Source organism: Streptomyces sp. CC208A, from assembly GCF_030010625.1.
Classification (GTDB): Bacteria; Actinomycetota; Actinomycetes; order Streptomycetales; family Streptomycetaceae; genus Streptomyces.
Genome location: NZ_JASCXN010000013.1, coordinates 1 through 57,671 on the forward strand (window position 1 = coordinate 1; position 57,671 = coordinate 57,671).

General features: G+C 73.3%; 43 protein-coding genes, 6 tRNA genes and 1 riboswitch (1 of these 50 running past the window's edge). Of the genes, 17 read left to right on the forward strand and 32 right to left on the reverse strand.

Annotated elements, in window-relative coordinates; genetic code table 11:
* Positions 1-246 precede the first annotated feature (246 nt).
* Complete coding sequence (locus QK442_RS16085; RefSeq protein WP_282694630.1) at positions 247-813, reverse strand: MarR family transcriptional regulator; 567 nt, start codon at positions 811-813, stop codon at positions 247-249.
* A gap of 154 nt (positions 814-967) precedes the next feature.
* Between QK442_RS16085 and QK442_RS16090 the strand changes: the two genes are divergently transcribed.
* Entirely contained in the window at positions 968-2,236 is a 1,269-nt protein-coding gene (locus tag QK442_RS16090) for an MFS transporter (RefSeq protein WP_282694631.1), read from the forward strand.
* A 10-nt stretch (positions 2,237-2,246) separates the two neighbouring features.
* Here the strand turns inward: QK442_RS16090 and QK442_RS16095 are convergent, their stop codons facing one another.
* On the reverse strand, positions 2,247-3,884 hold the full coding sequence (locus QK442_RS16095; protein WP_282694632.1) for a SpoIIE family protein phosphatase: 1,638 nt from the start codon (positions 3,882-3,884) through the stop codon (positions 2,247-2,249).
* A gap of 139 nt (positions 3,885-4,023) precedes the next feature.
* Entirely contained in the window at positions 4,024-5,418 is a 1,395-nt protein-coding gene (locus QK442_RS16100; protein ID WP_282694633.1) for an NAD(P)/FAD-dependent oxidoreductase, read from the reverse strand.
* Between the two features lie 323 nt (positions 5,419-5,741).
* On the opposite strand from QK442_RS16100, the gene QK442_RS16105 reads away from it, so the two are divergent.
* Positions 5,742-6,584: a helix-turn-helix domain-containing protein gene (locus tag QK442_RS16105; RefSeq protein ID WP_282694634.1), complete on the forward strand. Its 843-nt coding sequence runs from the start codon at positions 5,742-5,744 to the stop codon at positions 6,582-6,584.
* Between the two features lie 206 nt (positions 6,585-6,790).
* Positions 6,791-8,860, forward strand: a complete 2,070-nt coding sequence (locus tag QK442_RS16110; protein WP_282694635.1) for a sigma-70 family RNA polymerase sigma factor — start codon at positions 6,791-6,793, stop codon at positions 8,858-8,860.
* Here the strand turns inward: QK442_RS16110 and QK442_RS16115 are convergent.
* The 3 genes from QK442_RS16115 to QK442_RS16125 all read right to left on the reverse strand — a co-directional run bounded on the left by QK442_RS16115 (position 8,847) and on the right by QK442_RS16125 (position 15,144).
* Entirely contained in the window at positions 8,847-12,122 is a 3,276-nt protein-coding gene (locus QK442_RS16115; protein WP_282694636.1) for a BTAD domain-containing putative transcriptional regulator, read from the reverse strand. The genes QK442_RS16110 and QK442_RS16115 overlap by 14 nt on opposite strands.
* Before the next feature lie 86 nt (positions 12,123-12,208).
* Positions 12,209-12,805 (reverse strand): Uma2 family endonuclease, encoded by a 597-nt coding sequence (locus QK442_RS16120; RefSeq protein WP_282694776.1) that lies wholly within the window; start codon positions 12,803-12,805, stop codon positions 12,209-12,211.
* Between the two features lie 104 nt (positions 12,806-12,909).
* Complete coding sequence (locus tag QK442_RS16125; RefSeq protein ID WP_282694637.1) at positions 12,910-15,144, reverse strand: asparagine synthase-related protein; 2,235 nt, start codon at positions 15,142-15,144, stop codon at positions 12,910-12,912.
* A gap of 744 nt (positions 15,145-15,888) precedes the next feature.
* On the opposite strand from QK442_RS16125, the gene QK442_RS16130 reads away from it, so the two are divergent.
* The 4 genes from QK442_RS16130 (at position 15,889) to QK442_RS16145 (ending at position 20,970) form a co-directional block, all read left to right on the forward strand.
* Positions 15,889-17,331: an MFS transporter gene (locus QK442_RS16130; RefSeq protein WP_282694638.1), complete on the forward strand. Its 1,443-nt coding sequence runs from the start codon at positions 15,889-15,891 to the stop codon at positions 17,329-17,331.
* 115 nt (positions 17,332-17,446) lie between these two features.
* Positions 17,447-18,631: an L-2-hydroxyglutarate oxidase gene (gene lhgO, locus QK442_RS16135; protein WP_282694639.1), complete on the forward strand. Its 1,185-nt coding sequence runs from the start codon at positions 17,447-17,449 to the stop codon at positions 18,629-18,631.
* A gap of 120 nt (positions 18,632-18,751) precedes the next feature.
* Positions 18,752-19,471 carry a tRNA (guanosine(46)-N7)-methyltransferase TrmB gene (gene trmB, locus QK442_RS16140; protein WP_282694640.1) on the forward strand — a complete coding sequence of 240 codons (720 nt, stop codon included), beginning with the start codon at positions 18,752-18,754 and terminating at the stop codon, positions 19,469-19,471.
* 206 nt (positions 19,472-19,677) lie between these two features.
* Positions 19,678-20,970 carry a PrsW family intramembrane metalloprotease gene (locus QK442_RS16145; protein ID WP_282694777.1) on the forward strand — a complete coding sequence of 431 codons (1,293 nt, stop codon included), beginning with the start codon at positions 19,678-19,680 and terminating at the stop codon, positions 20,968-20,970.
* A 12-nt stretch (positions 20,971-20,982) separates the two neighbouring features.
* Here the strand turns inward: QK442_RS16145 and QK442_RS16150 are convergent, their stop codons facing one another.
* The 8 genes from QK442_RS16150 to QK442_RS16185 form a co-directional block, all read right to left on the reverse strand.
* Entirely contained in the window at positions 20,983-22,206 is a 1,224-nt protein-coding gene (locus QK442_RS16150; protein WP_282694641.1) for a M23 family metallopeptidase, read from the reverse strand.
* An 11-nt stretch (positions 22,207-22,217) separates the two neighbouring features.
* Positions 22,218-22,369, reverse strand: a riboswitch (cyclic di-AMP (ydaO/yuaA leader).
* A gap of 244 nt (positions 22,370-22,613) precedes the next feature.
* Positions 22,614-23,720, reverse strand: coding sequence for a PP2C family protein-serine/threonine phosphatase (locus QK442_RS16155; protein ID WP_282694778.1), 1,107 nt, complete (start codon positions 23,718-23,720; stop codon positions 22,614-22,616).
* 285 nt (positions 23,721-24,005) lie between these two features.
* Positions 24,006-25,223 (reverse strand): MFS transporter, encoded by a 1,218-nt coding sequence (locus tag QK442_RS16160; protein WP_282694642.1) that lies wholly within the window; start codon positions 25,221-25,223, stop codon positions 24,006-24,008.
* Complete coding sequence (locus QK442_RS16165) at positions 25,220-26,266, reverse strand: PLP-dependent cysteine synthase family protein (protein ID WP_282694643.1); 1,047 nt, start codon at positions 26,264-26,266, stop codon at positions 25,220-25,222. Before QK442_RS16165 ends, QK442_RS16160 begins: the two co-directional genes overlap by 4 nt.
* Positions 26,267-26,357: 91 nt before the next feature.
* Positions 26,358-26,717 (reverse strand): hypothetical protein, encoded by a 360-nt coding sequence (locus tag QK442_RS16170; RefSeq protein WP_282694644.1) that lies wholly within the window; start codon positions 26,715-26,717, stop codon positions 26,358-26,360.
* A gap of 252 nt (positions 26,718-26,969) precedes the next feature.
* Complete coding sequence (locus QK442_RS16175) at positions 26,970-27,710, reverse strand: MerR family transcriptional regulator (protein ID WP_282694645.1); 741 nt, start codon at positions 27,708-27,710, stop codon at positions 26,970-26,972.
* A gap of 112 nt (positions 27,711-27,822) precedes the next feature.
* Positions 27,823-27,896: transfer RNA gene (locus tag QK442_RS16180), tRNA-Met, on the reverse strand.
* Positions 27,897-27,971: 75 nt separating this feature from the next.
* A complete protein-coding gene (locus QK442_RS16185; protein WP_282694646.1) occupies positions 27,972-28,466 on the reverse strand; it encodes a rhodanese-like domain-containing protein in 495 nt (164 codons plus the stop codon).
* A gap of 236 nt (positions 28,467-28,702) precedes the next feature.
* Here QK442_RS16185 and QK442_RS16190 point away from each other — a divergent pair, with 236 nt between their 5' ends.
* Positions 28,703-29,662, forward strand: coding sequence for a sigma-70 family RNA polymerase sigma factor (locus QK442_RS16190; RefSeq protein WP_282694647.1), 960 nt, complete (start codon positions 28,703-28,705; stop codon positions 29,660-29,662).
* A 98-nt stretch (positions 29,663-29,760) separates the two neighbouring features.
* Here QK442_RS16190 and QK442_RS16195 read toward each other — a convergent pair whose 3' ends face one another.
* The 8 genes from QK442_RS16195 to QK442_RS16230 all read right to left on the reverse strand — a co-directional run bounded on the left by QK442_RS16195 (position 29,761) and on the right by QK442_RS16230 (position 36,326).
* Positions 29,761-30,456 (reverse strand): phosphatase PAP2 family protein, encoded by a 696-nt coding sequence (locus tag QK442_RS16195; RefSeq protein ID WP_282694648.1) that lies wholly within the window; start codon positions 30,454-30,456, stop codon positions 29,761-29,763.
* Positions 30,453-31,853, reverse strand: coding sequence for a diacylglycerol kinase family protein (locus QK442_RS16200; RefSeq protein ID WP_282694649.1), 1,401 nt, complete (start codon positions 31,851-31,853; stop codon positions 30,453-30,455). The genes QK442_RS16195 and QK442_RS16200 overlap by 4 nt, the downstream gene beginning before the upstream one ends.
* A 378-nt stretch (positions 31,854-32,231) precedes the next feature.
* Positions 32,232-32,888 (reverse strand): contact-dependent growth inhibition system immunity protein, encoded by a 657-nt coding sequence (locus tag QK442_RS16205; protein ID WP_282694650.1) that lies wholly within the window; start codon positions 32,886-32,888, stop codon positions 32,232-32,234.
* A 13-nt stretch (positions 32,889-32,901) separates the two neighbouring features.
* Positions 32,902-33,201, reverse strand: a complete 300-nt coding sequence (locus QK442_RS16210) for an RNase A-like domain-containing protein (RefSeq protein WP_282694651.1) — start codon at positions 33,199-33,201, stop codon at positions 32,902-32,904.
* A 41-nt stretch (positions 33,202-33,242) separates the two neighbouring features.
* Positions 33,243-33,806, reverse strand: a complete 564-nt coding sequence (locus QK442_RS16215; protein ID WP_282694652.1) for a hypothetical protein — start codon at positions 33,804-33,806, stop codon at positions 33,243-33,245.
* A 27-nt stretch (positions 33,807-33,833) separates the two neighbouring features.
* A complete protein-coding gene (locus QK442_RS16220; protein ID WP_282694653.1) occupies positions 33,834-35,600 on the reverse strand; it encodes an RNase A-like domain-containing protein in 1,767 nt (588 codons plus the stop codon).
* Complete coding sequence (locus QK442_RS16225; RefSeq protein WP_189949071.1) at positions 35,600-35,905, reverse strand: WXG100 family type VII secretion target; 306 nt, start codon at positions 35,903-35,905, stop codon at positions 35,600-35,602. Before QK442_RS16225 ends, QK442_RS16220 begins: the two co-directional genes overlap by 1 nt.
* A gap of 19 nt (positions 35,906-35,924) precedes the next feature.
* Positions 35,925-36,326 carry a WXG100 family type VII secretion target gene (locus QK442_RS16230; protein WP_282694654.1) on the reverse strand — a complete coding sequence of 134 codons (402 nt, stop codon included), beginning with the start codon at positions 36,324-36,326 and terminating at the stop codon, positions 35,925-35,927.
* A gap of 359 nt (positions 36,327-36,685) precedes the next feature.
* Here QK442_RS16230 and QK442_RS16235 point away from each other — a divergent pair, with 359 nt between their 5' ends.
* On the forward strand, positions 36,686-37,120 hold the full coding sequence (locus tag QK442_RS16235) for an integrase core domain-containing protein (protein ID WP_282694655.1): 435 nt from the start codon (positions 36,686-36,688) through the stop codon (positions 37,118-37,120).
* A 737-nt stretch (positions 37,121-37,857) separates the two neighbouring features.
* Here QK442_RS16235 and QK442_RS16240 read toward each other — a convergent pair.
* The 4 genes from QK442_RS16240 to QK442_RS16255 all read right to left on the reverse strand — a co-directional run bounded on the left by QK442_RS16240 (position 37,858) and on the right by QK442_RS16255 (position 44,594).
* Positions 37,858-37,930: transfer RNA gene (locus tag QK442_RS16240), tRNA-Lys, on the reverse strand.
* A gap of 100 nt (positions 37,931-38,030) precedes the next feature.
* Complete coding sequence (locus QK442_RS16245; protein ID WP_282694656.1) at positions 38,031-41,186, reverse strand: VCBS repeat-containing protein; 3,156 nt, start codon at positions 41,184-41,186, stop codon at positions 38,031-38,033.
* 176 nt (positions 41,187-41,362) lie between these two features.
* On the reverse strand, positions 41,363-43,633 hold the full coding sequence (locus QK442_RS16250) for a DEAD/DEAH box helicase (protein ID WP_282694657.1): 2,271 nt from the start codon (positions 43,631-43,633) through the stop codon (positions 41,363-41,365).
* A gap of 199 nt (positions 43,634-43,832) precedes the next feature.
* Positions 43,833-44,594: a hypothetical protein gene (locus QK442_RS16255; RefSeq protein WP_282694658.1), complete on the reverse strand. Its 762-nt coding sequence runs from the start codon at positions 44,592-44,594 to the stop codon at positions 43,833-43,835.
* 170 nt (positions 44,595-44,764) lie between these two features.
* On the opposite strand from QK442_RS16255, the gene QK442_RS16260 reads away from it, so the two are divergent.
* From QK442_RS16260 to QK442_RS16275, 4 genes are all read left to right on the forward strand, one after another.
* Positions 44,765-45,115, forward strand: coding sequence for a metallopeptidase family protein (locus QK442_RS16260; protein WP_282694659.1), 351 nt, complete (start codon positions 44,765-44,767; stop codon positions 45,113-45,115).
* A 207-nt stretch (positions 45,116-45,322) separates the two neighbouring features.
* Positions 45,323-45,395 (forward strand) — tRNA-Glu (locus tag QK442_RS16265).
* Positions 45,396-45,432: 37 nt separating this feature from the next.
* A tRNA-Asp gene (locus QK442_RS16270) sits at positions 45,433-45,506 on the forward strand.
* A 22-nt stretch (positions 45,507-45,528) separates the two neighbouring features.
* A tRNA-Phe gene (locus QK442_RS16275) sits at positions 45,529-45,602 on the forward strand.
* A 38-nt stretch (positions 45,603-45,640) separates the two neighbouring features.
* Here QK442_RS16275 and QK442_RS16280 read toward each other — a convergent pair.
* Together QK442_RS16280 and QK442_RS16285 are read right to left on the reverse strand one after the other, a co-directional pair.
* Positions 45,641-46,465: a cytochrome c biogenesis CcdA family protein gene (locus QK442_RS16280; protein ID WP_282694660.1), complete on the reverse strand. Its 825-nt coding sequence runs from the start codon at positions 46,463-46,465 to the stop codon at positions 45,641-45,643.
* Positions 46,462-47,217 (reverse strand): thioredoxin domain-containing protein, encoded by a 756-nt coding sequence (locus QK442_RS16285; RefSeq protein WP_282694661.1) that lies wholly within the window; start codon positions 47,215-47,217, stop codon positions 46,462-46,464. Before QK442_RS16285 ends, QK442_RS16280 begins: the two co-directional genes overlap by 4 nt.
* 151 nt (positions 47,218-47,368) lie before the next feature.
* Here QK442_RS16285 and hrpA point away from each other — a divergent pair, with 151 nt between their 5' ends.
* Entirely contained in the window at positions 47,369-51,346 is a 3,978-nt protein-coding gene (gene hrpA / locus QK442_RS16290) for an ATP-dependent RNA helicase HrpA (protein ID WP_282694662.1), read from the forward strand.
* A gap of 120 nt (positions 51,347-51,466) precedes the next feature.
* A tRNA-Asp gene (locus QK442_RS16295) sits at positions 51,467-51,540 on the forward strand.
* Positions 51,541-51,985: 445 nt separating this feature from the next.
* Here QK442_RS16295 and bldC read toward each other — a convergent pair.
* Both bldC and QK442_RS16305 read right to left on the reverse strand, forming a co-directional pair.
* Positions 51,986-52,192 (reverse strand): developmental transcriptional regulator BldC, encoded by a 207-nt coding sequence (gene bldC, locus QK442_RS16300; protein ID WP_003949541.1) that lies wholly within the window; start codon positions 52,190-52,192, stop codon positions 51,986-51,988.
* Positions 52,193-52,756: 564 nt separating this feature from the next.
* Positions 52,757-53,608: a hypothetical protein gene (locus tag QK442_RS16305; protein WP_282694663.1), complete on the reverse strand. Its 852-nt coding sequence runs from the start codon at positions 53,606-53,608 to the stop codon at positions 52,757-52,759.
* 92 nt (positions 53,609-53,700) lie between these two features.
* On the opposite strand from QK442_RS16305, the gene QK442_RS16310 reads away from it, so the two are divergent.
* Together QK442_RS16310 and QK442_RS16315 are read left to right on the forward strand one after the other, a co-directional pair.
* Complete coding sequence (locus tag QK442_RS16310; protein ID WP_282694664.1) at positions 53,701-54,849, forward strand: Glu/Leu/Phe/Val dehydrogenase dimerization domain-containing protein; 1,149 nt, start codon at positions 53,701-53,703, stop codon at positions 54,847-54,849.
* A 304-nt stretch (positions 54,850-55,153) separates the two neighbouring features.
* Positions 55,154-55,408 carry a DUF3073 domain-containing protein gene (locus QK442_RS16315; RefSeq protein WP_282694665.1) on the forward strand — a complete coding sequence of 85 codons (255 nt, stop codon included), beginning with the start codon at positions 55,154-55,156 and terminating at the stop codon, positions 55,406-55,408.
* Between the two features lie 149 nt (positions 55,409-55,557).
* On the opposite strand, the gene purM is transcribed toward QK442_RS16315, so the two are convergent.
* Positions 55,558-56,637, reverse strand: a complete 1,080-nt coding sequence (gene purM / locus QK442_RS16320; protein ID WP_282694666.1) for a phosphoribosylformylglycinamidine cyclo-ligase — start codon at positions 56,635-56,637, stop codon at positions 55,558-55,560.
* Positions 56,638-56,691: 54 nt separating this feature from the next.
* A protein-coding gene (gene purF / locus QK442_RS16325; RefSeq protein ID WP_282694667.1) for an amidophosphoribosyltransferase crosses the window boundary here: on the reverse strand, positions 56,692-57,671 show its 3' portion. It continues 547 nt past the right edge of the window; only the last 980 of its 1,527 coding nucleotides appear in the window; its start codon lies off the right edge, out of view — the gene reads right to left on this strand; its stop codon occupies positions 56,692-56,694.

The following is a 57,671-nucleotide window of genomic DNA, read 5'->3' on the forward strand; positions in this document are numbered from 1 at the left end:
TTCTTCCCGGCCGTTGGGCCGTTCCGACGTCTCAAACCTTAGCGGATCCCCTCGGTGACTCATAATCGAGCCGTTCGAATTGAATTACGGCATGCCGGAATTCATCCCGTGAGGGAGATCGTGCTGGGTTGAGGTGATGCCGCTATCGCGGCGGGATGGCTGTCGCAGAACCGTTCCGGCTCCGTGACAACTCGGAGAACATTACGCGTCCCGCAGGGGAGTGTCAACCCGCGCCGGGTGACGTCCTCAGTCGAGGTCCGTGAGCCGGCCGCCCGCGTCGGGCTGGGTCAGTTCCACCCTGCGGAGCAGGCGGATCAGGGCGTCGCCCAGGGCGCCGCGCTCCTCGGTGGAGAGGTCCTGGAGGAGCTCCTCCTCGAAGTCGGTGGCCATGCGCATCGCCTCCAGCCACTTCGTACGGCCCTCGTCCGTCAGCTCGACGATCACGCGGACGCGGTTGGTCTCGTCGCGGTCGCGGGTGACCAGGCCCTCGCCGGCCATGCGGTCGATGCGGTGGGTCATGGCGGCGGGGGTGAGACCGAGGCGCTTGGCCAGTTCGCCCGGGCCCAGGCGGTACGGGGCGCCGGAGAGGACGAGGGTCTTGAGGACCTCCCACTCCGCGTTGCTGATGCCGAGGTCGGCGAGCTGGCGGCCGTACGCCACGTTCATCCGGCGGTTCAGCCGGCCCAGGGCGGAGACCACCTTCTCCACCTGGGGGTCCAGGTCGCGGTACTCGCGCTGGTAGGCGGCGATCTGCTCGTCGAGCGTCGGCTCCTGCGGTTGCTGCGGGGCGGACCGCTCGGGGGTGTCGGACATGCGGGGAGTATCCCACGGCGCTCGTTGGCGTTGAAGTCCTTCCATGTGTACTGTTAAGGATCGAACTTTAGGGTTTAAGTCTTCAGGGTTCAGGCGTACAGGTCTGAAGCCGCGAGCGAAGTGGGTGAGTGTGACCAAGGCGAGGGGCGCGGCGATGCGCCGGATTCAGGCGGGCAGCGCGCTGAGCGCGTTCGGACTCGGTTTCACCGTGCCGTACCTCTATGTGTACGTGGCGCAGGTGCGGGATCTGGGCGCGACGACCGCGGGTGTGGTGCTGGCCGTCTTCGCCATGGCCGCGCTCGTGGTGCTGCCGTTCAGCGGGCGGGCGATCGACCGGCGCGGGCCCGTGCCGGTGCTGCTCGTGGCCTCGGCGCTCGCCGCGGTCGGGGCCGTCGGGATGGGGCTCGCGTCGAGCATGCCGGCCGCCGTGGGGGCCGCCGCGCTGCTCGGTGCGGGGACGGCGGTGCTCCAGCCGGCGCTGGCCACGATGATCGTGTGGTGCTCGGAGCCCACCGGGCGGACCCGTGCCTTCGCGCTCCAGTTCTTCCTGCAGAACCTCGGTCTGGGTGTCGGCGGTCTGATCGGCGGCCAGCTCGTCGACGTGAGCCGGCCCGACAGCTTCCTGCTGCTGTTCTCGATCGAGGCGGCGATGTTCCTGGTGCTCGCCGCGGTGGTCGGCACCGTGCGGACGGCCGGTGCGCCGGCGCTCCAGGGACCGCGGCCCGCCGGGGGCGGCAAGGGCGGGGTCCGGGCGCTGCTCGGCCACAAGGCGATGGTGCAGCTGTGCGTCCTCGGCTTCGTCCTCTTCTTCGCCTGCTACGGGCAGTTCGAGTCGGGTCTGGCCGCGTACGGCACCGAGGCCGCGGGCATCGCACCCTCCGCGCTCGGGATGGCGCTGGCCGCCAACACGGCGGTGATCGTCCTCGCGCAGTTCCTGGTGCTGAAGTTCGTGGAGCGCCGCAGGCGCACCCGGGTGATCGCGGCCGTGGGTCTGATCTGGGCGGTGGCGTGGATCATCGCCGGGTACGCGGGGCTCGGGCACGGCAGCCAGGCGATGGCGACGGCCGCGTTCGTCTCCACGTACGCGCTGTTCGGGCTTGGCGAGGCGATGCTGTCGCCGACCGTGGCGCCGCTGGTCGCCGATCTGGCGCCGGAGTCGATGGTGGGCTCGTACAACTCGGCCTTCGCGCTGGTGAAGCAGCTGGCGCTCGCGGTGGGTCCCGCGGTGGGCGGTCCGATGGGCGCTTCGCTGCACGGGCCGTACATCGTGACCTTCGTGCTGTTCTCGCTGCTCGTGACCGTGCTCGCGGTCCGGCTCGGCAGGCTGCTCACGCCGGTGCAGGACCGGCCGGCGCTCGCCGCGAAGCCCTCGCGGGTGGTGGCGCGGCACCGGCCGGAGAAGGAGACCGCCGCCGCTGCCTAGTCCCCGCTGTCTAGTCGGGCAGGGCGAACTCGCACCACACCGCTTTGCCGCCGCCCGGGGTGCGGCGGCTCCCCCAGGACGAGGCGATCGTCGCGATGATGGAGATCCCGCGACCCGCCTCGTCCTCCGTTTCCGCCCGGCGGCGGCGCGGCAGGTGGTCGTCGCCGTCGGTGACCTCGATGATCAGGCGGCGGTCGGTGCGGCGCAGCCGCAGGCGCATGGGCGGGGTGCCGTGCTGGAGGCTGTTGGCGACCAGTTCGCTGGTGGCGAGGACGCCGAGGTCGCGGAGTTCGACCGGGAAGCGCCAGGAGGAGAGGACGCCGGAGGCGAAGGCACGCGCGCGTGGGGCGGCCTCGACGCCGCCGAGGAGTTCGAGGGCGGCGTTGTGGAAGAGCTCGGCGTCGGCGCCGTCGCGGGCGGGGTGCTGGACGACGAGGACGGCGACGTCGTCGTCGTGCTCGGCGGTGACGCCGAGGGCGCGGAGCAGCCGGTCGCAGATCACCTGGGGGGTGCCGGCAGCTCCGGCGAGCGCGCGGGCGAGGGCCTCGACGCCCTCGTCGATGTCCTCGCGGCGGCGCTCGACCAGGCCGTCGGTGTAGAGGACGGCGGTGGAGCCGGGGGGCAGGGCGATGGAGCCCGAGGTGTGCAGCCAGCCGCCGGTGCCGAGCGGGGGTCCGGTGGGGTCGCCGGCCTTGCGGACGGTGCCGTCCTCGTCGCGGACGAGGATCGGGAGGTGGCCGGCGGAGGCGTAGAGGAGCTTGCCCTCGTTGGGGTCGTGGACGGCGTAGACGCAGGTGGCGATCTGGCTGGCGTCGATCTCGGCGGCGAGGCCGTCGAGGAGCTGGAGGACCTCGTGCGGGGGCAGGTCCAGGCGCGCGTAGGCCCGGACGGCGGTGCGGAGCTGGCCCATGACGGCGGCGGCGCGGACGCCGCGGCCCATGACGTCGCCGATGACGAGCGCGGTGCGGCCGGCACCGAGGGTGATGACGTCGTACCAGTCGCCCCCGACGGCGGCGTCCGCGACGCCGGGCTGGTAGGTGGCGGCGATCCGGAGGTCGTCGGGCTGCTCCAGCTCCTGCGGGAGGAGGGAGCGCTGGAGGGTGACGGCGGTCTCGCGGTGGCGGCGCTCGCTGGCGCGGAGCCGCTCGGCGGCCTCGGCGTGGTCGGTGACGTCGACGGCGTGGACGAGGACGCCGCCGCCGTCGAGCCGCGGGCTGTCGACGGGCAGGCAGGTGACGGTGTACGAGCCGCCGTCGGCGGTGCGGCGGGACTTCACGGTGCGGGGCTTGCCGCTGCGGAGGACCTGGTCGAGGAGGGGCAGCAGGCCGAGGTCCTCGGCCTCGGGGCAGGTGGCGGCGACGGTGGCGCCGACGGTGCGGGAGCCGAAGGCGGAGGCGTACGCCTCGTTGACGTACGCGATGCGGTGCTCGGGGCCGTACACGAGGGCGACGAGGCCGGGGAGGCGGCCGAGGAGGTCCCGTACGGAGAAGTCCTCCAGGGCGGGGACGTCACCGGGGTCGGCGTCCTCGGCGGGGTGCTCCGCCTGCGGACCGTACTCACCGCGGGCGGCGGGCACGGAGCCTTCGGTCCCCCGCGCCGCGCGGCGCTGCGTGCCGGGGAGCCGGGCGCTCCAACGGGTGAAGTTCACGGATCTGTATGCCTCGTGGTGTCGGTGCCGTGCGGAGTCACGCTGTGCAGGTGTGAGCCCACCTATGGTCACACGTCCAGTGTGGACGAGTGCACTGACAGTGATGTCAGGCCCTGATGTCGGGCGGTCGTGCCAGGGGTCACGGCTTGTCGTTCCCCTCGGGGTCGGGTCCGGGGGGCGGGGGTGGTGGCGCGGCGGCGAGTTCGAACTCGGCCCTGGGGTGTTCGAGGGAGCCCAGGGAGACGATCTCCCGTTTGAAGAGGCCGGAGAGGGTCCATTCGGCGAGGACGCGCGCCTTGCGGTTGGCGGTGGGTATCCGGCTGAGGTGGTAGGCGCGGTGGATCAGCCAGGCCGGGTAGCCCTTGAGCTTGCGTCCGTAGACGTGGGCGACGCCCTTGTGGAGGCCGAGGGAGGCGACGGAGCCGGTGTACGCGTGCGCGTACTCCTTGAGGGGGTGGCCGCGGAGGGAGGCGGCGAGGTTCTCGGCGAGGACCTTGGCCTGGCGGACGGCGTGCTGGGCGTTGGGGGCGCAGGGGGTGCCGGGTTCCGCGGCGGTGACGTCGGGGACGGCGGCGGCGTCTCCGGCCGCCCACGCGTGGGGGGTGCCGTCCACGGTGAGGTGGGCGGTGCAGCGGATCCGGCCGCGTTCGTCGAGGGGGAGGTCGGTGGCGGCGAGCACGGGGGCCGGTTTGACCCCCGCGGTCCACACGACGGTACGGGTGGGCAGGCGGGTGCCGTCGCTGAGGACCGCGATCCGGTCCTCGCAGCTGTCGAGGCGGGTGCCCAGGCGGATGTCGACGTTGCGGCCGCGGAGCTCGCGGATCGCGTACCGGCCCATCTCGTCGCCGACCTCGGGGAGGATCCGCCCGGCGGCCTCGACGAGGACCCATCGGAGGTCCTCCGGCTTGATGGTGGGGTGGTAGCGGGTGGCGTACCTGGCCATGTCCTCCAGTTCGGCCAGGGCCTCCACGCCCGCGTAGCCGCCGCCGACGAAGACGAAGGTGAGGGCGGCGTCGCGGAGGGCCGGGTCGCGGGTGGAGGAGGCGATGTCCATCTGTTCCAGGACGTGGTTGCGCAGGCCGATGGCCTCCTCGACGGTCTTGAAGCCGATGCCGTGCTCGGCGAGGCCGGGGACGGGGAGGGCTCGGGAGACCGAGCCGGGGGCGAGGACCAGTTCGTCGTAGGTGAGGGTGGCCGGGCCCGCGCCCTCCTCGTCGGTGGCGAGGGTGGTGAGGATCGCGGTGCGCTTGGCGTGGTCGATGGACTCGGCCTCGCCGATGAGGATGCGGCAGCGGTCCAGGACGCGGCGGAGCGGGACGACGACGTGACGCGGGGAGAGGGAGCCGGCGGCGGCCTCGGGCAGGAACGGCTGGTACGTCATGTACGGGTCGGGGGTGACCACCACGATCTCGGCGGCGCCGCTTCCGAGCTCCGTCCTGAGCTGCCGCTGGAGGCGCAGCGCGGTGTACATGCCGACGTAGCCACCGCCGACCACGAGAATGCGCGCAGGTTCGGTCACCGTCCCATGAGGCATCGCCGTCCGGGGTTTGTCCACAGGCTCGGCGAATTGTGTGACCGGAGGGGTGGGGAGGCGCGGGGTGGCGCGTGTGACGGGCGGGGGGACGATGACGCAGGTCACGGCGGGCGGGGGCGGCCGGTCACGGGGTGGGAAACCGGTGACTTCGGTGCCTTGCTCCGATCGGGGGGCGCACCGTACGGAACTCCCCCTTCTGAATTGACCCGGACTCAACTATGTTCGTAGTTCGTCGGGGAGCCGGATCCGGCGTGCGCGCGGACCGATGCGCACTTCGGCCGGGAACCCCGTATCAGGGCGGGGAGTCTCCGGGGGGAGACATCATGAGCGGGGGAACGCTTATGCAGATTCAGGATTCTCGTTGGCAGTCCGTGGTCGGGGCGGAGCGGGACGAGCGGGGTGCGGGGGCCGTGGCCGCCGTGCCCGTGGCCGGGAGCGCGCCGGCCGGCGGCACCGTCGTCGGTGCCGGCACCGTCGTGGGCGGTCCGGCGGCGGGCGGGCGTTCGGCGCCGCTGCGGGTGGACGCCCAGCGCAATCTGGAGCACGTGCTGCGTGCCGCGCGCGAGGTCTTCGGCGAGCTCGGTTACGGGGCTCCGATGGAGGACGTGGCCCGTCGGGCCCGCGTCGGCGTGGGCACGGTGTACCGGCGCTTCCCCAGCAAGGACGTGCTGGTGCGGCGGATAGCCGAGGAGGAGACCGCGCGGCTGACCGAGCAGGCGCGGGCCGCGCTCGGGCAGGAGGAGGAGCCGTGGTCGGCGCTCTCCCGGTTCCTGCGCACCTCGGTCGCCTCGGGTGCCGGACGGCTGCTGCCGCCGCAGGTGCTGCGGGTCGGTGTCGACGAGGCCCCGGCGGCCGCGGTGGACGGGGACGCGACCCGGGTGCCGTACCAGCGGGGTCTCGGCGAGCCGTCGGACACGCGCGTGGTGGCGCCCCGGGCGGTGCCCGTGGACGAGCGGGACGACGCGGGGGCCGCGGAGCTCCTGGAGGTCGTCGGCCGGCTGGTGGAGCGGGCCCGTGAGGCGGGTGAGCTGCGGACGGACGTGACGGTGGCGGACGTGCTGCTGGTCATCGCCACCTCGGCCCCGGCGCTGCCGGACGCCGCCCAGCAGGCGGCGGCCTCGGCCCGGCTCCTGGACATCCTGCTCGAAGGACTGCGTTCGCGGTAACGAACCGTCGGCCGGTGCTTGTCGGTCCGCCGGTCCTCTGGGCCGGGCGGGCCGACGAGCGTGACACGAACGCGTGAGCGGTTACGCCCGGGTGCGGGAAGTCGCCCCGGACGAGTGGTAAGTCGTCGTGGCGCTTCGACGTGCCCGCACCCTGTGGCACTCTTGCCCGGTGTTCGGGTCTGCGCAGGCGTACGGGGGCTTCCGCGATGAGCGGTGAGGGTCGGGACGATCCGCTGGGCGGTGGCGGTGCCACGGAGGCCGAGGGCCTGCCCGCCCGCCAGGTGCCGAGCCAGGGAGGCCCGCTTCCCACCGGCGCGCCGCACGGCCCCGGCTCACCGCACGGCCCGGACGAGCCGAGCGTTCCGCAGCAGCGCGAGGGCAGGCCCGCGGGCGCCGCGCCCGTCTCCGTACCGGGCCCCGGCACCGACGACGTACCCCTGCCGCCCGCGGACGACGGCGAGGGCGTGCTGCCGCCGCCCCGGGAGCTGCCGCCCTCCGACGCCGATCTGATCCGGCGCATGCGGGACGGCGACGACACCGCGTACGAGGAGCTGTTCCGCCGTCACTCCGAGGCCGTGCGGCGGTACGCCAGGACCTGCTGCCGGGACGCGCACACCGCCGACGACCTCACCGCCGAGGTCTTCGCCCGCACCCTCCAGGCCGTCCGCGGCGGCGCCGGGCCCGAACAGGCCGTCCGCGCCTATCTGATGACCACCGTCCGGCGGGTCGGCGCGGCCTGGGCGAAGACCCAGAAGCGCGAGCACCTCGTCGAGGACTTCGCCGTCTTCGCCGCCGACGCCGCCCGCGCCTCCGAGGTCTCCGACCAGACGGCGTCTTTCGGAGCGGGCATGGACCTCGGCGCCGAGGTCCGGGCCATGCAGGAGGCCGAACAGTCGCTGGCCATGCAGGCCTTCCGCTCGCTGCCCGAGCGCTGGCAGGCCGTCCTGTGGCACACCACCGTCGAGGAGGAGTCGCCCAGCGAGGTCGCCCCCCTCTTCGGCCTGACCGCCAACGCCACCGCGGTGCTCGCCAGCCGCGCCCGCGAAGGGCTCAAGCAGGCCTACCTCCAGGCGCACGTCAGCCAGTCGCTGACCGCGGGCGGCGACTGCGCCCGGTACGCCGACCGGCTCGGCGCCTACGCGCGCGGCGGCCTGCGGATGCGGGCCGAACGGGGGCTGCGCAAGCACCTGGAGGAGTGCGCCAAGTGCCGGGTCGCCGCCGGTGAACTCGCCCATGTCAACGCGGGCATCCCGGCGCTGCTCCCGGTCGCGGTCATCGGCTGGTTCGCCGCCGGCTACTCCCTCAAGGCCGCCGGTGTCGTCGCGGGCGGCGCGGTGGGCGCGGCCGGGGCCGGGGCCGCGGCGGCCGCCACCGGCGGGTCGACGTCCGGCGCCGCCTCCGGCGGGGCCGCCGCCGAGGGGCTCGGCGCGCCCGCGAAGGCCGGGATCGCCGCCGCCGTGGCCGTCGCCGCGGCGGCCGGGCTCGTCTGGGCGATGAGCGGCGACCCGCAGCCGGTCGCCGCGCCCAGGCCGACGCCGCCGGCCGTCACCCCCGCCGCCCCCGCCGCACCGGTCGAGCCCCCGCCGCCGTCGGCGAAGCCCTCGCCCCGGCCGGTCCCGCCCCCGCCGCGCGCGCCGGAACCCACGCCGACACCGACTCCGACACCGGCCCCTGAGCCGACACCGACTCCCAAGCCCACGCCGACGGTGAAGCCGACGCCCCCGCCGCCCAGCCCCAAGCCGACGCCGACGCCGACGCCCACGCCTTCACCCACGCCCTCCCCCACTCCTACGCCCACACCGCCTCCGACGACGCCTCCCCCGCCGCCGCCCGCGCCCGCCTTCTACCGGGTCGACCGGCTGGAGTACGAGGCGTTCGGCGACGGCACCGCGCCCGAGGTCGTCAAGGAGGACGGCACCTGGATGTGGTCGCGCCAGGGGATGTCGATCAACGACAGCTCGTACGCGTACGGCGTCAGCGTGCACGCCCCGTCCTCGCTGCTCATCCGGCTCAACCGGCAGTGCACGAGCTACGACGCGCTCGTCGGCGTCGACGACCTGAGCGTCCCGCTCGGGCCCGGCGGCGTCCGCTTCTCCGTGTACGGGGACGGGGAGCGGCTCTGGCGCTCGCCCGTGGTCCGGCCGGGCGATCCGGCGCTGCCGGTGCACGTGCCCCTCGACGGGCTGTCCACGCTCCGGCTCGTGGTGGAGGAGCACACGCCGTTCGGGCAGGCCGCCGTCGCCGACTGGGCGGAGTCCCGGATCAGCTGTTCCTGACGGCCGCGGCGGTACCGGGGGTGTACGGCTCAAGCAGGGTCAGGATCTCCTCGGGGGTGAGGCCGGCGCCGGCGGCGCGGGCGGCGGCGAGGCCGTCCTCGCCGAGCGCGGCCCGGCAGGAGGCGAGGATCGCCTCGGCCTCGCGCCGTTCGGGCACCGAGCGGGGTGTGTCCTGCCGCCAGGTGTCGACGGCGGCCGCCACGCGCGCGCAGAGCGCCATGTCGCCGGCCCGCTCCAGGGCGAGGACGAGGCCCTCGGCGAGGCCGATCACGATGATGTCCGCGCAGTGGCCGCCGAGGGCGGTGCGCAGCGCCCCGGCGGCGGCCGTGACGGCGGCCGGGCCCGCGCCCTCGTGGGCCTCGATCCGGGCGACGAACCCGTCCAGGGCGATGGCGAAGTGCGGCGGCGGGGTGCCGGTGCGGAGGTGCGCGCCGGCCGAGGTGATGTGGGCACGCGCGCGTGCGGGGTCGTTCCGTTCGAGGGCGAGGACGGCGCGCAGGAAGTCCACGTAGGCGAGGGCGTCCCGGAGGTGGAGCCGCTCGGCCTCCCGCGCGGCCTCTTCGAGGCCGCGCTCGGCGGCGGCCGTGTCCCCGTCGCGGTAGGTCAGTTCGGCGAGGCGGGCGATGAGGAACGGGGCCTCGGCGTGGGCGCCGACCTCGCGGGCGAGCCCGAGGGCCTCCTCGTACGCCTCCCTGGCCTCGCGGCGGCGGCCCCGCGTCATGTTCGCCTCGGCGGCGGCCGAGGCGACCTGGGCGCCCATCCAGCGGTCGCCGACCCGGCGGCAGAGGGAGCGGAGTTCGGCCAGGTCCTCGTCGACACCCTCCAAGCCGCCGGGCATGTCCACGATCATGTGGGTGCGGAACATCAGGCTCACGCCGATCTCCCAGTCGCCGCCGTGGCGGCGGCAGATGTCGACGCCGGAGTCGAGGAGGGCGCGGACCGTCGACGGTTCCTCGGTGAGGTACGCGGTGAACGGCCAGAGCAGGCCGGGGAAGCGGGCGGACTCCGGGCCGGGGTCCTCACCGAAGGCGTCCCGCACGCGGCGGACGAGCGCGAGGGTCTCCGGGTTCTCGCGGAGGTCGCCCGTGTACATGTTCTCGTCCTCCATGCCGAGGAAGAGGGAGAGCAGCCGCAGGTGCATGCGCGGCCAGTGGCGGGGGTCGGTCGGATCGTCCTGGTCATCCGGATCGTCGCCGAGGCGGAGGGCGCGGCGGGTCCAGGACAGGCCCTCCGTGCGGTAGTTGCGCAGCCACCAGAACCAGCCCATGGCGAGGACGAGGCGGAAGCCCGCGATCTCGTCGGGGGAGGTGACGAGGGTGCGGTGGAGGGCGGCCCGGATGTTGTCGAGGTCCCGTTCGAGCCGGTCGATCCAGGGCAGTTGCTCGCCGGATCGGAGCTTGGGTTCGGCCTCCTCGACGAGGGCGGTGAAGTGCGCGGTGTGGGCGGCCTCGGCGGCGGCGAGCAGCGCGGGGGTCTCGGCGGCGCGCTCGGCGGCGTACTCGTGGATGGTCTCCAGGAGGCGGTAGCGCATCTCGCCGTGGTCGGTGGGGGTGGCGACGACGAGGGACTTGTCGACGAGGGCGCCGAGGGTGGTGAGGGTGTCGGCCTCTCCGGGGGAACTCCCTCCCGGGGAGGGCGCGTGGACGGCTTCGGCGGCCGGGAGGTCCCAGCCGCCGGTGAAGACGGAGACCTGGCGGAGCAGGGTGCGTTCGGCCGGGTCGAGCAGGTCCCAGGACCAGTCGACGACCGCGCGGAGGGTCTGCTGGCGGGGCAGCAGGGTGCGGGCGCCGGAGCTGAGGAGCTGGAAGCGGTCGTCGAGCCGGTCGGCGATCTGGCGGGGGGTGAGCAGCCGCAGGCGGGCGGCGGCCAGTTCGATGGCGAGGGGCAGGCCGTCGAGCCGACGGCAGATCTCCGCGACGGCGTCGGCGGTGTCGGCGCCGTCGACAGCACGCGCGTGGTCCCGGTCGAAGGCGGGGCGGACGGCGCGGGCCCGCTCGGTGAAGAGCCGGTGCGCGGGGGCGGGCGGCAGCGGCTCGACGGGGCGGACGGTCTCGCCGGGGACGCCGAGGGGTTCACGGCTGGTGGCGAGGACGCGGAGGCCCGGGCAGTGGGCGAGGAGCGTCTCGGCGAGGGCGGCGGCCGCGTCGACGACGTGCTCGCAGTTGTCCAGGACGAGGAGGAAGGAGGGGCGGTCGGCGAGGTGTTCGACGAGGTGGGCGGTGGGGTCGTCCTGGAGGGCGGTGCCGTCGCGGGTGATCAGGTTGATCTCGCGGAGGCGGAGCGCGGAGAGGACGGCGCCGGGGAGCGCCTCCGGGTCGTCGAGCGGGGCGAGTTCGGCGATCCACGCGTCGGGTCCCGCGGCCTGCCGGGCCGCCTCCTCGGCGAGCCGTGTCTTCCCCGACCCGCCGGGCCCGGTGAGCGTCACGAGCCGGGACCGGCCGAGGTCGTCCCTGAGGGCGGCCAGTTCGGGCTCCCGGCCGACGAAGGAGGTCAGCCGGGGCCGGATGTTGCCGCCGGTGAGGGCGGGTTTCGCCGGGTGCGCCGGGTCGGGGTCGAGGAGGTCCCGGTGGAGGGCGGCCAGTTCGGGGCCCGGGTCGGTGCCGAGGGCGTCCGCGAGGGTGCGGCGGGCCGTCTCGTACGCGGCGAGGGCGTCGGCGTGGCGGCCCTCGGCGCGCAGGGCGCGGATGAGCTGGGCGTGGAAGCCCTCGTCGTACGGGTACGCGGCGGTCAGCTCGGTCAGTTCCGGTACGAGCCCGTCGACGGCGCCGCGCCGCAGGTCGGCCTCGACGCGGCGGCGCAGGGCGGCGAGGCGCTGGGCCTCGGGCCGGACGCCCGCCGGTCCGGGCAGGTCGGCGAGGGCGGGGCCGCGGAAGAGCCCGAGGGCCTCCCGCAGGAGGGCGGCGGCCGTTTCCGGGTCGCCGGCGTCGAGACGGGCGGCGGCCTCGGCCGCGCGGCGCTCGAACACGTACAGGTCGATGTCCTCCGCCCCGGCGGCCAGCCGGTAGCCGGGCCCGGCCGTGGCGGTGACGGCCTCCCGGCCGAGGATCCGGCGGAGGCGGCCGACGAGGGCCTGGAGCGCGGCGGGCGCGTCGAGTGGCGGCTCGTCCCCGTACACGTCGTCGACGAGTTCCCCGACCGGCACGGCCCGTCCCCCGCGCAGCGCGAGCGCGGCGAGCAGCGCCCGCAGGCGGGCACCGCCGAGGGGCAGGGGGGCGCCGTCGGGTCCGAGGGCCTCGGTGGTGCCGAGGATGAGATACCGCACCGGCCCATTCTTGCCGCCGGGCGCGCCGGGCGCCTCGGGGTTTCCCCTGGGCGGTCCCTGAGCCGCGCCGGGGTCCGCTTCTCAGGTCAGAACTCCGCGGTGTCCAGGGTGAAGCCGAGCGGGGCGGGGAGGGGGACTTCGGTCCCCAGCTTGTGGATGGACTTGTGGGTGTAGTCGTCGGCGTCGGGCTCGGAGCAGACGACGGCTTCGCCGGCCTCGCGGTCGATCATCAGGTAGACGGGGATTCCGGCGCGGGCGTAGGCCCGGATTTTCAGCACGCGGTCGCGGCTCGCGGTCGAGGCGGAGGTGACCTCGGCGACGAGAAGGACGGCGTCGGGGGCGTGCCAGTCCTGCTTGTCCCCGAAGCTTCCTTTGGGAGCGATCGCGAGGTCCGGGATGACACGGACGGTGTCACCCGTCCCTGGGAGGCTCAGGCCGATGCCGGTGTAGCGGCCGAGCCCCTTGTCATGGTCTCGGACCTGACCACTCAGCTCCGACACGATCTCCTCGTGCTCGCCGTTGGCCGGAGGTACCACGTAGATCTCCCCTTCGATCAGCTCCACGCGCCAGCCCTTGGGGGCCTGCGCACTGAACAGCTCGAAGGTCTCCTCGACAGTCGCGCCTTCGCGGTCGTCCGGTTCCTCGGACACGCTGTCCTCCGGAAGCGGAACCGGCAGCGGCATGGCCATGCTGGACCTCCTTCGCTCGGTGCGACGCTCTCAGCTTAGGACGGGTGTCCGGGGCCTGGTCAGGAACGCGTTCACTCGAACGGGTGTGCTGTGACGTTTCAGCGGGCCGGGAGGGACCGGGAGGCCGGGATCAGGGGACCCTGGACCGCGCGCGGGGCGCGCGGGGTGGCCGTGTCGGTCCAGCAGGAGCCTCGGCGGGCGAGGAGGCGGCGGAGCCAGAGTTCGGTGGAGATCAGGTCGGCGAGGCCGTCGAGGGGGACGCGGGCGCCGTCGGCGGCGGCGCGGAGGGCTTCGCGGACGGTGCCCGCCTCGATGAGGCCGGCGTCGGCGAGGAGGGGGGCGTCGAAGAGGGCGAGGAGGTTCGGGAGGGCGGCACGCAGGCCCGCGCGGGCGGTGGCGGCGGAGACCGCCGGGTACGGGGCGCCCCAGCCGGGCGGCAGGTCGCGGATGCCGGTGTCGGCGAGGACCGTGCGCAGGACGCCGGCACGCGCGTCGGGCTGGACCCGGAGCGCTTCGGGCAGGTCCCTGCACGCGCGGACGACCTGGTTGTCGAGGAAGGGGGCGTGCAGCCGCTGGCCCCGGATCTCGGCGGCCTGTTCCAGGACCCGGTGGTCGGCGGCGGCCCGGGCGAGGGCGGCACGCGCGCGTGCCTCGCCGGGGCGCTGGACGGCGGGCGGCAGGGTGGCCGCGCGGTGGAGGCGGGCCGACACCTCGGCCAGCGCCTCGCCGGTCAGCCAGCGGGCGGCGGGGCCCGGACGGGACCAGGCGAGGGCGGAGAGCGAGGCGGCCAGGGGGCCGTGGGCGTCGGCGGGGGCCCGGTTGGCGTCGAGGACGTGCCGGGCGGCGGTCTCCAGGCCGGTCCGGTAAGGGGTACGGGCGAGCCTGCGCGCCGCGCGGTAGACGGTGACCGGCACCAGGAAGGCGCCCGCCGACGGGCCGGTCGCCCTGGCGAGGGCCGTCACCGGGCGCACCAGGGAGCGGCGCCGGCGGTCCATCAGGAGGTCGGCGAGGCGCGCCGGGTGGGCGTCCATGACCTGCCGGGCGCCCAGGCCGGTGAAGTGGTCGGCGCTGCCTCCCGCGAGGCGCCTGCGGTGCCGTTCGGCGGTGACGAGCGCGGGCCCCGGCTCGTCGGTGAGCGGCCCGTCGAGGGCGGCGTACGGCAGGGCCTCCTCGCCCGCCGTGACGACCACGTGGCGCAGCCGGGGGTCGGCCGCCAGCTCCCTGGCCCGCTCCAGTTCGGCCGTCCGGCCGGGCCCAGGCCTGGTGGCGAGGTCGTTGAAGGTGACGGCGAGCAGCCGCTCCCCCGCGTCGGCGCCGTGTCCGAGGATCGTGCCGGGCACTCCGGGCAGTCCGGCGGCGAGCAGGGCCAGGGTGGCGGAGGCGCTGCCGCCGGACAGGTCGGCGCCGATTCCGGGCACGGGGCCCGCGCCGCGTGCCGCCCGCCGGTCCGCGGGCCCCATCCCGGGGACGGGGCCGGGGTCCGGCGGCGGTGCCTCGGGCGCGTGCCGGGGGGCGGTGAGCCGGGCCCGTACGGACTCCACGAGCGCGTCCCTGACCGCCTCGACGGCCTGCCGGGGGTCGGCCTGCGGCGCGGCGACGGCGAGCGAGGCCACCGTCTCGTACCCGGCGATCTCGCGGGAGCCCTCGCGCAGGATCAGCGCGTGGCCGGGCGGGACGCGGCGGACGCCCTCGTAGGGGGTGGTGTCGCGCAGGGCCTCCGGGGACTCGGGGCAGGCGAGGAGGGCGGCGAGGTGGCCGATGTCGAGCTGGGCCTCGACGAGGTCGGCGAGCGGGAGGGCGGCGGTGGCGTAGGCGGTGCCGCCCTCCCAGGGGGTGTGGAAAACGGGCCGGGCGCCCGCGAGGTCGCCGGTGACGGTGACCCGGCGGCCGGCCTTCACGACGGCGGTGTAGCTGCCGGGCCAGGCGGTGAGGTGGCGCAGGGCGCCGCCGCGCGCGGTGACGAGGCCGCGGCGGAGTTCGTCGTCGCTCGCGGCGCAGCAGCCGAGGACGGCGAGCCGGGTGCCGTCGTCGAGGGCGACCACCCGCACCTCGTCGGGGCGCCAGTCGCCGACCGCCCACAGCGGGTCGGGGTCGCCCCACAGGAGCTGTGCGCCCACCGGCTGCACCGTGCGCCCCCCGAGGCGGCCGCCGCTCTCGGCGTACGGATGCTCGCGGGGCGGAATTCCGGAGCCGTACGAGCCGGGGGCGTACGTGCCGGGGGCGTACGTGCCGGGAGCGTACGTGCCCTGGGCGCCGTTCACCGCCCCGGCGCGCGCTCCCGCGGTCGTGGCGTACCCCGCGGCGACACTGCTCCAGCCCACCAGCCATCGCATCGGCGCCTCCACGTCCGTTTCGGTGGGGACATGCTGCCATGACAACGGCGCACGGGGCGGGGTCCGGGTGCACGGGCCCGAAAGCCGAACGCGCCCCTGGCATGGGCCGGTTGGCCGGGCGATGGCGCCCGGCGGGCGGGCGGGTGACGCGACGGCGGGGGAGCGCGGGGCGCGCGGAAGGGGAGTACGGGAGGGGAGCGCGGCGGGAACGGTCGGCAGGGCAGGCCCTGCGGTCGGCCGTTTTCGGCTGAATCTCGCCCCTGGTAAGAGGTTTGATTGCCCGTCAGGCACAGAAGGGGAGGGTGCGGAAGCGTTCCGTCCACGCGGGGCCGCTCGCCGCGGCGCGCCCGCTCGCGGTCCGGGCGTGCGGCAGTCCGGGAGGCGACCCGCCCCCCGGCGCCGTCCGCCGCCCGCGGGGAAGGGGGCGGCGGTGTCCCCCAGCCCACCGGTACGGGACCCGGGCCCCAGGGGGCTCCGTCTCCCGGCCGGACGGGCCGACCCACGCAGCACCCATGGAAGCGCTCCCGGTCCCGAGCGACGAGAGCGCACGGCCGGGCGCACGGCCACACGGCCGGAGCACGTTCCGGCCGGAGGGCGCCCCCGGCCGGCTGTTCACACAACAATCTCGCCATACGGAACTCTGCCCCTTAACGGTGGGGATGCGGCGAACTACGCTGTGCTGACGAATGCCGCACGCCTATGCCCGGCGGCGCGGCGGCCGTCTGGATGTCGAGGGGTGGCGTCATGTCCAGGGAGCAACGCGGGCCGAACGAGAAGCTCGGCGCCGTTCTCGCCCTCGCGGGAATCAGCAACGCCGGCCTCGCCCGGCGCGTCAACGACCTCGGCGCCCAGCGCGGTCTGACGCTTCGTTACGACAAGACCTCGGTGGCCCGCTGGGTTTCCAAGGGGATGGTGCCGCAGGGCGCCGCCCCGCACCTGATCGCCGCCGCGATCGGCCAGAAGCTGGGCCGGCCCGTGCCGCTGCACGAGATCGGGCTCGCGGACGCCGACCCGGCGCCCGAGGTGGGCCTCGCCTTCCCCCGGGACGTCGGCGAGGCGGTCCGCGCCGCCACCGACCTCTACCGGCTCGATCTCGCGGGCCGGCGGGCCGGCGGGGGCGGGATCTGGCAGTCGCTGGCCGGTTCCTTCTCGGTCAGCGCCTACGCGACCCCGGCCTCCCGGTGGCTGATCACCCCCGCCGACCCGTCGGTGGAGCGGGAGGCCGGGCGGCCGGGCGGCGGGCCCGGACCGGACGGGACCGGGGAGCACGTGCGCGTGGGGCACAGCGACGTCGCCAAGCTCCGCGAGGCCGCCGAGGACGCCCGCAAATGGGACTCCAAGTACGGCGGCGGGGACTGGCGCTCCTCGATGGTGCCCGAGTGCTTAAGGGTGGACGCGGCGCCGCTGCTGCTCGGCTCGTACTCGGACGAGGTCGGCCGGGCCCTCTTCGGGGCGACGGCCGAACTGACCCGGCTCGCCGGGTGGATGGCCTTCGACACCGGGCAGCAGGAGGCCGCCCAGCGCTACTACATCCAGGCCCTGCGGCTCGCCCGCGCCGCCGCCGACGTGCCGCTCGGCGGCTACGTCCTCGCCTCGATGTCCCTCCAGGCCACCTACCGGGGCTTCGCCGACGAGGGCGTGGACCTGGCGCAGGCCGCGCTCGAACGGAACCGGGGGCTCGCCACCGCCCGCACCATGTCCTTCTTCCGGCTCGTCGAGGCCCGCGCGCACGCCAAGGCCGGTGACGGGCCCGCGGCGGCGGGGGCGCTGAAGTCCGCCGAGGGGTGGCTGGAGCGCTCCCGGGAGGGCGACGCCGACCCCACGTGGCTGGGCTTCTACTCGTACGACCGGTTCTGCGCGGACGCCGCCGAGTGCTACCGGGACCTCAGGATGCCGCGCGAGGTGCGGCGCTTCACCGAACAGGCGCTGTCCCGGCCGACCGAGGAGTTCGTCCGCTCGCACGGGCTGCGGCTCGTCGTCTCGGCCGTCGCCGAGCTGGAGTCCGGCAACCTCGACGCGGCCTGCGCGGCGGGCACGCGCGCGGTGGAGGTGGCCGGCCGGATCTCCTCCGCGCGGACCACGGAGTACGTACGGGACCTGCTGCACCGCCTGGAGCCGTACGGGCACGAGCCGCGGGTCATGGAGCTGCGGGAGCGGGCCCGGCCGCTGCTTGCCGCACCGGCGTGAGGGACGTGACGGAGCGCCCACGGTGTCCGCGGAAGCGTGACGCGCATCCCACGACGTGGGCGTTTAGCGGGAATGTCGGCGGGCCAGTGCACTATCAGGGGTGGGAGGTGGCGCTGTGTTCGACTGTGACGTGCTGGTGATCGGCGGCGGGATCGTCGGTCTGTCGACGGCGTACGCGCTCCAGCGCGCCGCCCCCGGCACCCGGGTCACCGTCCTGGAGAAGGAGGAGGGCCCCGCGCGCCACCAGACCGGGCGCAACAGCGGGGTCATCCACAGCGGCCTCTACTACCGGCCCGGCTCCCTGAAGGCGCGGTTCGCCGTCGAGGGCGCCGCGGAGATGGTCAAGTTCTGCATGGAATGGGACATTCCACACGAGGTGACGGGCAAGCTCGTCGTCGCCACCGAGCGCGAGGAGCTGCCCCGGCTGCACGCCCTGGTCCAGCGCGGCCGGGAGAACGGCATCCCGGTGCGCGAGCTCGGCCCGGCGCAGATCACCGAGTACGAGCCCCGCGTGCGGGGCCTCGCCGCGATCCACGTCGGCACCACCGGCATCGTCGACTACAAGTGCGTCGCTCAGCGGCTCGCCGACTCCTCCGGCGCCGAGATCATGTACGGGGCGGAGGTCACGGCCGTGGACCGGCGCCCGTGGGGCGTCGCCGTCCGGACCGCCGACCGACGGATCGTGCGCGGCAAGGTCCTGGTGAACTGCGCGGGGCTGCACTGCGACCGGGTCGCGCGGCTCGCCGGCGACGACCCGGGCATGCGGATCGTCCCCTTCCGCGGCGAGTACTACGAGCTGGCCGATCCCTCTCTGGTGCGGGGCCTGGTCTACCCGGTGCCCGACCCCGCCTTCCCCTTCCTCGGGGTGCACCTCACGCGGGGCATCGACGGCGGCGTCCACATCGGGCCGAACGCGGTGCCGGCGCCGGCGCGCGAGGGGTACGACCGGAGAACCGTCCGCCCCGCCGAGCTCGCCGGCACGCTCGCGTGGCCCGGCTCCTGGACCATCGCGCGCCGGCACTGGCGGTACGGCGCGGGCGAGCTGCGCCGCTCCCTGTCGAAGCGGGCCTTCACGGAGGCGGTGCGGCGGCTGCTGCCCGGCGTCGACGAGTCGGACCTGCGGCCCGCGGCGGCGGGGGTGCGGGCGCAGGCGGTGCTGCGGGACGGGACGCTGGTGGACGACTTCCTCATCCGGGAGGCGGAGCGGACGGTGCACGTCCTGAACGCGCCCTCGCCCGCGGCGACGGCGTCGCTGCCCATCGGCCGCGAAATCGCCCGCCGGGCGCTGGGGCTGCTGTAAGGCGCCCCGCGCGCGGGCAGCGCAGCCCGCAGCGGAAGGCCGGGGCGCCGTACCATGGGGCGCATTGTGGTTGAGGAGCATGAGAAGCGTAGTGAGGGCGTCGCTCGGCGGGGCAGTCGGATGTTCGCGCCCGGCGAGGGGCCCGCGCCCGACCCCGCGGGGGCGCACTTCGAGCGGCGGATCCGGAGTTTTCAGCCGCGGCGGAGCCGGGTGACCGCCGGGCAGGCCGAGGCGATGCTGAAGCGGTGGCCGGACTGGGGTCTGGACATCGACGGCAAGCGGGTCCTCGACCTGCGGGAGCTGTTCGGCGGACTGCCGGTCGTCCTGGAGATCGGTTTCGGGATGGGCGAGGCGACCGCGCAGATGGCCGCCGCCGACCCCGGCACCGGCATCCTCGCCGTCGACGTGCACACGCCCGGCCAGGGCAATCTCCTCGGGCTCGCCGACCGCAACGGGCTCACGAACGTCCGGGTCGCCAACGGCGACGCGATCATCCTGCTGCGCGAGATGCTCGACCCGGCCGCCCTCGACGGCTGCCGCGTCTACTTCCCGGACCCGTGGCCCAAGAAGCGGCACCACAAGCGGCGCCTCATCCAGCCCGAGTTCCTGACGCTGCTCGCGACCCGGCTGAAGCCGGGCGGGGTCCTGCACTGCGCCACGGACTGGGAGCCGTACGCGGAGCAGATGCTGGAGGTGCTGTCCGCGCACCCCGACTTCGAGAACACGGTCCCCGGCGGCGGCTACGCGCCCCGCCCCGACTTCCGGCCGCTGACCCGGTTCGAGGGCCAGGGCCTGGACAAGGGGCACGTCGTGCACGACCTGCTCTTCCGCAGGAAGTAGCGCCCTCCTCGGACCTCCCCTCCTCCGGTACCCCGTATCCCGTCGACCCTGTCGGTGCGGGTCGTTAGGGTCGGTCCGTGACGCATCCCTTCCCGCCGCCCCAGCCCGAGCCGGAGACCAGGCCGGAGACCGCGCCGCCCGCACGGCCCCCGTCGCTGCCCGCCCAGGCCGGGCCGCCGGCCGTCGAGGCGGTCGGCCACGCCGACGTGCCCGCGCGGGAGGGCGACGAGCCGTCGTTCGCCGTGGCCGCGGACCGGCGCCAGTGGCGGTACCGCCCGCGGCGGGCCTTCTGGCGGAGCCGGGTCGTGCGGGCCGTCGCCCTGATCACGCTGCTCGCGCTCTGCGCCCTGGTGATCCTGGCGCTGGTGCGGGAGCAGACCGGCACCGAGGGGTTCCTCGTCGGTCTGGGCCTCGCGGTGCTTCCCGTACCGCTGCTCATGGCCGCGTTCCGGTGGCTCGACCGGGTCGAGCCGGTGCCGTGGAAGAACCTGCTGTTCGCCTCCGCGTGGGGGGCGTTCGCCGCCGCCCTGGTCGCGATCCTCGCGAACTCCTTCGCCATCCGCTGGATCGCCACCGCGACCGCCGACCCGGGCTCCGCCGACGACCTCGGCGCCACCGTGATCGCCCCGGTGGTGGAGGAGTCCGCGAAGGCCGCCGCGGTCCTGCTGCTCTTCCTCTTCCGGCGGCGGAACTTCCGGAGCCTGGTCGACGGGGTGGTGATCGCCGGTTTCACGGCGACCGGCTTCGCGTTCACCGAGAACATCCTCTACCTGGGCAACGCCTTCGGCGAGGACCAGGACATCGGCGACGGCGGCATCGGCGCGATCACCGCGGGCACCTTCTTCGTCCGGGTCGTGATGTCCCCGTTCGCGCACCCGCTCTTCACCGTGCTCACCGGCATAGGCTTCGGCCTGGCCGCGCTCGCCCCGCGCGGCAAGCGGCTGCGGAAGGTGCTGCTGCCGTTCACCGGGCTGCTGCTCGCGATGGGCGTCCACGCGCTGTGGAACGGCTCGGCGACCTTCGGCGGCGCGCTCGCCTTCTACGCCGTGTACGCGATGTTCATGGTCCCGGCCTTCGGGCTGCTGACCTGGCTCGCCGTCTGGAGCCGGCAGAAGGAGCTGCGGACGATCGCCGCGGTGCTGCCCGCGTACGCGGCGGCCGGCTGGCTCTCCCCCGAGGAGCCGCTGGCGCTCTCCTCGATGCGGGCCCGTCGCACCGCGCGCCAGGTGGCGTCCCGTACGTACGGCAAGGCGGGGGCGCGGGCGGTCGGCGAGTACGAGTCCTTCGCCACCACCCTCGCCTTCCTGCGCGAGCGGGCCCGCCGGGGCACGGTCCCGGTGCCGGACTTCGCGGCCCGCGAGCAGGAGCTGCTGCACCACCTGTGGGAGCGGCGGGCGACGGCCTCGCCCGCGCTGTCGTACGCGGCGCGGGCCACCGGCCGGGTGTGGGTACCGCCGCAGTACCTCGACTACGGCGGCTACAACCCCTACAAGGGGTAGGCCCCGACGTGATCAGACCGTCAGGCCCTTGGAGCGCAGCCACTCCGCCGGGTCGATGCCCGAGCCGTCGGGGGTGTGGACCTCCAGGTGGAGGTGGGGCCCCGTCACGTTGCCGGTGGCGCCGACGCGGCCGATGGTCTCGCCGGTGGTGACGGTCTGGCCCGCGGCGACGGTCATCGAGGAGAGGTGGCAGTACCAGATCTCGGTGCCGTCCTCCAGCCGCAGGACGATCCGGTAGCCGTACGAGCCGGACCAGCCGGCCGAGGTGATGGTGCCGCCGTGCACCGCCTTGAGCGGGGTGCCGGTGGGGGCGGCGAAGTCGAGGCCGGTGTGGTAGCCGGAGGACCACATCGAACCGGACTGCATGTAGGTCGAGGTGAGCGTGTACGAGGAGAGCGGCATGGAGTAGCTGGCGGCCAGCTGGGCGAGCCGCTCGGCCTCCGCCTTCTCGGCGGCGATCCGCTCCGCCTCGGCCTTCTCCGCGGCGAGCCGCTCCGCCTCCGCCTTGGCCTCGGCCTCCGCCTTGGCCTTCGCTTCCGCCTCGGCCTTGGCCGCGGCCTCCGCGGCGGCCTTCGCCGCGTCCTCCGCGGCCTTCTCGGCGGCCAGCTTCTCCGCGGCCTCCTTCTCGGCGTCGACGGCGGCCTGCTGCTGCTGTTCGGCCTGCTGGAGGATGCGGGCGCGCAGGGCCTCGCCGGCGTCGGCGGTGGAGGCGGTGCGCTCCTCGGCGGCGGTGGAGGCGGTGGTGTCGGCCGGGGCGGTGTACGTGACCGAGGTCAGCGGCTTCGCGGCGGCTCCGCCCGCCGGGGCCGGCGCGGAGTCCCGTACCGGGGTGGTCTTCTCGTCGCCGCCGGGGATGAGGTCGCCGACGCCGGGGAGGTCGTGGACGTCCGGCAGGCCGAGGTCGGGGAGGTCCGGCAGGGAGATCGCGACCGGGGCCTTCTCCTGCGCGGTGGCGAGGCCGCCGGCGCCGACGGCGGCGATGACACCGACGCCGAGGACGGTGGAGGAACGGGCGAAGTTGGAGCGCTGCTTCACGACCCGGTGCCGGCCGCCGGAACGGCTCTCGGCGCGCAGGGAGCCCTCGGTGGGGTTCCACTCGCCGGGCGCGGGGGTGAAGGAGGCGGTCTCGGACGCGTACGCGCCCGGCACCGCGCCGGCCGGGTCGTCCGCTCCGACGGCACCCGGGCCGCCGAAGGGCTCGAAGGGGGCTCCGGGTACGGGGGTGTTGGACGCCACGGAGGCGCGCTCCTTTCCTTCCTTCTCGCCTACCGGGTTAGCTGACGGGTTCGGAGCAGGAAGGTCTCCTACGGGCGTCTTCGCACGGGGGAGGTGCGAGGGGCCCGATTCACCCCAAGGGATGGTTCCCCGGTTCCCTTTCGGGATTCGGCACGTGCGCACGGAGCCGTCTCTTGCGACGGCTGGGACGACCGCGCTGCGTTATCGAACGTTAATAGACACGGCACTCCGATTCCAAGCCGTTCCCCTTGATCATTCATCGAATTGGCAGGGAATCGCCCGAGTTGAGCCCCCCTCAGTACGCCCCGACCAAACCTCGGAGACCTGACGTTATGTCAATTGTTATCGCTGTGACACCTCGTGAGCACGGACGGTGACGGGGGCGGTGAACGAGGCGGGAGCGGGACTCAGCCGTGCGGCGGTGCCGGCGGCACCACCGGCATCGTCCGCCGCCGTTCCGGCGCCCCGGCCACCGGCCGGGTCACCGCGAGCAGCGCCATGTCGTCGGTCGAACCGCCGCCCGTGTGCCGCCGTACGTCGTCCACGAGCGCGTCGAGCAGCTCCTCGGGGCCCGGGAAGACCGCCCCGGCGAGCCGGGCCGCCGGATCGTAGAAGACGCCGTACGCGTCCCGCGCCTCCGTCACGCCGTCCGTGAAGAAGAGCAGGGTCGAGCCCGGCGGGTACGGCCGCTCGTCGGCCCGGTCCGGCCAGACGGCCAGCTCGCCCATGCCGAGCGGCAGCGCCGGTTCGGCCGGTTCGACCGCCTCCAGGCGCCCGTCCCCGTACAGCAGCAGCGGCGGCGGATGCCCCCGGTTCACAAGGCGGATGCTCCCGCCCTCGCGCGGGATCTCGGCGAGCACCGCCGTGGTGAACCCCTCGAAGGCGTCGAGCCCTTCCCTCCGCGCCCCCTCACGCGTGAGCGCCCGTTCCAGGCGCAGCGCCACCCCCTCCAGGGTCGCCTCCTGCTCGGCCGCCTCCCGGAAGGCGCCGATGACCACGGCCACCACCTCCACCGCCTCCATCCCCTTGCCGCGCACGTCCCCCACCACGAGCCGCACCCCGTGCGGGGTGTCCTGCACCGCGAACAGGTCCCCGCCGATGAACGCGTCGGCCTGCGCCGCCTCGTACCGCGCCGCGCACTGGAGCCCGGCGATCCGCTCCGCCGGCATGGGTAGCACCGCCCGCTGCGCCGCCTCCGCGATCACCCGCGCCGACGCGAGGCGCTCCCCGCTGCGCCGCACCACCAGGTTGATCACCATCGCCAGGGCGGAGACGGTCACCACGGTCAGGGTCTCGGTGAGCGGGGGCGCCTCGTCGAGCGTGCGCTCGTACGCGTGGAGCCCGACGGAGGCCAGGACCGCCGCGATCCCGGTCAGCAGGGTGACGAGCCGGGAGAAGAACGGGGCGGCGACCAGCGGGGCGGCGGCGAAGAGCGGCGCGGCGGTGTACGGGGCCGGCGCCGCCAGGTCGAGGACGATCCCGCCCGCGATGAGCAGCGGCGGCAGCGCCCGCAGGAGCCTTCGAACGCCCTGGTACGGGACGGGCGGGACCTGCGGCTCACCCCCGTACCGCCCGTTCGGCCCGTCACGGCGCGCGCCGGAGCGGACGGTACGGCCCCCGGGCCGTCCGCCGCCTGCCGCTCCCCGAGGGTGCGCCACCTGTGTACTCCTGACCGGTCCACCGTCCGCCGGGCCGTGCGCCCCGGCCCGGGACCCACGACCGCACACCTTCCAGGGTCCCCGGCCGGGCGCCGGACGGCGACCGGCGGGGGACCGACCGGCGTACCCACGGGTGGCGGCCTACTCGGTCCGCAGGCGGCCTCCCCTCCCCAGCGCCCCGACCGCCGCCGCGCAGGCGAGGCCGACCCCGGCCAGGGCGAGCCACGGCACCGCCGTCCACCCCGTGACGTCGAGCAGCACGCCCGTGCCCAGGTTCCCGAGGGTGATGCCGATCCCGCACACCGTGTTGTAGAGCCCGTAGTGGGTGGCCACCCAGCGCCCCCGGGAGAGGGCGACGACGGTGTCCATCTCGTACGGGTAGAGCACCGCGTTCGCCACCGCCAGGACGGCCGCGCACAGCAGCAGCGCGGGCGCGCCCCGGCCGAGCCCGGCCGGCAGCAGGAAGGCGCCGCCCATCAGCGCGAGCCCGGCGACGAGGCTCCGCTCGCGGGAGAGCCGGGCCGCGCACCAGGCGGTGATCCGCAGCTGCCCGGCGAGCGCGACGAGCGCGGAGACGACGAAGAGCGCGGTCGTCACGCCCGTGCCGCCCGCCGCGAGCGGCAGCGCCAGGTAGACCTGGAAGGACAGCACGTACGAGCCGGTCATGGCGAGCGAGAAGAGCCAGAAGACGCGGTTGCCGAGGACGGTACGGAACTGGCCCCGGGTCCCGCTCTCCCGCGGCTCCGGCCGCCCGCCGCCCGCCGCGGCGGGCAGGTGCCGCAGCTGGACCAGGGTCAGGCCCAGGAAGAGCAGGGCCGCGGTCACGCACGTCAGCCGGAACGACACCCCGGTGAGCGCCACCCCGATCAGCGGGCCGAGCAGGATGCCGGCCTGGTAGTAGGCGTTGAACAGGGCGAACGCCTCCACCCTGCGTTCCTCCCCCGCCTCCGCCGCCAGGCACGCGCGCACGGCGGGGTTGAAGAGCGCGCCCGCGAGGCCGGTGGCGAGGGAGGCGGCGATCAGGACGGGCAGCGACTGGGCGAACGCGAGCGCGCCGAAGCCGGCGGTCCGCAGCGCGCAGCCGGCCACGATGAGCGGCTTGAAGCCGAGCCGGTCGGCGAGCGCCCCGCCGACGAGGAACATGCCCTGCTGGGAGAGGTTCCGGACGCCGAGGACGAGCCCGACCGACCAGGCCGCCATCCCGAGCCCGTCGGCCAGGTGGGCGGCCAGGTAGGGCATCAGCATGTAGAAGCCGAGGTTGATGGTGAGCTGGTTGAGGAAGAGCAGCCGGACGGAGGGCCCGAAGGTACGGCTCCGCTTCCAGACGCCGCCCCGGGGCGGTGCGGTGGTGGTGCTCAACGGGCCGCCTCCGACGCGCGGTCCAGAACCCGCCGGGTCCACTCCTCGACCCCCTCCGGGCCCCGGTACTCGGCCGGTTCGTCGCGTACGGGTCCGTCGAGGAGGCCGTGGGCGGCGCAGTACTCGTCGTTGAAGACGGTGTCGAAGTAGCGCTGGGGGCCGTCGGGGAAGACGGCCACGATCCGGGTGCCACGCGGGCGCGTGCGGGCCAGCCAGCCGGCGACGAGCGCGACCGCGCCGACGCTCCAGCCGCCGGTGGCGAACTGGCGGGCGGCGAGCCTGCGGGCGGAGCGGACGGCCTCCGCCGGGGCCACCCAGTGGACCTCGTCGAAGGCCGCGTGGTCGACGTTGGCCGGATGGATGGAGGAGCCGAGCCCGCGCATCAGCCGCTCCCCCGCGGGCAGGCCGAAGACGGTGGAGCGGATCGAGTCGACGCCGACGAGCTCCAGGGCGGGGCTGCTGGTGGCCCGCAGCGCGCGGGCGATGCCGGCGGAGTGGCCGCCGGTGCCGACCGCGCAGACGAGCACGTCGATCCGGTCGAGCCGGCCGGACAGTTCGGCGGCGAGCCCCGCGTAGGCGGCGGGGTTGTCCGGGTTGCCGTACTGGTCGGGCCACCAGGAGCCGTCGAGACGGCCGAGGAGCTCGGCGACCCGGTCCTTGCGGGCCTGCTGCCAGCCGCCGCGCGGATGGGGCTCGGTGACGACGTGGACGGTGGCGCCGTGGGCGGTGAGCATCCGCTCGACGATCGGTTCGAGACCGGGGTCGGTGACGACGTGCACGGGGTGGCCGTGGAGCACCCCGGCGAGCGCGAGCCCGAGGCCGAGGGTGCCGGAGGTCGACTCGACGATGGGCGCGCCGGGCCGCAGATCGCCCCGGCGGCGGGCCTCCTCGACCATGTGGAGGGCCGCGCGGTCCTTGATGCCGCCGGAGTTGAAGCCTTCGAGCTTGGCCCAGTAGCCGTCGTCGGTCCACAGCACGGGGGTGTCGCCGACGGTCGGGTGCGGGCGCGGGGGCGCGTACGGGGGCGGGGGAGCGGCATGCATGGGTGTGGGTCCGTCCTCGGAGGTCGGGAGGGGTGGGATGTGCCGGAGAAGGCGGCTCGGCCGTCGCCGGGCGGCGACGGCGGTGGCCGCTTCAGTTCCGGTCCACTCCGAGGGCGATGAGGAGCCGTCCGGGCTCGGGGCAGGGCCCCGCGCGCGTGCGGGCGTGCCGCAGGTCGGCCGAGGGCGGCAGCGGGGTGGCGGGCCCGGGGGCGGTGACCGTGCCGGGGCCCGGCGGGTCGAGCTGCGGGGCGGCCGCCGTCTGCGCGGGGACCGGCAGCTCGGCGGCGTGGCCCGCCCCGTCCTGTCCGCAGCCGTGCGGCCCGGCCCCGTGGGCGGGCCCGGCGACGGCGACGGCCGCGCCGGTGGCCGCGTGCCCGGGCGCGGCCCGCTCCGCGTGGCCCGGCGCCCCGTGGCAGAGGCCGGCGGAGAACGCGAGGAGCGGAAGGAGCACGAGGAGGAGCAGGAGGACGGGCGCCCGTCCTCCTGCTCCTCCTCGTCCGCCCGTCACGACCGCGTCACACATAGCGGTCGCAACGCTACGTTCCGCGTTCACGCCCGCGCAAAGAGGCGGGCGTGGAGCGGCATGGTTTCGGCCGGTGCTTACTTCGGGCGGCTGGCACGCACTTCGGGCAGCCGGTGCTCACTGGCGGCCGGTGCTCACTGGCGGCCGGTGCTCACTTCGGGCGCGGGGCCGTCCGCGGGGTCACAGGTTCCGCTCGGCCCACACGGCCAGGGCGTCGCGCACCAGGACGGCCGTGCCCTCGCCGTGCCGGTCGTAGTTCTTGGTGAACCTGGGGTCGTCCACGTACATCTGGCCGAGCCCGATCAGGTACTCCTTCGTCGGCCGCGTGGTGAGGGACAGCCACTCGTACTGGCGGCGGGCCAGGGCCTGCACCTCGTCGCTGTCCGCCGCGAGGCCCGCGGCGGCGGCGGCGCCGAAGTCGCGGGCGATGCCGGCCTGCGTCTCCATGAACTCCTTCTTCTCGGCGTCGCTGAGCGAGCGCCACCAGCGGTCGCCCTGCTCGTAGGCCTCGCGGCCCCACCGTTCGGTGACCTCCGCCTCGTACCGCGTGTGGTCGAAGCCGTCGAAGACTTCCTCGGCCATGAGCCGTTCTCCTCTCTCGGTCTTGTGGAGAGTGGTCCGTACGGCCTCGATCTGCCGCCCGATGCGCTCGCGCTCCTGTTCCAGGAGGGCCAGATGCGTGCGCAGGGCGGCCGAGGTGTCCCGCTGGCCTTCGAGGACCTCGGCGATGGCGGGCAGCGAGAGCCCGAGCTCGCGCAGCAGCAGGATCCGCTGCAGCCGGACGAGCGCCGCCTGGTCGTAGTACCGGTAACCGTTCGTGCCGATCCGGCTCGGCTCCAGCAGCCCCAGCTCGCCGTAGTGGCGCAGCGTGCGGCTGGTGGTGCCGGCCTTCCTGGCGATCTCCTGGATCGACCACTCCATGACGGGAACGGTAGAACTTGACGTTACGTAAAGGTCAACCCGAATCGCGCGGCCCGGGGAACGCCGAAGGCCCGGATCGTACGGAGACGATCCGGGCCTTCGGGCTACTGAGTAGCGGGGACAGGATTTGAACCTGCGACCTCTGGGTTATGAGCCCAGCGAGCTACCGAGCTGCTCCACCCCGCGTCGGTGAACACGACCTTACGGCATGCGCGGCGGAATCCGAAATCGGGTTTCCCGGCGGCTCCCTCGCCGGCTCTCTCAGCAGCCGCAGTCCTCGGCGTCGACGGGCGCCGTCAGCGGGTCCGCGGCGCGCTCCGCCGGGCCCTCCCAGGTCTCGTACGCGAAGCCCTCGCGCACCCAGTACTCGAAGCCGCCGAGCATCTCCTTCACCTGGAAGCCCAGCTCGGCGAGGGCGAGCGCCGCGCGCGTGGCGCCGTTGCAGCCGGGGCCCCAGCAGTAGGTGACGACCGGGACGGCCTTGTCGAGGAGCCGCTCCGCCTGCTCGGGGATGAGCGCGGTGGGGAGGTGGAGGGCGCCGGGGACGTGGCCCTGGTCCCAGGAGGCGGTGGAGCGGGAGTCGAGCACCACGAAGCCGGGGTCGGTGCCGGTGGCGCGGGCGTCGGCGAGGGCCGAGGCCACGTCGGAGACGTCGGCGTGGAAGGCGAGGCTCGCGGAGAAGTAGGCGGCCGCGGCGGCGGGAGAGGCGGGCGGGGTGCGCAGTACGGGGTTGACCCGGGTCTCTGTCGTCGTCATGGTGATCAATCTACGGACGAAGATCATCGTGCTGAAGTGACGTTCCCCGCCGCTCGGGGGCTTCGGCCGGGGAAATCCGGGCGATCGTTCCCGAGCGGCGTGGATCTCACGGGCCGAGACCGCTGGAGGGCGGGCACGCGCGCGTACGGGCGTCCGCGCCCGCCACTCCGCCGTCACACGCACGCGATCCGATCCGTCATGAAGGCAGGACGGGACGCGAAGGGGGAGACCGAGGGATGGACGAGACCACGGCGGGGACCACAGGGGAGACCCGCGGGACGGACGCGGACGCGCTGGCGCGCCGGTTCGACGCCGACCGGGGGCATCTGCGGGCCGTCGCCTACCGGATGCTCGGCTCGCTCGCCGAGGCGGAGGACGCGGTCCAGGAGACCTGGTTCAAGCTCAACCGCACCGACGTGAGCGGGGTCGCCAACCTCACCGGCTGGCTCACCACGGTCATCGGCCGCGTCTGCCTGGACATGCTGCGCTCGCGAGGCTCCCGGCGCGAGGACCCGTTCGACGTCCACGTCCCCGACCCGATCGTGTACGTCCCCGGCGTCGGCGACCCGGAGCACGCCGCCGAGCTGACCGAGTCGGTCGGTCTCGCGCTGCTCGTCGTCCTGGAGACGCTGGCCCCCGCCGAGCGGCTCGCCTTCGTGCTGCACGACATGTTCGCCGTCTCCTTCGACGAGATCGCGCGGATCGTGGACCGTACGCCGGCGGCGACCCGGCAGCTGGCCAGCAGGGCGCGGCGCCGCGTCCAGGACGCCGACCCGGGGCCCGGCCCCGACGCGCGCCGCCAGCGGGAGATCGCCGACGCCTTCCTCGCCGCCTCGCAGGGCGGCGACTTCGAGGGGCTGCTCGCCGTCCTCGACCCGGACGCGGTGCTGCGCGCCGACGGCGGGACGCTGCTCGCCGGCACCTCCAAGCTGGTGCGGGGCGCCGAGGCGATCACCCGGCAGGCCCTCATGTACGCGAGCTTCCGCAAGGCCTCGCTGCGGCTCCTCGTCAACGGCCGTCCGGCCGTCCTGTCGGTCGTCGACGGCAAGCCGTCCTCGCTCCTGGCCTTCACCATCGCCGGCGACCGCATCGTCCAGCTCCACGTCCTGGCCGATCCGGAGCGCCTCGCCGCCCTGGGCATCCCGGCGGAGGCCCTGGCGCTCGCGGTGCACCCGGACGCGGGAGACGCCCGGTGAGCTGACGCGCCGCCAGAAACCCTTACCGGAGGCGCACTTCCTCGTAGTACGCCGCTCCGATGGCCGCGATCGCCGCAGTCCTCACGTACGGCACCTGCTCACAGCGCCCGGATCGTGGAACTCAGGGCGGAGGCAAGGGTCCTGCCGATCCGCAGGCGGTTCGGCAGGGAGGCGCCGACGGCGAGGGAGGCGGCGCCGCTGGCGAGGCCCAGGACGGCGCCGGCGGCCACGTCGCCCGGGTAGTGGACGCCGGTGTGGACGCGGGAGTAGCCGACCGCCGAGGCGAGCAGCCCCAGCGGTACGGCGGCGGGCGGCAGGACCACGCCGGCGGCGGTGGCGAAGGCGACCGCCGAGGCGGTGTGCCCGGACGGGAACGAGGCCGACTCCGGCATCGGCACGTGCCGGCCGACCACCACCCGGGCCGCCTCCCGGTCGGGGCGCGGCCGCCGCACCACCCGCTTGCCGAAGAGGTTGGCGGCGGCCGAGGCGATCGCGATCGCGCCGAGGCCCGCGGCCGCCGCCCGGCGCGGCCGGCCGGGGAAGAGGGCGAGCCCGGCGGCGACGGCGAAGGAGATCTTGGAGTGGTCGGCGGCGTGCGACAGCCGCCGCAGACCCACGTCCAGGGCGGGCGTCGGCGTGGCGGCCACCGCCCCGTACACGGCCCCGTCCACCGCCCGCAGGTCGTGCAGCACGGCCCGGACGGTGGAGACCGCGGCCCGCGGCCGGTCCCGCAGCCGCGCCGGGGCCGCCGCCCGCGCCCCGCCCTCGTCCTCGTACACGCTCCGGTCACTCATGCGCCGCTCCTGTAAGGGTCCTCGTACGGTCCGTCGGAAGAACCGGCCCCGTGGGGGTCCGTCCCGTGGGGGTCCGGGAAGGCGAGCCGGATGATCCGCCGCCAGTCCAACGGCGGGGGCGGCGGAACCACTCCCGGCCGGTCGCGCGGCACCAGCACGCGCAGGGCGCGCGGCCGCACCTCGCAGACGACCGGCGTCGGCAGGACCAGCGCCTCCCCGTCCACGGCCACCGGCATGGTCTTCTCCTCCTTGCGCACCCCGTCGTGGGTGACCCCGCCGTGGACCTCGACGCGGTGCGCGGTCAGGACGCTGAGGGCGGTGGACTGGGCGCCCCGTACCGCCAGTTCGGCGGCCTGCGCCGCCCCGTCCACCCGGACGCCGATCACCCCGAGCCGGCCGCGGTCGAGCCGGAACCGGCGCCCGGCGCCCGCGGTGAACGGATCGGGCGAGGCGTACGGGTTGTTGCTGACGAGGACCGCCTGCTGCCCCGGCAGCGGGGTGGAGTCCGCGGTCGCGTCGAGCCGGTCGCCAAGGCCGCCCTGGAGGAGGTCGGGCAGCGCGTCGAGGATGGTCTCGGCCTTGGCGTCGCGGTACTCCGGCCGCTGCACCACGTCCGCGTACACCCCGAAGGAGACGGTGTTGACGAAGGGACGGCCGGAGACCGTCCCCAGATCGACCCGCAACTCCTCCCCGTCGACGAGCGCGTCCAGACAAGCCGCCGGATCATCCCGATCGAGCCCGAGATCGAGCGCGAAGTGGTTCCGGGTCCCGGCCGAGATCACCAGAAAAGGCAGATCGCACTCCGCGGCGACCGCGGCGACCAGCGCCTGGGTCCCGTCACCGCCCGCGACCCCGAGCAGATCGGCCCCCTCGGCGACGGCCCGCCGGGCGAGCGCGGCGACATCGACGGGCGCGGACGGGTCGAGCAGCACGACCCGCGCCCCCAGCCGCTCCGCCTTCGCCACGAGCCCGAACCGCTCCACCTTCCCGCCCCCGGACTTCGGATTCATGATCAGCACAGGCCGCCGGGGCCGGACGGCGGCCACGGCGGGCGCGGGCGCGTCCACCGCCTCCTCCGGCTTCCGCAGCGCCGCCCGCGCACACCCCAGCGCAGTCCCCCACAACCCGAGCGACGCCAGCGCGAACCCCCACACCCCGCCCACCACGTACAGCACCAGCACCCCGACCGGCGCCCCCACCAGCAGCACCGCCCCCAGCACCCGCACCGCCCCCCGGTGCGCCACGAACCACCACAGCCCCACGGCCGCCGCCGCCAGCCCCACCAGCCCGCTGAACAGCGCGAACAGCCCACCGCCACCCAGCGCGAGCAGCAGCACGACCACCGCCCCCGCCGCCGCGGCCAGCGCCCACCGCGCAAGCCCCCGCGCCGTCCTCACCGCATCACCGTCGTCCCACCACCGCACAACCCCGTCCACCGCCCGACCTCCGCCCCCAGCCTCCCCCACACCCCCGCCACCCACCCGGCGGAAGCACCCGTCGGAGGGAACGACGAAGCGCCCCGGCCCGGGGGTTCCGGGCGGGGCGCTTCGGGCGTCGGTAGGCCGTGTGGGACTCGAACCCACAACCAATGGATTAAAAGTCCTGGCCGGGGCCGGGTGGGTGATGCCGGGCAGTGCCGCCCCGCTCGGGGACGCCTGGTCGGACGGGGTGAACGGTGCCGCGCGATCCGGCCGGAACCAGGCCGTGCCGGAACGTCCGCTCACGCATCGCTCACGCACGGACAGCGCTACGGCCCCCGTCGACGTCGATCTCTGTCAGGTGCTCGACAGCGTCGTTGCCACCGACTGGAACCAGGCGCCGTACGAGAACGGGTCGGGTGGGCCGACCTCCATGCCGAGTTCGGCGGCCGCCAGGGCGTAGTCGCCCTCGTCCAGGGGGAGGGCGAGCAGCTCGTGGAGTTCGCCCACGAGCCGGGCCACCAGCTGGGGGTGGGTCGTGGCGGCGTAGTCGGCGACGGCCGCGTCGTGGTCGGGGAACTCGTCGACGACGTCCTGCGAGAACCAGCCCCCAAGCAGCTGCGCGGTCTCCGGGAAGCGCGCGTGCCACTCCCAGTGCGTCCGGGGCGACGACGGCTCCGGCACGTCGCCCTCCTCGATGCTCCTCTTCAAGTGGTCGGCCAGCACCCCCAGCCAGGCGCCGATCGCGGCCTGCGGCATCCCGGTGTCCGGGATCGCGTAGAACTCGCCCAGCTCGTGCCGGAGGCGGCCCGGAGGGTTGCGGCTGTACGCGCGCAGCTGACGCTCCGCCTCCGCGATCGCCGAGGGACGGGTGTGCCAGGTGTGCCGCAGATAGGCGTCGAGCGCGTCGCTGCGCCGCTCCGGGGTGTCGTCGGCCGGCCGGCCCAGGTACGCCCGCATCACCTGGTCCAGCTCGCCGTAGCGGCGGTCGTGTTCGAGCGGCTTCATGGACATGTGCGTACGGCCCCTACAGGTAGAACGGGACGGTCGTGTGGACGACGAAGCCGTGCGGGCTCGCCGGTTCGCGGCGCAGCACCACGCGCGCCGCGCGGACGTCGACGGGCCCGTGCCCGGCCAGCAGGTCGGCCGCGAGCTGCACCCTGCCCACGGGCTCCTCGCGGGAGGGCCAGGAGGCCTCGATGGTGAGCCGGGCCCGGGTCCCCTGGGCGAGCCAGCGGTGGATCGCCTGCTCGTTGGCGGTCACCACCTGCTGGGTGGCCCAGTGGGCGGTCTCCCGGTCGGGGTAGGAGGCGGAGCGGGTGAGCACGGGGGCATCCTTTCAAACCGCCCGATCGGAGGGCGGGTGGCTCAGTAGTCGGAGAAGTTCCAGAACATGCCGACCTCGGTGTCGGAGACGACGATCAGGCCGTAGTCCTCCGTGTGGACGCTGAGCGGGCTGTACCCCCAGTCCGGCGTCGAGAAGTCGAGCGTGCCGGGGACGCGGCCGGGCCGGGTGACGTTGGTGTGGAAGGTGGCGGCCCCCCCGTACCGCGCGAGGATCGTGCGCGCCATCGCCCGCAGCTCCTCTTCGCTCTCCGTGAAGCGCCTCAGGTTCGACAGGGTGCAGCGGTCGTCCGTGAGGGCCAGGAGCAGGTTCTCGGCGCTGTCCCGGTCGATCTCCTTGAGGCGCGCGGCGATGTACTCCGGGGGGTGGACAGCGAAGGGGTACGTGGGGAACCCCTCGTGCTCCGGGGCCTGTGCCGCGTCGTCGAGACCGGCCCAGCCCCGGGGGTCCGGGACGGACCGGGCCATCAGGGCGATGACGTCGAGGACCCAGTCCTCGTGGCGGCGCGGGCCCGTGGCGTCGTACGGGTACGCGTCCTCGAACAGGTGGCGTACCGCGGCTTCCCAGGAGGCTTGGTCGACGGACATGGGGTGCTGGCCTTTCTCGGCTGGGCGCTAGGGCTTGTAGGGCATCGACGTCATGACGGTGAACGGCGGGGTGCGGCCGCTGTCGTACCGGATCCTCGTGTCGATGCCGTTCACGTCGTATCCCTTGGCGTTCAGACCGCCCTGCTTGTACCCGGACAGCGGATCGTTCGGGTCCACCGGCTGCTTGCTCACGCTGCGTCCGCTGGTCTCGTTGTGGGGGGCCGTCGCGTAGAACGACTTGACGTCGCCGTCCGCCGGCGGCGGCGGCCCCTTGATCCACGCGTCGATCGCGGCCTTGTTCCGGTTCAGGTTGTACTCGGTCAGTTCCTCGGCCCGCCGGTACGTGGGGAAGGCGGAGGCACCGCCGATCCCCGGCTTGCCGTACGGCCAGGCCTGCGTCGGACCGTTCGCCTGCTGATCGCGCAGCCGCTGTGCCAGCTGCTCGTCGGTCTTGCCGACATGCCTGTCGAGGGTGTGGCCGCCCGACGTGTACTCGTTGGCGGCGAGGTTCAGGTCGTAGTTGCCCTGGGAGTCGATCCTCAGCCAGACCTTCGAGTCCTTGAACTCCTCCAGGGCGCGGGCGCCGAAGCCGTGCGCGCGGGCGATGCCGGCCTCGAACTTGGGGGCGCTCAGGTAGGCCTCGTCGAGCTTGCCCTTCAGGGCCTCCATGCGGGCGGTCAGACCGCTCAGCCTGCCGGTGTAGGTGTCGACGATCCGGTTGAGCTTGGCGGTGTCGATGTTCAGGACGGTCTTGACGTCGAAGGACAGGACCAGGCCGACGCCCTTGCCGAGCACGTTCGTGACCGTGCTGAGGACGCTCTTGGGGTCCTTGGGCTTGGCCATGTCCTCGATGATCTCCTTCGCGGCCTTCCACATGGCGCGGTGGAGTTCGCCGGAGACGTCCCGGTTCAGGTCGACCGCGGCTTCCGCGTACTCGCGCAGGATGGTAGCGATGTCGTCGGCGGTGTCCTTCAGGACGGTGAGGACGGGTTCGCTGCCGGTGGGGACGCGGGGCGTGCCGGGGCCGGAGTTGGCGGTCTGCCCCCACTGGTAGCCCTGCCGCTGCTGTCCCCAGGAGGTGGCGCCCCACAGGGCGCTGCAGAAGGTCCGCATGGCGGCTTCCCAGTCGGCCTGCTGGTGGTTGGTGATGGTGCCGACGGCCTGGGTGAGCTGGTCCGCGACGGTGGTGGCCACGACGGAGGCGTTCATCCAGCTGTGGCAGAGGGAGTTGAGGTAGTGCTGCTGCGGGAAGGGGTGGACTTCCGCCACCTTCCCGACCCGGAACACGTGCTTGCACAGCGGCTGGAGGACGTCCCGGACGACCTCCGGGATGCCTTCCATCAGGCTGCGCAGGAAGTCGTCGCCGCCGTCGTCGTCACCCCACTTGATGTCGGGTACGGAGCCGAAGCGTGGGTCCTTGTCGATGACCGCGGGGCGGGGGCGCTGTTCGGCCGTCTTCCCGGGCTTGGGATGGGAGGCGACGTCCGCCTTCGTGTACGCGTTGGCGGTCTCGGTGAAGCCGACGGCGACACCGCCGACACTGAGCACGGAGCGGCCCCAGACCTCCAGCCAGCGGTTACCGATCTTCTTGTACGCCTGCGCGAACCTCTCGGCCTCGGTGCCGGCGCCGCCGGCGTCCGGGTACTTTCCCAGCTCCTCCAGGAGTTGCCTGGCGCCGCGCATCAGGAAGTCCTGCTGCTGGGAGACCCGCCCGGAGACCCTCCAGAGGTCGCTCGGTTTGACGTCGATGGTGCCGGAGCCGCCCGCTGAGGGGGCGGGGACAGGAGTGCCCATCAGGCGCCGCCTCCCCAGGCCTGGAGCACGGACCGGTTGGCGGCGGCGTAGTTGAGGTGTCCCTTGGTCACGACCTCGTGGAGCCACGCCTGCGCGGCCTTCAGGTCGTCGGCCTGGTGGCTCCACTTGTCCAGCTCGTCGACGAACGCCTCGCGGGCCTCACCCTCCCAGGTCACGACGACCTTGGCGACCCGTTCGTACAGTGTGTCCAGCTTCCCGTTGAGGGTGCGGAGGATGTCCTCCAGATCTCCCGAAAGGCGTTGCAGGGTGGCGAAGTCGACGCTGATCCGGTCGTCGTCCGACATGGTGGTGATCCCCCGAGGTTCAGATGTCCATGAGACGGCTCCGCGGCTGCCCGGCGTCTGACGCGGGCACCGGGTCGGGCAGGGTGAGGTCGCCGGCGGCCGCGGCCACGTCCTCGTGCGCCTGCACCTGTCGTATCCGGGCAAGGGTGTCGAGCTCCTGCTCGGTGAAGCCGTCGCGCGAGGCACGTACGGCCGCTTCGAGGAGGACCAGCACCTGGCGGATGCGTACGGCGTCCTCGGCGGCCCCGCGGTGCAGGGAGCGGTACGCGGTGGCAGTGGGCCCCTGCCAGCCTGCGGCGATCCTGTCGACGACCTCGTCCATGGCGCGGACCTGCTGTTCCAGATACCGCTGCATCCCATGGAGATCGTCCGCCAGCTTGGTGAGGCCGTCCTCCGCGACCACCAGATCGGCGTTCCGCATCCTGTCCCCCACTCGCCACACCGCTCGCACACACGTTCCCCCGCGCGGCCGTTCATCCTATAAGGCGGGCTCTGTCGATCATCGGGTGCGGGCTGCACAAAGGCTGGAAAACGACGAAGCCCCAGACCGTGATGTGTGATCGGTTTGGGACCGGCCGCTGTCCCTACTGCGTTGCGTCGCAGTCCCTGCAGCGGCTCACGGCCACCCGCTCAGTGTTGCCCTGCGTTGCGCAGAGCGGATGGGAGGGCGCGAGGCGACGCCACGCTCCGGGTGAAGGGGTGAGCACCCAGCTGGGCTTCACCCCGAACAGTGGACACTTCCGAGAAGCGAATCTTCGGGTTCGTGGAGAGGATGTCCTCATGGGTACTGCGAGGTACTCGGGGGAGTTCAAGCGGGACGCGGTCGCGCTGGTGGAGCCCAGCGGGCGGCGCATCCCTTCAGTGGCGCGGGAGCTGGGTGTCGACCCGGAGTCGCTGCGCCAGTGGGTCGCCCGGGCGCGGGCGGAAGCGGCGGCGTTCGCCGAGGTCTGCCGGGCCCACGGGATACGGCGCTCGATGGGCCGGGTCGGCTCCAGCTACGACAACGCTCTCGCGGAGTCCTTCTTCGCCACCTTGAAGCGTGAACTGCTCTACGGCTCACACTGGCTGACCCGGGCACAGGCCCGCATGGCGGTCTTCGCCTGGATGGCCTGGTACAACCGCAAGCGGCGGCATTCCGCACTGGGCTGCCACAGCCCCATCGACTACGAACAGCACCACGCGGCGAGCGTCGCCAACCTGGACTTGGTCGCATAACAGGCGAGTGTCCACGGAATAGGGCAAAGCCCTCTCCTCCAGAGGCAGGCATGTTGGCTGTTTATCTCCCCCGAGCGGGGGGCGAGCGGCATGCGCGGCCCCATGGGACGAAACAGCCAGCGCCGCCGGGGCGCACGCGCGGCTCGGGCGACACACGACCTGAGGCCCGACCTCTCCGAGATCTCCCGGGTCCGGCCCCAGAAGCGCCTGCGCGCGGACATCGCAACCTGGATGGGGAACCCCTCGAAGGGACCCGGAGGATCCTTCCTCGAAGGTGAGCATCCTTCCGACCCCACCATGGTCCGAGCGATCCTCATGGCCTGGCTCGTGGGGGCACGAGAGCAGATCACCGAGGATCAGGCGCGGGACACCGTCCAGTGGGTGTCGGACAACCTGGGAATCCAGCACGACGACCTTCTCCAGGTTGCAGGGCTCATCGGCCACCCGGACGGATCCAACCTGACCCTGAGCCAGGCAGTGGAGCACTACGGAGGCCCGATGCCCTTCGTCCTCTCCATGGTGCTGCTTTCCGGCGGTCTGGTCGCCACGGTCGGAGACGGGGACCCGAACTGGCTCAAGCAGTTCGACCTGACGTCCTGCACAAATCCGGCCTCTTCCTCGGAGCACCGGCCCGCCCGCTCACGCAAGCACCCCCGAACGACAGAGCGCCCCGACCAGCCGAAACCGGTCGGGGCGCTCCGTAGCAGGTCAGAGGGTCTCCCCTCCCCCACGCTCGGTAGGCCGTGTGGGACTCGAACCCACAACCAATGGATTAAAAGTCCACTGCTCTGCCAATTGAGCTAACGGCCCGTGTGCGAGTACTCCGAGCAGCATAGCCGGACAGGGCCGGGGAACCGATCGGGTATCGCATTCCGCCGTGCCGCGCCCCGCACAGGGGCGCGGCAGGGGATCAGAAGAGGCCGCGGAAGGTGTTCCAGCCGCCGGTGCCGATGAGGGCTCGGGTGGCGTAAAGGCCGTTGCCGCGGCCGGTGTAGGCGTAGAGGCGGCCGGACGTGTCGCGGGCGACGAGGTCGGTGATGCCGTCGCCGGAGAAGTCGCCGGTGCCGAGGACGGCGGAGTAGACCTGCCAGCCGCCGCCGACCCGGACGCGGCTGGTGACCCCGCCGGTGGCGGTGCCGTAGTAGCGCCACAGCACGCCGGAGGAGTCGATGCCGAGGAGGTCGCCGCGGCCGTCGCGGTTGAGGTCGCCGGCGCCGGTGATCTTCGTGTACAGCTTCCAGTTCACGCCGATGCGGACCCGGGACTTGAGCCGGTGGTCGGCGGTGCCGGCGTAGAAGTACATGTCACCGGTGGTGGTCTGGCGCGCGATCAGGTCCGTGTACCCGTCGCCGTCGGCGTCGCCGGGCGAGGTCAGCACGTTGTACTGGCCCCAGCCCGAACCGATGAGGGTGTACGGCGAGGAGGCCGTGACCACCTTGCCGCAGCCCGGCCGGTAGGCGCGCAGTTCGCCGCCCACGCGGGCGAGGACGTCGGCGCAGCCGTCGCCGTTCACGTCGCCGAAGGGGACGAGGAGGGTTCCGGCGGGGAAGGCAGCGCCCGAGCCCGCGATCCGGCCCGACAGCCCGCCGTAGCCGTTGCCCCGGTACATCGAGACGGCTCCGGCGGTGTCCACGGCCAGCAGCTCGGCCTGGGCGTCGTTCCCGGCGAGGTCACGCCAGGCGGGCTGCCCGCCGGTGACCGAGATCCGCCCGGAGAGGAGCAGGTCGCGGCTCTGGCCGTCGGCGGAGGTGACCCGCATCTGCCACACGTACGGCCCGTTCGGCATGGGCTTGCCCGTCGCCGTCCGGCCGTCCCAGGCGACGTCGATCCGGCCGCGGGTCTCGTTCCCCCGGTAGGTGCGGACGGTGTCCCACCGGTACTCGCTGCCGATGATCAGCTCCCAGTACGCGGCGGGCTTGGACAGCGTCCAGGACGCCTTCCAGGACGCCGGCATCCGCACGGCCGTGGGCGCGGACGCGGAGGGCGCGGTCAGGTCCGACGTGGGCACCCCGGGCCACACCACGCGCACCGTCCGGTCGGCGCCCCGGTAGGCCACGGCTCCGCCGAACCGGTCGACGGTCCAGGCCCGTCGGCGCTCGCCGGAGACCGTCTCGGCCCGGGTCAGGTCGAACGGCGTCGTCGCCTTCCCGCCGGAGAAGGGGGTGACCCGCAGGTACGAGCCGCTGCTCTCCTCCACGAGGTAGCCGTCGCCGAGCAGCCCGCCCCGGTAGGCGCCCTTGGGCAGGGCGATGCGGACGGGCGCGGCCGGGTTCTTGAGGTCGAGGACGCCCTGCTTCTCGTACCGGGCGCACGCCCAGTGGAGCCAGCGGCCCGCCGACGCCTGGAGCTCGGTGAGGGGGCAGCCTGCGTTGGTGGCGACCGTGCCGAGGGTCTTGCCGGTGGCCAGGTCCTTGCGGACGACGTCGCCGGTGGCTCCCGCGCCGGTGAAGAGGGTGTTCCCCCACAGGGCGGCCGCCGTCTGCGGCTGGCGCGTGACGATCTTCTGCGCGTCCATGTCGAGGACGAGCGTCTCGCCGCCCGCGACGAGTTCGCCGTACCCGCCGGGGGTGCCGGTCTGGAAGACCGTCCACCGCCCGAAGGCGTCGGCGACCCGGCCGTCCCGGTCCACCGTCACCCGGGTGGTCTGCCCGGTGCCCGCCCCGCTGGTCCGGCGGGAGACGACCGCCCGGGCGGTGTACGGGATCTTCGGGAACGAGACCACCCGGCCGTCACCGGTGTCGAAGAGCGGCGGCTCGTTCCGCTCCGCGCCCTTCTCCGCACCCGCCGGCACCGGCGCCGTCTGGCCCGTGTGGAGCGGGCCGACCGACAGCGAACGGCTGTAGAAGCCCGGCCCCTTCGGGCCGTCGTGCTCCAGCGTGGTGAGCCGGCCCATGCCCAGCGCCAGGGACTCCACCTCGGCCGGCAGCGGCTCCACCCTGCGGAGCTTCTCCAGGACCGGGGGCCCGCCCTTGCCGGGTACGGCCCTGAGGACCGCCCAGTCGGTGGCGGAGGTGCCGCCGGTGACGGCCGCGCCGGACCCGTCCGCGATCTGGGTGATCCGCTCCTCCGCCCCGGCGAGCAGGGTGTGCTGCTCACCGGCCGGGCTCACGGCGACCAGGCGGCGGGTGAGCGCCTGCCCCTGGACCGTCGGCTCGGCCGTGGTCAGGAGCCAGTCGCCGACGAGCCCGATCCGGGTGGCGCTCAGCCCGGCCGGGAGCGGGTAGCTCGTCTCCGGCCCCGTGAGGTCGGCGCGCTGCCGGATGTGGACGGTCCGCCCGGGGTCCACCCACGCGATCCGCTCGGCGCTGACGGCGACGCCCGCGACGAGCACGCCGCCCGCGGCGGTGGGCTCCCCCAGCACCTCCATCCGCCCGGTCGCCAGGTCCACGAGCCCCAGGTACCCCCCGTCCGAGCCCGCCCCCTGCCGGCCGAACCTCAGTACGGCGAGCCCCTCGGCCCCGGCGACGAGCCGCGCCATGTGCGGGTCCGCGTCGGCGGGCCAGCCGGTGACGGCGGTGGACGGGCCGTTCGGGGCGCTCGCGCTCCGCAGGAAGTACCCGCTGGTGGAGCCGTACGAGGTGCCGGGCGCGTACTGCTGGAAGAGCAGCCGGTCGCCGACCAGGCCCCGGTAGCCGCTGTCCTGCGGGACGGTCAGCGCCGTCCGCGTACCCGTCTTCAGGTCGAGGACGGAGGAAGAGCCGTCGCCCTCCTTCCCGTAGGCGTACCGGCCTCCGGTGCCGAACTCCGCGAAGGAGTCGTTCCCGTCGCCGTGCCCCAGGGACCGGCTCTCGCCGGTCGCGAAGTCCGTCCACTCCACCGGTTCCCCGAAGTGCGGGTCGGAGTCCTCGGCTCGGTGCGCGTACCCGCCGGGGCCGACGGCGAGGACCGTCTCCGTGCGGGGCGCGGTCCGCCGGTTGGGCTCGATGTCGACCTGGTCGATGCCGACCACGGGCGCACCGGGCGCGGCGACCGCCCCCGGCGTGAGGCCCGCTCCGGTCACGGCCAGGACGGCGGCGAGCAGGGCGGCGCGCGTACGGGTCCGCCGCGCGGGTGCGGTACGAGACAAGAGGGCCCCTCCCCGGGGTGATCCATCGGTGGTACGACGGGCACCGGACGCGTGCGCGTCGTACGTACCCCTGTACGAGACTGCTCCGGCGGGCCGACGGTTGTACGCCGGACACGACGAACCCCCGTGACATCCGGTGTCACGGGGGTTCGTCGTACGCGTCAGGTCACGCGGGATCAGCCGTTGCGCTTCCAGCGCGGCTTGTCGTCGCGGCGGCCGCCTCCGAAGGAGGAGCCGGACGGGCGGTGGTCGTCGCGGCGGCCGTGCGGGCGGTCGTCGCGGCGGAAGCCGCCCGAGGGACGGTCGTCGCGGCGGTCGCGGTTGAACGGGCGGTCGTTGTCGCGGCGGAAGCCACCGGACGGACGGTCGTCGCGGCGGAAGCCGCCCGAGGGACGGTCGTCACGGCGGTCGCGGTTGAACGACGGACGGTCGTTGTCGCGGCGGAAGCCGCCGGAGGGACGGTCGTCACGGTCGCGGTCGCGGAACGACGGACGGTCGTTGTCGCGGCGGAAACCGCCCGACGGACGGTCGTCGCGGCGGAAGCCGCCGGAGGGACGGTCGTCACGGTCGCGGTCGCGGAACGACGGACGGTCGTTGTCGCGGCGGAAGCCACCCGAGGGACGCTCGTCACGGCGGTCGTCACGACGCTCGTCGCGGCGGAAGCCGCCCGACGGACGGTCGTCACGGTCGCGGTCGCGGAACGACGGACGGTCGTTGTCGCGGCGGAAGCCACCCGAGGGACGCTCGTCACGGCGGTCGTCACGACGCTCGTCGCGGCGGAAGCCACCGGACGGACGGTCGTCACGGCGGAAGCCACCCGACGGGCGGTCGTCACGGCGGTCGCGGTTGAACGACGGGCGGTCGTCGCGGCGGTCGTCGCGACGCTCCTCGCGGCGCTCCTCGCGCTCGGCGGCGGCAGCGGCCGCGGCGACCTCGGCCTCGGCGGCCTCGGTGACGGCGGCGACGGCGGTCTCCGGGTCCTCGCCGCGCTCGCGGGCGGCCTGGGCGACGAGGCGGTCGGCCTCCTCGCGGAGCTCGACGGCGCGGCGCTGGAGGCGCTCCAGGCGGCGGGTGAGGTCGACGACCTCGCGCTCGGCCTGCTTGGCCGAGTTGTTCGCGGAGTCGGCCTGGACCTCGGTCAGCGAACGGGCGCCGGTGATCTCGGCGACCTCGGGGTCGAAGGCGCCGGCGCCGCCGACGATGTGGCGCGAGGCGTCGACGCCCGCGTCCTCCATCAGGCGGAAGATCTGGCGGCGCTGGTGCGGCAGGGCCAGGGAGACCACGACACCGGAGCGGCCGGCGCGGGCGGTGCGGCCCGAGCGGTGCAGGTAGTCCTTGTGGTCGCCGGCCGGGTCCACGTTGAGGACCAGGTCGATGCCGTCGACGTGGATGCCGCGGGCGGCGACGTCGGTGGCGACGAGGACGTTGACGTAACCGTCCTTGAAGTCGGCCAGGGTGCGGGTGCGGGCGCCCTGGGTCATGCCGCCGTGCAGCGCGTCGGCCTTCACGCCGGACTCGCGCAGCTGCTCGGCGACGCGGTCGGCACCGAGCTGGGTGCGGACGAAGATGATCGTCCGGCCCTTGCGGGCGGCGATGGCGGCGGTGACCGGGGCCTTGTCCTTCGGCTTCACGACGAGGACGTGGTGGGTCATGGTCGTGACGGCGCCGGCGGACGGGTCGACCTCGTGGGTGACCGGGTTCACCAGGTAGCGCTTGACCAGGCTGTCGATCTCGTTCTCCAGCGTGGCGGAGAAGAGGAGGCGCTGACCGCCGGTCGGGACCTGGTCGAGCAGCTCGGTGACCTCGGGCAGGAAGCCCAGGTCGGCCATCTGGTCGGCCTCGTCGAGGACGGCGACCTGGACCTGCTCCAGGGAGCAGGCGCCGCGGTTGATGATGTCGCGCAGGCGGCCCGGGGTGGCGACGAGGATGTCGACGCCGCGCTCCAGGGCGTAGATCTGGTTGCCCATCGACGTACCGCCGCAGACGACCTTCATCCGGAGGCCGAGCACGTCGCCGTACGGCTGGAGGGCGTCCGCGACCTGCATCGCGAGCTCGCGGGTCGGGGTGAGGATGACGCCGCGGGGCTTCTTCTTCTCGGTCTGGCCGTCGGCCAGGGTGGCGAGCAGCGGGAGGCCGAAGGAGAGGGTCTTGCCGGAGCCGGTGCGGCCACGGCCGAGGATGTCCTTGCCGGCCAGGGCGTCCGGGATGGTCGCGGCCTGGATCGGGAAGGGGGTGGTCACGCCGTTCTGCGCGAGCTTGCGGACGACGCCCTCGGGCAGACCCAGGTCACCGAAGGTGATCTCGGGGGCCTCGTCGGCCTCGTCGGCCGGGTCGACGGACCCGTCGGTCAGCTCGTCGGTGATCTCTACGTCGTCAGCCAGTTCGACGATCTCGGTGATCTCGTCGTTCTCGGGCATGACGGCACGGTCAGAACTGGAAATGGACATGCGAAATGCGAAACCTTCCGGAGTCTCGGCACGCGCCCGTCAACTCCGTGTTTCGCACAAGACCGCCTCGATGCGGTCAGCCACGGCAAGGGAGAGTACGCGCCAGTCACGGCGCTCTTCGGTCGTGGCGCCGGGCAAATGGGATCAAACGATCTACCACCATACGCACTCCCCCCCGCCTTAGGCAAACCGGCGTAGGTCACACCGGGCTCACCTGCGGCGATGCCACCGGCTCGGTGGGGGCGTCGTCGGTCTCCTCGGCGGTCCCGGCCGCGCGCAGACCACCCATCTGGGTCGAGGGTCCCTCGCTCGGCGGACCGGTCGGGTCGGAGGTCGGCTCGGGCGTGGGTTCGGGCGTCGGCTCCTGGGTCGGCTCCGGCGTCGGCCTCGGAGTGGTCGGCTCGGGCGAGGGCTCCGGCGAGGGGGTGCCGCCGCCACCGCCCGGGGCCCCTCCGGCCTCGCCGCCGGTCCCGGCGCCGCCCCCGGTCCCGCCCGCCTCTCCGTCGCCGCCGTTCCCCCCGGCGTCCCCGGCTCCCCCGGCCGCGCCGCCCGTCCCGCCGGCCCCGCCCGGGGCACCGCCCGTGGGGCGCGTCCGGGGCGGCTGGTGGGTGCCGTCCTTCCCCGGCTCGGGCTCCTCCGCGCCCGCCGAGGCCGAGGAGGAGGCCGAGGCCGAGGCCAAGGCCGACGGCGCATCGCTCGGCACCGGGGACCCGCCGTCCTCGCCCGTCACATCGGGGCCGCCGGACCGGCCGCCCTTCCCGCCACCGAACCCGCCCCCGCCGCCGTCCACGGCCCCGGCACCGCCCTCGGGCTCGGCCGACACGCTCGCGTCCTCCCCGGTCGCCCCCGGCGCCGGCCGGGCCCCCTCGTCGCTCACACTCATACAGCCGCTCAGACCGGCACACGCGGCGACCGCGAGGGCGGCGACGACCCATCGAACGCGGGTGGGCAAATGGCGCACGGGGGCACCTCCAGAACACAAGGGCGGGGAAGGAACGCGTCCCCCTGCCCAACTCCCCAGCCGTCACAAGGGACACGGCGCGACGCCCTCTTGTTCGATCGTGACCTCTCCGGCCCCGGCCCGGCAGCGCGGTCTCCCGCGAAACGCCGCCGCTCACCGAGAATGGCCCTGTGCTGGAGATGACGCGAGAAGTCTTCGAAGAACTGGTGTCCGACGCCCTGGACACGATCCCGCCCGAGCTGACGCGGATCATGGACAACGTGGCGGTCTTCGTCGAGGACGAGCCGCCGGCGGACGACCCTGAGCTTCTGGGGCTCTACGAGGGCACTCCGCTCACCGAGCGCGGCGAGTGGTACGCCGGGGTCCTGCCGGACCGCATCTCGATCTACATGGGGCCGACGCTCCGCATGTGCGAGAGCCCCGACGACGTGGTCCACGAGGTCGCCGTGACCGTGGTCCACGAGGTCGCCCACCACTTCGGCATCGACGACGAGCGGCTCCACGAACTGGGCTGGGGCTGATCCGAACGGACCGCACGCATTCGGTTTTGCCCAGGTCCAGCGGCCGTAGTACAGTCTGCTCGTGCCCAAGGGCGCCGGTCAGGGCTTGACCGTCCGAAGCTCCGCAAGGAGCCGAGGAGAAGCGGAACCCTCCGAGGGGGAAGTGGAGTCACACTGCTTCTCACGTCCCCCGGGACGCACAGACGAAGCAGAGCAGTCCGGCTACACGCCCTCATCGTCTAGTGGCCCAGGACGCCGCCCTTTCAAGGCGGTAGCACGGGTTCGAATCCCGTTGGGGGCACGCAACACCCGTGCGATACTCGTATCGCACACCAGATGGTCCTGTGGAGCAGTTGGTTAGCTCGCCACCCTGTCAAGGTGGAGGTCGCGGGTTCAAGTCCCGTCAGGATCGCCGAGGTCGGAAACGACCTCCTGGCTGGGTAGCTCAGTTGGTACGAGCGATCGCCTGAAAAGCGATAGGTCGCCGGTTCGACCCCGGCCCCAGCCACAGGAAAAGGGCCCCGTCCTCTCGGACGGGGCCCTTCCTCATTCCTGCTGCCGCCCGCGGCTCCGCACCGCGAGGACCGCCGCGACCGCCGCCACGACCCCGGCGAGCAGCGCCCAGTCCGGCACCGCGCGGCCCCACTCCGCGACCCGCTGCTCCACGGCGAAGGAGCCGTCCACCGACAGCGGCCCCGGCAGGGCGGTCGTCCCGTCGAAGACCAGGAACAGCGTGCCCAGGGCCACGAAGAAGAGGCCCGACACCAGCGAGGCCGAGTGCACCTCGAACCGCCCCAGCCGCAGCGGCCGGCCCCGCAGCCAGCGCCGCCGCCCCAGGTCGTACCGCTCCCACAGCAGGGCCAGGACGAACAGCGGCACCGCCATCCCGAGCGCGTACACCGCGAGGAGCAGACCGCCGTACGCCGCGCTGCCGCTCAGCGCCGCCACCGTCAGGACGCTGCCGAGGATCGGGCCCGCGCAGAACCCGGCCAGGCCGTAGACCAGGCCCAGGGCGTACACCGAGAGCGCCGAGCCGGGCCGGATGCGGCCGCTCGCCTCCGACATCCGGCGGGAGGCGAAGCCCAGGCCCAGGACCTGGAGGACGCCGAGCCCGATGATCAGCCAGCCGCCGACGGTGACCAGCAGGTCCCGGTGGCCGTAGAAGAAGCGGCCCGCGAGCGAGCCCGCCGCGCCCAGCGGTACGAGGGTGGTGGCGAGGCCCGCGTAGAGGATCGCGGTCCGCGCCACCAGCTTCGCCCGGTTCTGGAAGGAGTACGCGAAGAAGGCCGGCAGCAGCAGGGCGCTGCACGGGCTGAGGAGGGCGAGGAGCCCGCCGAGGAAGGCGGCGGAGTAGCCGATCCCGGAGGTCACCGCCCGGCCTCCCCCTTGGCGTCCTTCGCCCGCTCCGCCGCCGCCTCGATCGCCTCCGTGAAGGTCTCCAGGGGCTGGGCGCCTGCGATCGGACGGCCGTTGACCAGGAACGACGGGGTGGAGGTGGCGCCGAGCGCGTACCCCTGCTCCTGGTCCTTCCGTACGGCCTCGCGGGCCGCCTCGCTGCCGCTGTCCTTCGCGAACCGGGCCAGGTCGGGCACGCCGGCCTCGGCCGCGAGGGCGCGCAGCCGCTCCTCGCCGAAGCCCTTCTCCTTGGCGCCCTCCGCGTACGCCGCCCGGTGGAACTGCCAGAAGCGGCCCTGCTGCCCGGCCGCCCAGGAGGCCCGCGCGACGGCCTCCGACTCCTCGCCGAAGATCGGGAAGTTCCGCCACTCGATGCGCAGGGTGCCGTTCTCGACGTACTTCTCCACGAGGGCCGGCTCGGTGTCCCGGGCGAACTTCCCGCAGTAGCCGCACTTGAAGTCGGCGTACTCGATCAGGACGACCGGCGCGTCGGCCCGGCCCAGGGCGAGCTTGTCGGAGGCGTCCCGGCGGGCGTACTTCTCCAGCTCCGGGTAGACCCCGGCGGCCGGGTCGGCCGAGACCTCGGCGACGGAGGAGGAACCGGCGGCGGACGGGTCGGCCGGCTTGGTGGCGGTGTACGAGACGAGGCCGAGCAGCACGGCGGCGACGGCCACGCCCGCGACGATCAGGACGGGGCGGGTCTTGGAGGAGGACTGGGGGCTGGACATGGGGTGAACTCTAGACAGGGGTTCGGAACACTCCGTGAGCAAGGGGTTCAAGCCACCCCAATCCGGCCACGGCAGGCTCTCGGGCCGGCTCGGGGCGGACTCGTAAATGGGTTCGCCGCTTCTCCGCCGCAGGTGCGATCCTGGGTTCCGTATGTCTACTTCCTTCGCCGCCCTCCAGTCCGTCCTGGCCGAGGTCTCGCTGCGGGACTCCCACCGGCTCGGCCGCCGTCTCGAAGGCGCCCGCCGCATCCGCAAGCCCGAGGCCCGCGCGGCCGTCCTGGACGAGATCGCCGCCGAGGCGGCCAAGGCCAAGGAGCGCGTCGACGGGCGCGCCGCCCGCGTACCCGGGATCACCTACCCCGAGCAGCTCCCGGTCTCGCAGAAGAAGGACGAGATCCTGGAGGCGATACGCGACCACCAGGTCGTGATCGTCGCCGGTGAGACCGGCTCCGGCAAGACCACCCAGATCCCGAAGATCTGTCTGGAGCTGGGCCGGGGCGTCCGGGGCATGATCGGGCACACCCAGCCCCGCCGGATCGCCGCCCGCACGGTCGCCGAGCGCGTGGCGGAGGAGCTGAGGACCCCGCTCGGGGAGGCCGTCGGCTGGAAGGTCCGGTTCACCGACCAGGTAGGCAGCGACACACTTGTCAAACTGATGACGGACGGCATCCTGCTCGCCGAGATCCAGACGGACCGCGAGCTGCGCGCGTACGACACGATCATCATCGACGAGGCCCACGAGCGGTCCCTCAACATCGACTTCCTGCTCGGCTATCTGGCCCAGCTGCTGCCCCGCCGCCCCGACCTCAAGGTCGTGATCACCTCTGCGACCATCGACCCGGAGCGCTTCTCCCGCCACTTCGGCGACGCCCCGATCGTCGAGGTCTCCGGTCGTACGTATCCGGTCGAGGTCCGCTACCGCCCCCTCCTGGAGGAGGACTCCGAGGAGTCGGACCGGGACCAGATCACCGCCATCTGCGACGCCGTCGACGAGCTCCAGAAGGAGGGGCCCGGCGACATCCTGGTCTTCCTCTCCGGCGAGCGCGAGATCCGCGACACGGCGGACGCGCTGACCAAGAAGAAGCTCTTCAACACGGAGATCCTTCCGCTCTACGCGCGGCTCTCGCACGCCGAGCAGCACCGGGTCTTCCAGGCGCACTCCGGACGCCGGATCGTCCTCGCGACGAACGTCGCCGAGACCTCGCTGACCGTCCCCGGCATCAAGTACGTGATCGACCCGGGCACCGCCCGCATCTCGCGCTACTCGCACCGCACCAAGGTCCAGCGCCTCCCGATCGAGGCGATCTCGCAGGCCAGCGCCAACCAGCGCAAGGGCCGCTGCGGCCGTACCTCGGACGGCATCTGCATCCGGCTGTACTCGGAGGACGACTTCCTCACCCGGCCGGAGTTCACGGACGCCGAGATCCTCCGCACCAACCTGGCCTCCGTCATCCTCCAGATGACCGCGGCAGGGCTCGGCGAGATCGAGAAGTTCCCCTTCATCGACCCGCCGGACCACCGCAACATCCGGGACGGCGTCCAGCTCCTCCAGGAGCTCGGCGCGCTCGACCCCACCCAGAAGGACCCGAAGAAGCGGCTCACCCCGCTCGGCCGGAAGCTCTCGCAGCTGCCCGTCGACCCGCGGCTCGCCCGGATGGTCCTGGAGGCCGACAAGAACGGCTGCGCCCGCGAGGTGATGGTGATCGCGGCGGCGCTCTCCATCCAGGACCCGCGCGAGCGGCCCTCCGAGAAGCAGGCGCAGGCCGACCAGCAGCACGCCCGCTTCAAGGACGAGACCAGCGACTTCCTCGCCTTCCTCAACCTGTGGCGGTACGTCCGAGAGCAGCAGAAGGAGCGCGGTTCCAGCTCCTTCCGCCGGATGTGCAAGCAGGAGTACCTGAACTTCCTGCGCATCCGCGAGTGGCAGGACATCTACTCCCAGCTGCGGACGGTCGCCAAGCAGATGGGCATCCACCTGAACGAGGAGGACGCGCCGGAGCACTCCGTACACGTCTCCCTCCTCTCCGGCCTGCTCTCCCACATCGGCCTGAAGGACGTGAAGGAGTCCAAGGAAGGCCGCGACCAGAAGCGGGAGGGCACCCGGAACGAGTACCTGGGCGCCCGGAACGCCAAGTTCGCGATCTTCCCCGGTTCGGCGCTCTTCAAGAAGCCGCCGCGGATGGTGATGTCCGCCGAGCTGGTGGAGACCTCCCGGCTGTGGGCGCGGGTGAACGCGCGGATCGAGCCCGAGTGGGTCGAGCCGCTCGCCCAGCACCTGGTGAAGAAGACGTACAGCGAGCCGCACTGGGAGAAGGACCAGGCGGCCGTGATGGCGTACGAGAAGGTGACGCTGTACGGCGTCCCGATCGTCGCCGACCGCAAGGTGAACTACGGGCGGATCGACCCGGAGGTCTCCCGCGAGCTGTTCATCCGCAACGCGCTGGTGGAGGGCGACTGGCGCACCCACCACAAGTTCTTCGCCGACAACCGCAAGCTGCTCACCGAGGTCGAGGAGCTGGAGCACCGGGCCCGGCGCCGGGACATCCTCGTCGACGACGAGACGCTCTTCGACTTCTACGACAAGCGGGTCCCCGAACACGTCGTGTCCGGCGCCCACTTCGACTCGTGGTGGAAGCACAAGCGGCGCGAGGAGCCGGAGTTCCTCGACTTCGAGCGCGAGATGCTCATCAACGAGAAGGCCGGGGCCGTCACCAAGGACGACTACCCGGACTCGTGGCGGCAGGGCGCGCTGAAGTTCCGGGTGACGTACCAGTTCGAGCCGGGCGCGGACGCGGACGGCGTGACCGTGCACGTGCCGCTCCAGGTCCTGAACCAGGTGACGGACGAGGGCTTCGACTGGCAGATCCCCGGTCTGCGGGAAGAGGTCGTCACCGAGCTGATCCGCTCGCTCCCGAAGCCGATCCGCCGCCACTACGTGCCCGCGCCGAACTACGCCGGCCGGTTCCTGGACGCGGTCGTGCCCGTGCAGGAGCCGCTGACGACGGCGCTCGCGCGCGAGCTCCAGCGGATGGTCGGGGTGCCGGTGACACCGGAGGACTTCGACTGGGCGAAGGTCCCGGACCATCTCAAGATCACCTTCCGGATCGTCGACGAGCGGCGCCGGAAGCTCGCCGAGGACAAGGACCTGGAGACGCTGCGCCTGAAGCTGCGCCCCAAGGCCCGCCAGGCGCTCTCCAAGGCGGCCAGGGCGGCCACGGCGGGCCCGGACGGCTCCGGCCCCTCCCTGGAGCGGACGGGCCTGAAGGACTGGACGATCGGCACGCTCGTGCGGGTCTTCGAGACCAAGCGCGGGGGGCAGCCGGTGAAGGCGTACCCGGCGCTCGTCGACGAGGGCGACACCGTGGCCGTGCGGCTCTTCGACTCGGAGGCCGAGCAGGCGCAGGCGATGTGGCGGGGCACCCGGAAGCTGATCATGCTGAACATCCCGGTGAACCCGGCGAGGTTCGCCTCCGACAAGCTGACCAACCAGCAGAAGCTCGCCCTGTCGGCGAACCCGCACGGCTCGATCCAGGCCCTCTTCGACGACTGCGCCACCGCCGCCGCCGACCGGCTGATCGCGGAGCACGGCGGACCGGTGTGGGACGAGGAGTCCTTCCGGAAGCTGTACGACAAGGTCCGCGCCGATCTGGTGGAGCTGACCATCCGCACGGTGGGCCAGGTCCAGCAGGTGCTCGCGGCCTGGCAGGCGTGCGAGCGGCGCCTGAAGGCCACCGCGAGCCCCGCGCTGCTGCCGAACCTCCAGGACGTGCGGGAGCAGCTGGCGTGGCTGATGCCGGCCGGTTTCGTCACCTGTACGGGGCTGAAGCGGCTGCCGGACCTGATGCGCTACCTGGTGGCGGTGGACCGGCGGCTCCAGCAGATGCCGACCGGGGTCCAGCGGGACACCACCCGGATGGAGAAGGTCCACGAGATGCTCGACGAGTACGCGTGGCTCCTGGAGCAGCTGCCGCAGGGACGGCCGGTGCCGGCGGAGGTCACGGACATCCGCTGGATGATCGAGGAGCTGCGGGTGAGCTACTTCGCGCACGCGCTCGGCACGGCCCATCCGGTGTCGGACAAGCGGATCGTGAAGGCCATCGACGCGGCGGTCCCGCAGCCGGCGCGGTAGCCGTTCCGGTTCCGGTCCCTCGCCCGGCTCCGGTAGCGGGGTGCTCGCCGTCGGTGAGTTCGACCAGACCGCTGAGCTGCTGTACAGTTTTCCTCGCAGCCACGCACCAACGGTTGCGAGGGTCCTGTGGAGCAGTTGGTTAGCTCGCCACCCTGTCAAGGTGGAGGTCGCGGGTTCAAGTCCCGTCAGGATCGCGTTCGAAGAAGGCCCGCATCATCACGATGCGGGCCTTCTTCGTCATGTCGGGTCATGCCGGGCGCATGCTTCAACTCCACTCGAACGGGGGACGAAAGTCCCACCGGTCGGTGCCCTTCGGAGGGGGCAGGGGCGCTCCGGGGAGTGAGAGGCTGTTCTGAGGCAAGTCTCCGGTGGTGTGACGGGAGTCACTTGAAGTCGTTCCGGGACCCCCTCATTTACACCGTCCCTACAACTGGCCAATTTAATATGTGCAATTGCACCTGCGTTCGACAGGTGGAGACGGGCACAAAAGACGATCGCGCCGGACCCGGCGGAGTCCAGCGCGATCGGTGACGGTGGCCTGTTGGGGCAGGACCCGTCGGCAGAGCTGTGGGTGGGCGACCGGATTGGGGGACCCGGACAGGCCCGGTGTTACGGGGTGTTGCGTGCGTCGTCGAAGCCTCAGGCCTCGCTGCGCTGCTGCGGAATGCCCGCCAGCAGAGCGCGAACCTCGGCCTCGCGGTACCGGCGGTGCCCACCCAGGGTGCGGATGGACGTGAGCTTGCCGGCCTTGGCCCAGCGGGTCACCGTCTTCGGGTCCACGCGGAACATCGTGGCGACCTCGGCAGGGGTCAGCAGCGGCTCGGCATCAGGGGTGCGAGCGGTCATGAGCGGCCTCCTCGGGAGAACCGAACCTTCTCGGTTCTTTCCTCTAAATTCTGCACCTTGACCCGCCTTGCCCGAAATGGCAGAAGCGGGCCGAGTCGGTTATAGGACGAACGGCTTGTCCTCGGCACTACAACTACACCATCCGTCCAGCCGCGTCGGCCAAACCGATGGAATTGCCCTCGCAGGTGTTCATCAGCGGCGGAAGTCGACTGACCATGCCATAACGGACAGTCACGCCACTGTGACGATCAGTCACAGAGCGATCAGGAGTCCTCAGACCCCCCATAGAGTGCAATGCTGAGCGTTCCGCCCAAAGTTGGGCGGAAGGAACCCTCCCCGGACTCCTTGTCCTATTTTGGCACGAGGGTGGGCGATCGACGCAAGGGTACGTTTAGTGCTGTCCGTCACGCTTGAGCCAAAGGCCCGGTTCAGGACCAACGTCCCACCGGATCCGGCCAGATCGATCCGGCCAGCCACCCCGAAGATCATTTACCCCCGCGGCACATGTCTTGTCCATGCCGACCTGACGAAGATGCCCGGCCTATGTCAATTCGTGTCGCGCGGTCAGTTCGCGTGGCGCAGGTCCCTGACGGACCGCCAGCGCTCCGCGAGCCGCGCGTACGCCTCGCCCGCCCGGTCCTCGTCGCCCGCCCGCAGCGCCGCGAGCCCCTCCGCCACGTCCGCCGCCGACCGGTCCTCCGCGAGCCGGGCCTCCCCCACCGCGTGGACGAGCCCGCCGTAGTCCAGCTCCACCAGGGCCCGCGGATGGAACTCCTCCAGCCAGCGCCCCACGTCGATCAGGCCCTGCGTCATCGGGCCCTCGTCCACCGAGTCCCGCAGCGCGCGCAGCGCCCGCGCGAGCCGCCGCCGCGCCTGTGCCATCGTCGTCCGGTAGCGCAGCACCGGCGCCCGCCCCGCCGCCCGGTCCCCCGCCTCGTACCGCCGCTCCTCGTCCCCGAAGAGCGCGAACCAGCGCAGCGGCACCTGCCACACCGCCGTCCTGATCCACGGCCGCGCGTCCGGGTTCCGCTCCCGCCACCGCTCGTGGTCCGCCTCCACCTGCGCCCGCACCACCGGCGGCAGCATCGCGTCGAGCACCGGCGCCGGCAGCCCGCTCTCCGCCAGCTCCCGCAGCGCCAGCCAGCCCCGCAGCCGGGTCCGCCACGGGCAGATCACCACCACCCCGTCCAGGTGCGCCACGAACGCCTCGCCGCTCTCGTGCACCGGCACCGGCACCGGCGGCACCGGCACCAGGTCCGCGAGCGCGCGCCGCAGCTCCTCCTGCGCCCCCGGGGTGCGCGACCTGCGCGCGTACCGCGCCCAGTGGGTCCGCTCCGGCTCGGGGAACGCGGCCAGCGGCTCGTACACCCGCAGGTAGGAGGCGTACGGGACGAGCAGGGTGGAGTCGACCGACATGCCCGAATCCTTCCACGCGGGTACTCCCCAGGGGGGTGATCCGGCCCACTCCGGCCTTCCTACGCACAGGTAGGACTTAATCTCGTGGCGCAATGGTCCTCCCCCACCCTCAGGGGGGACCTCCCGCCGCTTCGTACTTGGGAGTCACCACCGTGACCGCTGTATCCGACGGCGTCCTGCAGACCCTGTTCCACTCGGAGCAGGGGGGACACGAGCAAGTCGTCCTCTGCCAGGACCGCGCCACCGGCCTCAAGGCCGTCATCGCCCTCCACTCCACCGCCCTCGGCCCCGCCCTCGGCGGCACCCGCTTCTACCCGTACGCCACGGAGGCCGAGGCCGTCGCCGACGCCCTCAACCTGGCGCGCGGCATGTCGTACAAGAACGCCATGGCCGGGCTCGACCACGGCGGCGGCAAGGCCGTGATCATCGGTGACCCCGAGCAGATCAAGACCGAGGAGCTCCTCCTCGCCTACGGCCGCTTCGTCGCCTCCCTCGGCGGGCGCTACGTGACGGCCTGCGACGTCGGCACCTACGTCGCCGACATGGACGTCGTGGCCCGCACCAACCAGTGGACCACCGGCCGCTCCCCCGAGAACGGCGGCGCCGGCGACTCCTCCGTGCTCACCGCCTTCGGCGTCTTCCAGGGCATGCGCGCCTCCGCCCAGCACCTGTGGGGCGACCCGACCCTGCGCGGCCGGAAGGTCGGCGTCGCCGGCGTCGGCAAGGTCGGCCACTACCTCGTCGAGCACCTGCTCTCCGACGGGGCCGAGGTCGTCATCACCGACGTCCGCGAGGAGTCGGTGCGCCGGATCACCGACAAGCACCCGCAGGTGCGGGTCGTCGCCGACACCGACGCGCTGATCCGCGTCGAGGGCCTCGACATCTACGCCCCCTGCGCGCTCGGCGGCGCCCTGAACGACGACACCGTCCCGGTCCTCACCGCGAAGGCGGTCTGCGGCGCGGCCAACAACCAGCTCGCGCACCCCGGCGTCGAGAAGGACCTGGAGGAGCGCGGCATCCTCTACGCGCCGGACTACGTGGTGAACGCCGGCGGCGTGATCCAGGTCGCCGACGAGCTCCACGGCTTCGACTTCGACCGCTGCAAGGCGAAGGCGACGAAGATCTTCGACACCACCCTGGAGATCTTCGCACGTGCGAAGGCCGACGGCATTCCGCCGGCCGCCGCCGCCGACCGGATCGCCGAGCAGCGCATGGCCGAGGCCCGCAGCGGCCGAGCCTGACGATTCCGGGGGGCCGACCGACCGCCGGACGCCCGCCGGTCACCCGCCGTCCGGGAGACTTCGCTCACGCCGGTCGGCGGGTCGGCCCCCCAGAAGAGGTTAAAATCGCGATTGACCAGCGAGGAAAGGGCACCTCGATGGTTCTGTACCGGGGTATGTGATGCGCACGGCGTACCGTAGACCCGAGGAAACAGGTACCGTTGAAGCCCTACGGACCGGTCTCTCCACCGAGAGCCCGTTTCGGATCATGAACGCGTGTCAAGACTCTGGGGCCAGCGAGCTCCGTCACCGAGGGGGTCGAGCCATGGGGCGCGGCCGGGCAAAGGCCAAGCAGACCAAGGTCGCCCGCCAGCTGAAGTACAGCAGCGGCGGGACCGACCTGGCGCGTCTGGCCCATGAACTGGGCGCTTCGACTTCGAACCAGCCGCCGAATGGCGAGCCGTTCGAGGACGACGACGAGGAAGACGACCCGTACGCGCAGTACGCGGATCTCTACAACACGGACGACGAGGACGAGGACGACGAGTCCGGCCCGCAGTCCTCGCAGCGTCGCGCTTGACCTTCTGAACCGCTGAGACTCGGCCCGGGACCCCCGGACCGGGTCTTCGCGCTGTCCGGAGGCGAACACCGAGAGCGACAGCACGTGACAGCGACAACGGCGACAGGGCCCACCTAGGAACGTTCCTAGGTGGGCCCTGTCGCTCGTTCCTACTTCGCGTAGTCCCCGACCAGCTCCGCGCCCGTCGTGTGCGCGCCGCGCTCGGTGATCTCGCCCGCGACCCACGCCTCGACGCCCCGGTCCTCCAGGGTCGCCAGGGCCGCGTCCACGGACTCGGCGGGGACGACGGCCATCATGCCGACGCCCATGTTGAGGGTCTTCTCCAGCTCCAGGCGCTCGACCTGTCCTGCGGTGCCGACGAGGTCGAAGATCGCGCCCGGGGTCCAGGTGGAGCGGTCCACGGTGGCGTGCAGCCCGTCCGGGATGACCCGGGCGAGGTTGGCCGCGAGGCCGCCGCCGGTGATGTGGCTGAAGGCGTGCACCTCGGTGGTCCGGGTGAGCGCCAGGCAGTCGAGCGAGTAGATCCTGGTGGGCTCCAGGAGCTCCTCGCCGAGGGTCCGGCCCAGCTCCTCGACCCGCTGGTCGAGGGTCATGCCGGCGCGGTCGAAGACCACGTGACGGACGAGCGAGTACCCGTTGGAGTGAAGACCGGAGGAGGCCATGGCGATGACGGCGTCCCCCGTACGGATGCGATCGGCGCCCAGGAGACGGTCGTGCTCCACGACGCCGGTGCCCGCGCCGGCCACGTCGAAGTCGTCCGGGCCGAGGAGGCCCGGGTGCTCGGCGGTCTCGCCGCCGACCAGGGCGCAGCCGGCCAGGACGCAGCCTTCGGCGATGCCCTTGACGATGGCGGCGACCCGCTCGGGGTGGACCTTGCCCACGCAGATGTAGTCGGTCATGAAGAGCGGCTCGGCGCCGCAGACGACGATGTCGTCCATGACCATGGCGACCAGGTCGTGGCCGATGGTGTCGTACACGCCCATCTGGCGGGCGATGTCGACCTTCGTGCCGACCCCGTCGGTGGCCGAGGCGAGCAGCGGACGCTCGTAGCGCTTGAGGGCGGAGGCGTCGAAGAGGCCGGCGAAGCCGCCGAGGCCGCCGAGGACCTCGGGGCGCCGCGTCTTCTTCACCCACTCCTTCATGAGCTCGACGGCGCGGTCGCCCGCTTCGATGTCGACGCCCGCAGAGGCGTAGCTGGCGCCGCCTGCGGCACTGACAGTCTGAGACATGGGGTTCAGAGCTTTCGTGTCGTTACTGCGTCACTGCGGGGGTGCAGCGGGATCTCACGGACGGCGCAGGGCGTCGGCGGCCGCGGTGGCGGCGGGGCCGGCGGCCAGCTCCGTCTCAAGCAGCTGCTTGCCGAGCAGCTCGGGGTCCGGCAGCTCCATCGGGTACTCGCCGTCGAAGCAGGCGCGGCAGAGGTTCGGCTTGGCGATGGTGGTCGCCTCGACCATCCCCTCCAGGGAGATGTACGAGAGCGAGTCCGCGCCGAGCGACTTGCCGATCTCCTCGACGGACATGCCGTTGGCGATCAGCTCCGCCCGGGTGGCGAAGTCGATGCCGAAGAAGCAGGGCCACTTGACCGGCGGCGAGGAGATCCGGATGTGGACCTCGGCGGCGCCCGCCTCGCGGAGCATCCGGACCAGGGCGCGCTGGGTGTTGCCGCGGACGATGGAGTCGTCCACGACCACGAGCCGCTTCCCCTTGATGACTTCCTTGAGGGGGTTGAGCTTCAGCCGGATGCCGAGCTGGCGGATGGTCTGCGAGGGCTGGATGAAGGTGCGCCCGACGTAGGCGTTCTTCACCAGGCCGGCGCCGAAGGGGATGCCGGAGGCCTCCGCGTAGCCGATGGCGGCGGGGGTGCCGGACTCGGGCGTCGCTATGACCAGGTCGGCCTCGACGGGGGCCTCCGCGGCGAGGCGGCGGCCCATCTCGACGCGGGAGAGGTACACGTTCCGGCCGGCGATGTCCGTGTCGGGACGGGCCAGGTACACGTACTCGAAGACACAGCCCTTGGGCTTCGCTTCCGCGAAGCGGGAGGTGCGGATGCCGTTCTCGTCGATCGCGATCAGCTCGCCGGGCTCGACCTCGCGGACGAAGCTGGCGCCGCAGATGTCGAGGGCGGCGGACTCCGAGGCGACGACCCAGCCGCGCTCGAGCCGGCCGAGGACCAGCGGGCGGATGCCCTGCGGGTCGCGGGCCGCGTAGAGCGTGTGCTCGTCCATGAAGACGAGGGAGAAGGCGCCCCGGACGTCGGGGAGGA

Excerpts from the sequence above, each read along its gene's own strand:
- QK442_RS16205 (WP_282694650.1), bottom strand. The coding sequence starts at position 32,888 with ATGTCCATGAAGCCGCTCGAACACGACCGCCGCTACGGCGAGCTGGAC.
- QK442_RS16185 (WP_282694646.1), bottom strand. The coding sequence starts at position 28,466 with ATGACGACGACAGAGACCCGGGTCAACCCCGTACTGCGCACCCCGCCC.
- QK442_RS16235 (WP_282694655.1), top strand. The coding sequence starts at position 36,686 with ATGGGTACTGCGAGGTACTCGGGGGAGTTCAAGCGGGACGCGGTCGCG.
- QK442_RS16105 (WP_282694634.1), top strand. The coding sequence starts at position 5,742 with ATGAGCGGGGGAACGCTTATGCAGATTCAGGATTCTCGTTGGCAGTCC.
- QK442_RS16225 (WP_189949071.1), bottom strand. The coding sequence starts at position 35,905 with ATGTCGGACGACGACCGGATCAGCGTCGACTTCGCCACCCTGCAACGC.
- QK442_RS16085 (WP_282694630.1), bottom strand. The coding sequence starts at position 813 with ATGTCCGACACCCCCGAGCGGTCCGCCCCGCAGCAACCGCAGGAGCCG.
- QK442_RS16110 (WP_282694635.1), top strand. The coding sequence starts at position 6,791 with ATGAGCGGTGAGGGTCGGGACGATCCGCTGGGCGGTGGCGGTGCCACG.
- QK442_RS16175 (WP_282694645.1), bottom strand. The coding sequence starts at position 27,710 with ATGGAGTGGTCGATCCAGGAGATCGCCAGGAAGGCCGGCACCACCAGC.
- QK442_RS16230 (WP_282694654.1), bottom strand. The coding sequence starts at position 36,326 with ATGCGGAACGCCGATCTGGTGGTCGCGGAGGACGGCCTCACCAAGCTG.
- QK442_RS16190 (WP_282694647.1), top strand. The coding sequence starts at position 28,703 with ATGGACGAGACCACGGCGGGGACCACAGGGGAGACCCGCGGGACGGAC.
- QK442_RS16120 (WP_282694776.1), bottom strand. The coding sequence starts at position 12,805 with ATGCCGCTGCCGGTTCCGCTTCCGGAGGACAGCGTGTCCGAGGAACCG.
- QK442_RS16100 (WP_282694633.1), bottom strand. The coding sequence starts at position 5,418 with ATGCCTCATGGGACGGTGACCGAACCTGCGCGCATTCTCGTGGTCGGC.
- QK442_RS16215 (WP_282694652.1), bottom strand. The coding sequence starts at position 33,806 with ATGTCCGTCGACCAAGCCTCCTGGGAAGCCGCGGTACGCCACCTGTTC.
- QK442_RS16125 (WP_282694637.1), bottom strand. The coding sequence starts at position 15,144 with ATGCGATGGCTGGTGGGCTGGAGCAGTGTCGCCGCGGGGTACGCCACG.
- QK442_RS16090 (WP_282694631.1), top strand. The coding sequence starts at position 968 with ATGCGCCGGATTCAGGCGGGCAGCGCGCTGAGCGCGTTCGGACTCGGT.
- QK442_RS16315 (WP_282694665.1), top strand. The coding sequence starts at position 55,154 with ATGGGGCGCGGCCGGGCAAAGGCCAAGCAGACCAAGGTCGCCCGCCAG.
- purM (WP_282694666.1), bottom strand. The coding sequence starts at position 56,637 with ATGTCTCAGACTGTCAGTGCCGCAGGCGGCGCCAGCTACGCCTCTGCG.
- QK442_RS16130 (WP_282694638.1), top strand. The coding sequence starts at position 15,889 with ATGTCCAGGGAGCAACGCGGGCCGAACGAGAAGCTCGGCGCCGTTCTC.
- QK442_RS16250 (WP_282694657.1), bottom strand. The coding sequence starts at position 43,633 with ATGTCCATTTCCAGTTCTGACCGTGCCGTCATGCCCGAGAACGACGAG.
- hrpA (WP_282694662.1), top strand. The coding sequence starts at position 47,369 with ATGTCTACTTCCTTCGCCGCCCTCCAGTCCGTCCTGGCCGAGGTCTCG.
- QK442_RS16305 (WP_282694663.1), bottom strand. The coding sequence starts at position 53,608 with ATGTCGGTCGACTCCACCCTGCTCGTCCCGTACGCCTCCTACCTGCGG.
- QK442_RS16310 (WP_282694664.1), top strand. The coding sequence starts at position 53,701 with ATGGTCCTCCCCCACCCTCAGGGGGGACCTCCCGCCGCTTCGTACTTG.
- QK442_RS16285 (WP_282694661.1), bottom strand. The coding sequence starts at position 47,217 with ATGTCCAGCCCCCAGTCCTCCTCCAAGACCCGCCCCGTCCTGATCGTC.
- QK442_RS16220 (WP_282694653.1), bottom strand. The coding sequence starts at position 35,600 with ATGGGCACTCCTGTCCCCGCCCCCTCAGCGGGCGGCTCCGGCACCATC.
- QK442_RS16195 (WP_282694648.1), bottom strand. The coding sequence starts at position 30,456 with ATGAGTGACCGGAGCGTGTACGAGGACGAGGGCGGGGCGCGGGCGGCG.
- bldC (WP_003949541.1), bottom strand. The coding sequence starts at position 52,192 with ATGACCGCTCGCACCCCTGATGCCGAGCCGCTGCTGACCCCTGCCGAG.
- QK442_RS16165 (WP_282694643.1), bottom strand. The coding sequence starts at position 26,266 with ATGCATGCCGCTCCCCCGCCCCCGTACGCGCCCCCGCGCCCGCACCCG.
- trmB (WP_282694640.1), top strand. The coding sequence starts at position 18,752 with ATGTTCGCGCCCGGCGAGGGGCCCGCGCCCGACCCCGCGGGGGCGCAC.